This window comes from Halioglobus japonicus, from assembly GCF_001983995.1.
Lineage (GTDB): Bacteria > Pseudomonadota > Gammaproteobacteria > Pseudomonadales > Halieaceae > Halioglobus > Halioglobus japonicus.
This window is the reverse complement of the sequence record NZ_CP019450.1, coordinates 3,792,761-3,849,391: the sequence shown is the minus strand read 5'-3', so window position 1 is coordinate 3,849,391 and position 56,631 is coordinate 3,792,761. Positions and strand designations below refer to the sequence as shown.

The 56,631-nt window shown below is 58.5% G+C and carries 53 protein-coding genes and 2 pseudogenes (2 of these 55 only partly in view); 27 read left to right on the top strand and 28 right to left on the bottom strand.

The window, feature by feature from the left end:
* On the bottom strand, positions 1–945 hold the 5' portion of the coding sequence (purM, locus tag BST95_RS18120; RefSeq protein WP_084200830.1) for a phosphoribosylformylglycinamidine cyclo-ligase. The gene continues 96 nt to the left of window position 1, outside the view; the window shows 945 of its 1,041 coding nt (coding positions 1–945); it begins with the start codon at positions 943–945; its stop codon lies off the left edge, out of view.
* A gap of 132 nt (positions 946–1,077) precedes the next feature.
* On the opposite strand from purM, the gene BST95_RS18115 reads away from it, so the two are divergent.
* The 4 genes from BST95_RS18115 (at position 1,078) to BST95_RS18100 (ending at position 4,996) form a co-directional block, all read left to right on the top strand.
* A complete protein-coding gene (locus tag BST95_RS18115) occupies positions 1,078–2,109 on the top strand; it encodes a DUF2066 domain-containing protein (protein ID WP_169843993.1) in 1,032 nt (343 codons plus the stop codon).
* Positions 2,097–3,179, top strand: coding sequence for an AI-2E family transporter (locus BST95_RS18110; RefSeq protein WP_084200828.1), 1,083 nt, complete (start codon positions 2,097–2,099; stop codon positions 3,177–3,179). Before BST95_RS18115 ends, BST95_RS18110 begins: the two co-directional genes overlap by 13 nt.
* Positions 3,169–3,864, top strand: a complete 696-nt coding sequence (hda, locus tag BST95_RS18105; protein WP_066050776.1) for a DnaA regulatory inactivator Hda — start codon at positions 3,169–3,171, stop codon at positions 3,862–3,864. The genes BST95_RS18110 and hda overlap by 11 nt, the downstream gene beginning before the upstream one ends.
* A 91-nt stretch (positions 3,865–3,955) precedes the next feature.
* The gene (locus tag BST95_RS18100; protein WP_084200827.1) at positions 3,956–4,996 is read left to right on the top strand and encodes an OmpA family protein; all 1,041 of its coding nucleotides are present in this window, start codon (positions 3,956–3,958) and stop codon (positions 4,994–4,996) included.
* Positions 4,997–5,056: 60 nt separating this feature from the next.
* Here the strand turns inward: BST95_RS18100 and BST95_RS18095 are convergent, their stop codons facing one another.
* Genes BST95_RS18095 through BST95_RS18080 form a run of 5 tightly spaced genes read right to left on the bottom strand, consistent with a single transcriptional unit; the run spans position 5,057 to position 8,400 of the window.
* Complete coding sequence (locus BST95_RS18095) at positions 5,057–5,620, bottom strand: DUF3014 domain-containing protein (protein ID WP_084200826.1); 564 nt, start codon at positions 5,618–5,620, stop codon at positions 5,057–5,059.
* Positions 5,548–5,973 (bottom strand): hypothetical protein, encoded by a 426-nt coding sequence (locus tag BST95_RS19850; protein WP_157114516.1) that lies wholly within the window; start codon positions 5,971–5,973, stop codon positions 5,548–5,550. The genes BST95_RS18095 and BST95_RS19850 overlap by 73 nt, the downstream gene beginning before the upstream one ends.
* 28 nt (positions 5,974–6,001) lie before the next feature.
* The gene (locus BST95_RS18090) at positions 6,002–6,787 is read right to left on the bottom strand and encodes an amidohydrolase (RefSeq protein WP_084200825.1); all 786 of its coding nucleotides are present in this window, start codon (positions 6,785–6,787) and stop codon (positions 6,002–6,004) included.
* The gene (locus BST95_RS18085; protein ID WP_084200824.1) at positions 6,775–7,923 is read right to left on the bottom strand and encodes a methionine aminotransferase; all 1,149 of its coding nucleotides are present in this window, start codon (positions 7,921–7,923) and stop codon (positions 6,775–6,777) included. Before BST95_RS18085 ends, BST95_RS18090 begins: the two co-directional genes overlap by 13 nt.
* Positions 7,924–8,400 (bottom strand): Lrp/AsnC family transcriptional regulator, encoded by a 477-nt coding sequence (locus BST95_RS18080; protein ID WP_084200823.1) that lies wholly within the window; start codon positions 8,398–8,400, stop codon positions 7,924–7,926.
* A 135-nt stretch (positions 8,401–8,535) separates the two neighbouring features.
* Between BST95_RS18080 and BST95_RS18075 the strand changes: the two genes are divergently transcribed.
* From BST95_RS18075 to BST95_RS18065, 4 genes are all read left to right on the top strand, one after another.
* Positions 8,536–11,490 carry an indolepyruvate ferredoxin oxidoreductase family protein gene (locus tag BST95_RS18075; RefSeq protein ID WP_240500230.1) on the top strand — a complete coding sequence of 985 codons (2,955 nt, stop codon included), beginning with the start codon at positions 8,536–8,538 and terminating at the stop codon, positions 11,488–11,490.
* On the top strand, positions 11,391–12,023 hold the full coding sequence (locus BST95_RS20750; protein ID WP_338073427.1) for a DUF6537 domain-containing protein: 633 nt from the start codon (positions 11,391–11,393) through the stop codon (positions 12,021–12,023). The genes BST95_RS18075 and BST95_RS20750 overlap by 100 nt, the downstream gene beginning before the upstream one ends.
* A gap of 33 nt (positions 12,024–12,056) precedes the next feature.
* Positions 12,057–13,115: a Glu/Leu/Phe/Val family dehydrogenase gene (locus BST95_RS18070; RefSeq protein WP_084200822.1), complete on the top strand. Its 1,059-nt coding sequence runs from the start codon at positions 12,057–12,059 to the stop codon at positions 13,113–13,115.
* An 84-nt stretch (positions 13,116–13,199) separates the two neighbouring features.
* Positions 13,200–15,011 carry a DUF885 domain-containing protein gene (locus BST95_RS18065; RefSeq protein WP_084200821.1) on the top strand — a complete coding sequence of 604 codons (1,812 nt, stop codon included), beginning with the start codon at positions 13,200–13,202 and terminating at the stop codon, positions 15,009–15,011.
* On the opposite strand, the gene BST95_RS18060 is transcribed toward BST95_RS18065, so the two are convergent.
* The 5 genes and pseudogenes from BST95_RS18060 to BST95_RS18040 all read right to left on the bottom strand — a co-directional run bounded on the left by BST95_RS18060 (position 15,012) and on the right by BST95_RS18040 (position 19,641).
* A complete protein-coding gene (locus BST95_RS18060; protein ID WP_084200820.1) occupies positions 15,012–15,236 on the bottom strand; it encodes a hypothetical protein in 225 nt (74 codons plus the stop codon). It abuts the gene before it with no gap.
* A 670-nt stretch (positions 15,237–15,906) separates the two neighbouring features.
* Entirely contained in the window at positions 15,907–16,152 is a 246-nt protein-coding gene (locus BST95_RS18055) for a hypothetical protein (RefSeq protein WP_084200819.1), read from the bottom strand.
* A gap of 152 nt (positions 16,153–16,304) precedes the next feature.
* Positions 16,305–17,977: pseudogene (locus tag BST95_RS21180) on the bottom strand (peptidase domain-containing ABC transporter).
* Positions 17,975–18,391: pseudogene (locus tag BST95_RS21450) on the bottom strand (cysteine peptidase family C39 domain-containing protein); the annotation flags it as partial. The pseudogenes BST95_RS21180 and BST95_RS21450, both read right to left, overlap by 3 nt.
* A 2-nt stretch (positions 18,392–18,393) precedes the next feature.
* A complete protein-coding gene (locus tag BST95_RS18040; protein WP_084200816.1) occupies positions 18,394–19,641 on the bottom strand; it encodes an HlyD family secretion protein in 1,248 nt (415 codons plus the stop codon).
* 448 nt (positions 19,642–20,089) lie between these two features.
* Between BST95_RS18040 and BST95_RS18030 the strand changes: the two genes are divergently transcribed.
* Positions 20,090–20,269: a hypothetical protein gene (locus BST95_RS18030; RefSeq protein ID WP_084200814.1), complete on the top strand. Its 180-nt coding sequence runs from the start codon at positions 20,090–20,092 to the stop codon at positions 20,267–20,269.
* Between the two features lie 4 nt (positions 20,270–20,273).
* Here the strand turns inward: BST95_RS18030 and BST95_RS18025 are convergent, their stop codons facing one another.
* Together BST95_RS18025 and BST95_RS18020 are read right to left on the bottom strand one after the other, a co-directional pair.
* A complete protein-coding gene (locus tag BST95_RS18025; RefSeq protein WP_084200813.1) occupies positions 20,274–21,041 on the bottom strand; it encodes a queuosine precursor transporter in 768 nt (255 codons plus the stop codon).
* On the bottom strand, positions 21,041–21,742 hold the full coding sequence (locus tag BST95_RS18020) for an SDR family NAD(P)-dependent oxidoreductase (protein WP_084200812.1): 702 nt from the start codon (positions 21,740–21,742) through the stop codon (positions 21,041–21,043). Before BST95_RS18020 ends, BST95_RS18025 begins: the two co-directional genes overlap by 1 nt.
* A gap of 102 nt (positions 21,743–21,844) precedes the next feature.
* Here BST95_RS18020 and BST95_RS18015 point away from each other — a divergent pair, with 102 nt between their 5' ends.
* The 3 genes from BST95_RS18015 to BST95_RS18005 all read left to right on the top strand — a co-directional run bounded on the left by BST95_RS18015 (position 21,845) and on the right by BST95_RS18005 (position 23,560).
* Positions 21,845–22,324 (top strand): 6-pyruvoyl trahydropterin synthase family protein, encoded by a 480-nt coding sequence (locus BST95_RS18015; RefSeq protein ID WP_084200811.1) that lies wholly within the window; start codon positions 21,845–21,847, stop codon positions 22,322–22,324.
* A gap of 173 nt (positions 22,325–22,497) precedes the next feature.
* Positions 22,498–23,115 (top strand): aquaporin Z, encoded by a 618-nt coding sequence (aqpZ, locus tag BST95_RS18010; RefSeq protein ID WP_276205904.1) that lies wholly within the window; start codon positions 22,498–22,500, stop codon positions 23,113–23,115.
* Positions 23,116–23,128: 13 nt separating this feature from the next.
* Complete coding sequence (locus BST95_RS18005; RefSeq protein WP_084200810.1) at positions 23,129–23,560, top strand: hypothetical protein; 432 nt, start codon at positions 23,129–23,131, stop codon at positions 23,558–23,560.
* Positions 23,561–23,576: 16 nt separating this feature from the next.
* Here the strand turns inward: BST95_RS18005 and prlC are convergent, their stop codons facing one another.
* The 3 genes from prlC to BST95_RS17990 are packed head-to-tail and all read right to left on the bottom strand — an operon-like array spanning position 23,577 to position 27,513.
* Positions 23,577–25,610: an oligopeptidase A gene (gene prlC / locus BST95_RS18000; RefSeq protein ID WP_084200809.1), complete on the bottom strand. Its 2,034-nt coding sequence runs from the start codon at positions 25,608–25,610 to the stop codon at positions 23,577–23,579.
* Between the two features lie 56 nt (positions 25,611–25,666).
* Entirely contained in the window at positions 25,667–26,194 is a 528-nt protein-coding gene (gene thpR / locus BST95_RS17995) for an RNA 2',3'-cyclic phosphodiesterase (protein WP_084200808.1), read from the bottom strand.
* The gene (locus BST95_RS17990) at positions 26,194–27,513 is read right to left on the bottom strand and encodes a DEAD/DEAH box helicase (RefSeq protein WP_205737301.1); all 1,320 of its coding nucleotides are present in this window, start codon (positions 27,511–27,513) and stop codon (positions 26,194–26,196) included. The genes thpR and BST95_RS17990 overlap by 1 nt, the downstream gene beginning before the upstream one ends.
* Positions 27,514–27,581: 68 nt before the next feature.
* Between BST95_RS17990 and BST95_RS17985 the strand changes: the two genes are divergently transcribed.
* The 4 genes from BST95_RS17985 to BST95_RS17970 all read left to right on the top strand — a co-directional run bounded on the left by BST95_RS17985 (position 27,582) and on the right by BST95_RS17970 (position 34,013).
* Complete coding sequence (locus BST95_RS17985; protein ID WP_084200807.1) at positions 27,582–29,723, top strand: cation:dicarboxylate symporter family transporter; 2,142 nt, start codon at positions 27,582–27,584, stop codon at positions 29,721–29,723.
* Between the two features lie 78 nt (positions 29,724–29,801).
* Positions 29,802–31,682: a metallophosphoesterase gene (locus BST95_RS17980; protein WP_084200806.1), complete on the top strand. Its 1,881-nt coding sequence runs from the start codon at positions 29,802–29,804 to the stop codon at positions 31,680–31,682.
* A 12-nt stretch (positions 31,683–31,694) separates the two neighbouring features.
* Positions 31,695–33,038: an NTP/NDP exchange transporter gene (locus tag BST95_RS17975; protein WP_084200805.1), complete on the top strand. Its 1,344-nt coding sequence runs from the start codon at positions 31,695–31,697 to the stop codon at positions 33,036–33,038.
* Between the two features lie 3 nt (positions 33,039–33,041).
* Complete coding sequence (locus BST95_RS17970; RefSeq protein ID WP_084200804.1) at positions 33,042–34,013, top strand: quinone oxidoreductase family protein; 972 nt, start codon at positions 33,042–33,044, stop codon at positions 34,011–34,013.
* Here BST95_RS17970 and cysK read toward each other — a convergent pair whose 3' ends face one another.
* The 3 genes from cysK to BST95_RS17955 all read right to left on the bottom strand — a co-directional run bounded on the left by cysK (position 34,014) and on the right by BST95_RS17955 (position 37,036).
* Positions 34,014–35,000 (bottom strand): cysteine synthase A, encoded by a 987-nt coding sequence (gene cysK, locus BST95_RS17965; RefSeq protein WP_084200803.1) that lies wholly within the window; start codon positions 34,998–35,000, stop codon positions 34,014–34,016. It abuts the gene before it with no gap.
* Between the two features lie 315 nt (positions 35,001–35,315).
* Positions 35,316–35,795: a TlpA family protein disulfide reductase gene (locus BST95_RS17960; protein WP_229801623.1), complete on the bottom strand. Its 480-nt coding sequence runs from the start codon at positions 35,793–35,795 to the stop codon at positions 35,316–35,318.
* Entirely contained in the window at positions 35,792–37,036 is a 1,245-nt protein-coding gene (locus BST95_RS17955) for a YihY family inner membrane protein (RefSeq protein WP_229801622.1), read from the bottom strand. The genes BST95_RS17960 and BST95_RS17955 overlap by 4 nt, the downstream gene beginning before the upstream one ends.
* 72 nt (positions 37,037–37,108) lie before the next feature.
* Here BST95_RS17955 and arsC point away from each other — a divergent pair, with 72 nt between their 5' ends.
* The 5 genes from arsC to BST95_RS17930 are packed head-to-tail and all read left to right on the top strand — an operon-like array spanning position 37,109 to position 40,634.
* Positions 37,109–37,459: an arsenate reductase (glutaredoxin) gene (gene arsC / locus BST95_RS17950; RefSeq protein WP_084200800.1), complete on the top strand. Its 351-nt coding sequence runs from the start codon at positions 37,109–37,111 to the stop codon at positions 37,457–37,459.
* On the top strand, positions 37,459–38,058 hold the full coding sequence (gene wrbA, locus BST95_RS17945) for an NAD(P)H:quinone oxidoreductase (RefSeq protein WP_066050690.1): 600 nt from the start codon (positions 37,459–37,461) through the stop codon (positions 38,056–38,058). The genes arsC and wrbA overlap by 1 nt, the downstream gene beginning before the upstream one ends.
* Entirely contained in the window at positions 38,055–38,426 is a 372-nt protein-coding gene (locus tag BST95_RS17940; RefSeq protein WP_084200799.1) for a DUF2069 domain-containing protein, read from the top strand. The genes wrbA and BST95_RS17940 overlap by 4 nt, the downstream gene beginning before the upstream one ends.
* A 3-nt stretch (positions 38,427–38,429) precedes the next feature.
* On the top strand, positions 38,430–40,277 hold the full coding sequence (gene sppA, locus BST95_RS17935) for a signal peptide peptidase SppA (RefSeq protein WP_084200798.1): 1,848 nt from the start codon (positions 38,430–38,432) through the stop codon (positions 40,275–40,277).
* 3 nt (positions 40,278–40,280) lie between these two features.
* Positions 40,281–40,634, top strand: coding sequence for a diacylglycerol kinase family protein (locus BST95_RS17930; RefSeq protein WP_084200797.1), 354 nt, complete (start codon positions 40,281–40,283; stop codon positions 40,632–40,634).
* Here BST95_RS17930 and BST95_RS17925 read toward each other — a convergent pair.
* The 3 genes from BST95_RS17925 to BST95_RS17915 form a co-directional block, all read right to left on the bottom strand.
* Positions 40,631–43,771: an efflux RND transporter permease subunit gene (locus BST95_RS17925; protein ID WP_084200796.1), complete on the bottom strand. Its 3,141-nt coding sequence runs from the start codon at positions 43,769–43,771 to the stop codon at positions 40,631–40,633. The two genes, BST95_RS17930 and BST95_RS17925, sit on opposite strands and share 4 nt — an antisense overlap.
* Positions 43,768–45,066 carry an efflux RND transporter periplasmic adaptor subunit gene (locus BST95_RS17920; protein ID WP_146004134.1) on the bottom strand — a complete coding sequence of 433 codons (1,299 nt, stop codon included), beginning with the start codon at positions 45,064–45,066 and terminating at the stop codon, positions 43,768–43,770. Before BST95_RS17920 ends, BST95_RS17925 begins: the two co-directional genes overlap by 4 nt.
* A gap of 174 nt (positions 45,067–45,240) precedes the next feature.
* The gene (locus BST95_RS17915; RefSeq protein ID WP_084200794.1) at positions 45,241–46,056 is read right to left on the bottom strand and encodes a mechanosensitive ion channel family protein; all 816 of its coding nucleotides are present in this window, start codon (positions 46,054–46,056) and stop codon (positions 45,241–45,243) included.
* Between the two features lie 170 nt (positions 46,057–46,226).
* Here BST95_RS17915 and BST95_RS17910 point away from each other — a divergent pair, with 170 nt between their 5' ends.
* From BST95_RS17910 to BST95_RS17895, 4 genes are read left to right on the top strand one after another with little or no spacing between them, the layout of a single operon-like run.
* Positions 46,227–46,682 (top strand): MaoC family dehydratase, encoded by a 456-nt coding sequence (locus BST95_RS17910; protein ID WP_084200793.1) that lies wholly within the window; start codon positions 46,227–46,229, stop codon positions 46,680–46,682.
* Positions 46,683–46,691: 9 nt separating this feature from the next.
* Entirely contained in the window at positions 46,692–47,279 is a 588-nt protein-coding gene (locus tag BST95_RS21065) for an FAD-dependent oxidoreductase (protein ID WP_084200792.1), read from the top strand.
* The gene (locus tag BST95_RS17900; RefSeq protein ID WP_084200791.1) at positions 47,174–48,220 is read left to right on the top strand and encodes an FAD-binding protein; all 1,047 of its coding nucleotides are present in this window, start codon (positions 47,174–47,176) and stop codon (positions 48,218–48,220) included. The genes BST95_RS21065 and BST95_RS17900 overlap by 106 nt, the downstream gene beginning before the upstream one ends.
* The gene (locus tag BST95_RS17895; protein ID WP_084200790.1) at positions 48,220–48,636 is read left to right on the top strand and encodes a c-type cytochrome; all 417 of its coding nucleotides are present in this window, start codon (positions 48,220–48,222) and stop codon (positions 48,634–48,636) included. Before BST95_RS17900 ends, BST95_RS17895 begins: the two co-directional genes overlap by 1 nt.
* Before the next feature lie 34 nt (positions 48,637–48,670).
* On the opposite strand, the gene BST95_RS17890 is transcribed toward BST95_RS17895, so the two are convergent.
* Together BST95_RS17890 and BST95_RS17885 are read right to left on the bottom strand one after the other, a co-directional pair.
* A complete protein-coding gene (locus BST95_RS17890) occupies positions 48,671–49,858 on the bottom strand; it encodes a lipid-transfer protein (RefSeq protein WP_084200789.1) in 1,188 nt (395 codons plus the stop codon).
* Positions 49,859–49,874: 16 nt separating this feature from the next.
* Entirely contained in the window at positions 49,875–50,309 is a 435-nt protein-coding gene (locus BST95_RS17885; protein ID WP_084200788.1) for a Zn-ribbon domain-containing OB-fold protein, read from the bottom strand.
* A gap of 138 nt (positions 50,310–50,447) precedes the next feature.
* Between BST95_RS17885 and BST95_RS17880 the strand changes: the two genes are divergently transcribed.
* Positions 50,448–51,125 (top strand): SOS response-associated peptidase, encoded by a 678-nt coding sequence (locus BST95_RS17880; RefSeq protein WP_084200787.1) that lies wholly within the window; start codon positions 50,448–50,450, stop codon positions 51,123–51,125.
* Between the two features lie 13 nt (positions 51,126–51,138).
* Here the strand turns inward: BST95_RS17880 and BST95_RS17875 are convergent, their stop codons facing one another.
* Positions 51,139–53,604, bottom strand: a complete 2,466-nt coding sequence (locus BST95_RS17875) for a TonB-dependent receptor (protein WP_084200786.1) — start codon at positions 53,602–53,604, stop codon at positions 51,139–51,141.
* Between the two features lie 332 nt (positions 53,605–53,936).
* Here BST95_RS17875 and BST95_RS17870 point away from each other — a divergent pair, with 332 nt between their 5' ends.
* Positions 53,937–54,701 carry an SDR family oxidoreductase gene (locus BST95_RS17870; protein ID WP_084200785.1) on the top strand — a complete coding sequence of 255 codons (765 nt, stop codon included), beginning with the start codon at positions 53,937–53,939 and terminating at the stop codon, positions 54,699–54,701.
* On the opposite strand, the gene BST95_RS17865 is transcribed toward BST95_RS17870, so the two are convergent.
* The 3 genes in view from BST95_RS17865 to BST95_RS17855 are tightly spaced (at most 48 nt apart) and all read right to left on the bottom strand, a layout consistent with a single transcriptional unit that may run on beyond the window.
* Positions 54,698–55,270, bottom strand: coding sequence for a PqiC family protein (locus BST95_RS17865; RefSeq protein WP_084200784.1), 573 nt, complete (start codon positions 55,268–55,270; stop codon positions 54,698–54,700). The two genes, BST95_RS17870 and BST95_RS17865, sit on opposite strands and share 4 nt — an antisense overlap.
* A gap of 2 nt (positions 55,271–55,272) precedes the next feature.
* A complete protein-coding gene (locus BST95_RS17860; protein ID WP_084200783.1) occupies positions 55,273–56,235 on the bottom strand; it encodes an MlaD family protein in 963 nt (320 codons plus the stop codon).
* A gap of 48 nt (positions 56,236–56,283) precedes the next feature.
* On the bottom strand, positions 56,284–56,631 hold the final stretch of the coding sequence (locus tag BST95_RS17855; RefSeq protein ID WP_169843992.1) for an ABC transporter ATP-binding protein. The gene runs 426 nt beyond the window's last position; the window shows 348 of its 774 coding nt (coding positions 427–774); the start codon falls outside the window, past its right edge — the gene reads right to left on this strand; the stop codon is at positions 56,284–56,286.

Here is a 56,631-nt window from a genome sequence, read left to right as displayed (position 1 = left end):
CTCATCGGCAGCGCTGACGCAAACGACCATGCCCACGCCACAGTTGAATGTGCGGTACATTTCGCGGGTTTCCACATTGCCCTGGGCCTGCAGCCACTGGAACACTTCGGGCCACTCCCAGCTCTCAGTGTCTATCTCGGCGTTGGTGTTGTCGGGCAGCACCCGGGGCAGGTTTTCCAGCAGCCCGCCACCGGTAATGTGAGACAGGGCCTTGACCTCCACCTGCTTGAACAGCGCAAGCAGGGCTTTCACATAAATGGTGGTAGGGGCGAGCAATGCCTCGCCCAGGGTGGTGTCGCCCATGGATTGGCTGAGATCGGCACCGCTGACTTCAATGATCTTGCGGATGAGTGAGTAACCGTTGGAGTGCGCGCCGCTGGAGCCAATGCCGATCAGCACATCGCCCTCGGCCACCTTGCTGCCGTCGATAATCTCGGATTTCTCGACCACGCCGACGCAAAAACCGGCGAGGTCATAGTCTTCACCCTCGTACATGCCGGGCATTTCGGCGGTTTCGCCACCGACCAGCGCTGCGCCAGACAACTCACAGCCCTTGCCAATGCCTTCAACCACGGCCGCGGCGGTATCCACATTGAGTGCGCCAGTGGCGTAATAGTCGAGGAAAAACAGGGGTTCGGCACCGGCGACCACGAGGTCGTTGACGCACATCGCCACCAGATCAATGCCGATCGTATTATGGATGCCGAGATCCATTGCCAGGCGCAGTTTGGTGCCTACACCGTCGGTACCGGAGACCAGTACAGGCTGCTTGTAACCCTCGGGGATTTCGCAGAGCGCGCCAAAGCCGCCCAGACCTCCCATGACCTCGGGGCGTGCAGTGCGCTTGGAGACACCTTTGATGCGTTCCACCAGGGCATTACCGGCATCGATGTTGACCCCTGCGTCCTTGTAGCTGAGTGAAGAAGGGCTGCTGCTGTCAGTCATGGGCTGTTGCGTCCAGAATGGTTGCGAAATGGGCGGCTATTTTAGCTCGCCAGCTCCCGCGGCGCACCTGCAAATTGTAAGCGTGGCGGGGGCTGCTACAATGACGGCCTGATCCATCACGGGAGCATGCCAGTGCTCGGAATAATCGCCCGTCTGTTAGGGGCCAGCCTGATGTTGCTGGCCGTAGCCGCATCTGCCGATGTGGTTCGCAATCTATACTCCGCCTCCGTGCCGGTGACCGACCAGAGCTCCCAGGCGCTGGCAGCGGCCTCGCGCGATGCCCTTGGCCAGGTGGTTATCAAGGTCTCAGGCAGTGAAGGCGCACTCAATGATCCTTCGGTTCAGAAGGCGATGGCCGGCGCGCGAGACCATGTTCAGCAATATGCCTTTGCCGAAGGTGAGGGCGGGCTGGTGGCGCGTTTTCAGTTTGAGTCCGGATATGTGCAGCGCTTGGTCAAGCAGGCCGGGCTACCCCTGTGGACGGCCAATCGGCCGCGGGTAATCGCATGGCTGGTGGCTGAGCAGAATGGCGACCGGCAGTTTGTGAGCATGGATACCACGCCGGATCTGGCCCGCCAATTAATGGCGGAGTTTGATCAGCGCGGTATTCCCGCACAATTGCCACTGTACGACCTTACCGATGCGACAGCTGTTAGCGTGGATGATGTGTGGAACCTCGACGGTGGAGCACTGCAGGCGGCGTCCCAGCGCTATGGCGCGGAAGACGTGCTGTTTGGGCGTGTGGTGGCCATGTCGACAGGCGAATGGCTGGGAGACTGGAGTTATCTCGATGGTCGCAATCGCCTCGATCGCCACGCATCTGCCCCGGAATCTGCCAGTTTCTCCCGCCAGGGGGTGGGGCTGGCCGCAGAGAGCATGGCCAGGCGATACGCGGTTGTGACCAGTGCCGGCGATGATGCGCTGGTGATGCTGAACGTGTCTGGCATCAATGAGTTTTCTGCTTACGCGGAACTGGTGGCCTGGTTGGAAAATCTGGAGCTCGTTGATCATGCCAATGTGCGCCGAATCGCCGGCGATCGAGTGGAACTAGCGCTGGTGTCGCTGGCGGAGGCCGACGACCTTGCCAAGCTGATTGAATTGAATGAACACCTGGTGGCCCAGGGTGGTAGCGTCGGCGCACTGGAGTACCTATGGCAGAACTAACGCCCCCAGAGCAAGCGGTTGTGAAACGCTGGCCGTTGCTGCTGGCTACTTTCGTAGTCGCCGCCGTATTGCTCTATCTGTTGGAGCCTATTCTCAGCCCGTTTGTACTGGGAGCGTTGATCGCCTACCTCGGTGATCCACTGGTGGATGCCTGGGAGCGTCGTGGTCTCAGCCGCACCGGCGGTGTACTGGTGGTATTCCTACTCTTCACCTTGCTGTTTCTTGCCGCTGTGCTGTTCGCCGTGCCGAGGTTGCTGCATCAGTTGGATGCGTTGGTGTCACGGGTGCCGGATATCTACTATTGGGTGACCCAGGTGGCCATTCCGTGGCTGCAGGACCGTCTTGATCTACCCGGCTCCAGCTTGCCGCAAATGGATTGGTCGGAGCAGGTGGCCAACAACTGGCAGTCGGTGGGTAAATTCACTGCCAGTATGCTCAGACAGATCACCGGCTCGGGTGCCAACCTGTTATTGGGGCTCGCCAATCTTGCCCTGGTCCCTGTGGTTGCCTTCTACCTGATGCGTGACTGGGATCTGTTAGTGGCCAAGGCCTTAAATCTGCTGCCGGTGGCCTGGCAGGACCGGGTTGGATACATGGTCGGAGAGGCAGATGAAGTGGTTGGCGCTTTTCTCCGCGGACAGTTCCTGGTGATGTGTGCACTGGGTGTTATCTACAGTATCGGGCTGTGGCTGGTTGGTGTGGAGCTGGCGCTGTTGCTCGGGTTGATTGCTGGCCTCGCCAGTATCGTGCCTTATCTGGGCTTCCTGGTGGGCATTCTGGCTTCCTTTATCGCAGCTTATGCGCAGTTTGGTGAGTGGACAGCCCTGATCTGGGTGGCCATTGTGTTCGGCATTGGCCAGGCCCTGGAGTCGATGATTCTTACGCCCGTGCTGGTCGGTGACCGCATAGGCCTGCATCCCGTGGCAGTGATTTTCGCGCTGATGGCGGGCGGCCAATTGGCCGGCTTTGTCGGCGTTGTACTGGCGCTACCGGTAGCCGCTGTCATTATGGTTTTTGTGCGCCATGCGGTGGCGCATTATCGAGCAAGTGAGTTGTACCATGGCGAGTGAAGCTCAGCTGGCGCTGCCAGTCTTCCTGCGAGACGACGCCACATTTGAAAACTATCTGGCGGGGGACGGGGGCGCTGTATTGCTCGGTAGCCTGCGTCAGCAGGTTGCCGCCGAGGGCGAGCCGGTCATTTATCTTCACGGCGGCTCGGGCAGCGGCAAGTCACATCTGCTGCAGGCGGCCTGTCACCTGGCCGGCGGTGGAGCGCTGTATTTGCCCCTGGCCGAACTGGCTGGCTACGCCCCGCAGGATGTGTTGGCGGGCGCAGAGCATATGGCGTTGCTGTGCCTGGATGATCTGGATGCTGTGGTCGGCAACGACGCCTGGGAAATGGCGTTGTTCAATTTGTACAACACTGCCCGCGAAACAGGCTGCCGTCTGTTGCTCGCCGCGGCTGCTTCACCGCGAGCACTTGAAGTTGATCTGGCAGATCTTCGCTCCCGCCTTGCATGGGGAGTGGTGCATCACCTGCCCGCCAGCGACGACGAACGCAAGTGCCTGATACTCGAATTCCGCGCGGCGCTTCGCGGCCTGCAACTGCCCCCGGAGGTTGCCGCCTACCTTGTAAAGCGTGCTCCACGCAGCCTGGATGGGTTGCTCGATTGTCTGGATAAACTCGATCGAGCGTCGCTGGCCTATCAACGGGCGTTGTCCATACCGTTTGTGAAACAGACGCTGGGGTTTTAGCGAACGAATACCCGTGTCTTTGGCTGGCGCTGTCACAATCGAGTGCTACTCTTTGGAGTCATGTAACCAAACCTTAGAGAGCGGTATACCCATGAAAAAAACTTTTCTCCGTTCGGCCGTACTGGCGGCCACAAGCCTGGCTGTCGTTACGCCCGCCGCCCATGCCGAGATTCCCCTGACCCTTAATTTAGGTATGGGCCTGTGGAAAAACGATGGCTCGCGTGAACTGAATGACACCGAGACGCCCTGGGCGGGGCTGGAGTGGGCATTTAATGACAAGTGGGCGGCTGAGGTGTTGTATGCCGATGACGATACCCGCACCGAAGATGGCATGGGCCGCGCCGATATTGTCACCTGGCAGCTCGGAATGAAGTATTACGGTGGCAGCTATATCGGTGATGCGGGACGCATTCGCCCCTATCTGGCGTTTGGTGCTGGCGAGATCGACATTGATTATGGCGATGCCGATACGGTGGAGACCACCTTGAATGGTGGTCTTGGTGCTCGCTGGATGATTACTCAGCGTCTGGGTCTGTCTGGAGAGGCGCGGATGCTCTACAGCCTGGACGAACATTACAAGGACACGCTGCTAAGCGTTGGTCTCAACTACTATCTCGGTGATGTAGACGGCACTTCGGGCGCAGGTGCCAGCGACGCCGACGCATACACGTTCAGTGATGAAGACGGTGACGGCGTGGCCGATGATATGGACCAGTGCCCGGGTACACCTGCCGGCACACGGGTCGATTCCGTAGGCTGTCCGCTGCCGGTCACCCAGGTCGCTTCGATCAAGATGATGGTCAACTTTGGCTTCGATTCGTCCACGGTAGAGGAAAAGTACTTCAATGATGTGAGCGAACTCGCCGACTTCCTCAAGCGTTTTGAGGACGTCCATGTGGACATTGAAGGGCACACCGACAGCAGTGGCCCCGAGAGCTATAACCAGAGCCTGTCACAACGCCGCGCCCAGGCTGTGGCTGACCTGCTGGTTAATGAGCACGGCATAGCACCACGGCGTGTGGAAGCGAAGGGTTATGGCGAGAGTCAGCCTGTGGCGGACAACGCCACCCGTGAGGGTCGCGCTGAAAACCGACGTGTCATGGCGACGCTGGAAGTGGAGTACGCAGAGTAAGCTTGCCAGCACAGTACCCGCGCAAGCAGCCTGCTTGCGTGGGTATCTCGGCTGGCCCACCTACTGCGCAGGCGCCTTTAAGAGCGCAGCCCGAATGGCAGTGGCGTGGGCCTGTAGCTTGCGCTGATTGTCAGGCCCCATGCGAATGAGCTGTTTGGCCAGCGGGCTCAGATTTTCCAGCTCCGGGTCGACGTAGTGCCAGGTAGTTATATCTTTCTCCAATGCGGCCGGCTCGGAAGGCACAGGGGCTGCAATGACAGTGTCCAGTGCTCTGATCAGCGAATTATCCAGTTGTTCTTCCTTGTAACCCAGTGACGCATAGGCCTCCTCCAGCAGCGGTCTGAAGGTGTGGAAGGTTGCCGCCAGCATGTCTGCGTCCAGGCCTGTAATCGCCTGGGTGTAGGCATCGTAGCGATCGTAACTGGCGGGATCGATATAGGCGATATCGCCCTTCTCAATGACGGCAAATTGTGTCGCTGGTGGCGCCAGTTTAAAGACCTCATAGAAGACGCGGCCCTGGCTGGTGGCATCGATAAGCCCTGCCATGCGATTCAGTAGCTGGTCGTTCTCCAGGCCCGCCTCGAGCACACTGCCGGCGACCATCGGGGCGCTGGTGTCGCGCACGACAGGATCGCTGTCTTCCAGCGCAAGCGGGGTGGTGGGGGCGGTGTGTTCGGCTCAGGTAAAGCCTCAACCGGATCTGGCTCGGGGATATCCGGTGCGGGTGTGACAACCGGTTCCGGTTCGGGCAGCGGTTCCGGGGGAGCTGCCGGCGTAATCTCTGTGACTGTCGGCTCGGGCGCGGGGGGCTCTTCCGAACCCAGCATAAACCAGGCGCCAATCAGCGCTATCAGGATAATGCCGATAACAATGGAGAGTAGGGGTGGTCCACTGCTGGATGATTCGAATTCGTCGTAGGGACGATCCTCCTGGTCCGCTTGCATGGGTTGCTCCGTGCCTTCGTTGTCGATATTCATTCGACTCCCCCGGTTGAATTCCGTTCACTTACATCAGCTTAAACTCATCTGCATCCGCGGCAAAGGGAAAACGCTTGCGGTACTCAGCCAGTTCCTCGCCTGAGAATGTGGCGGTGCGAACGTCTTCGGCACCCGCCATATCGATAGCGAGTGTGCCGTCTGCTTTCACGGCGAGACTGTCTCCACTGTAGCTCAGATTATTGGCGTCGTTGCCAATACGATTGACCCCGACCACACAGGCCTGGTTTTCAATGGCGCGGCCAACCAGCAGTGATCGCCAGTGCAGGGCGCGAGTGTCCGGCCAATTGGCGACAAACAGTGCCATGTCGTAGTCCCCCTGATTGCGGGCGAACACCGGGAAGCGCAGGTCGTAACACACCTGGAGGAGAATGCGCCATCCGCGCCAGGCGACCACAACGCGTTCCTTGCCCTCGCCATAGCGTTTGTGCTCTCCCGCCATGCGGAATAGGTGGCGCTTGTCGTAGTGATGGCAGTTATCTGGTGTGACGAACAGCATGCGGTTGTAGACCGTTGTCTGTTCCGCCTCGGTAACCGGCGCAATCGCGACGCTGCCGGTAATGGCGCAATCGTATTGTTGGGCCAGCGCCTGCATCCATTGTTCGGTGGCGCCGCCGGGTGCCTCGGCATTGGCCAGGGCATTCATTGAAAAACCGGTGGTGAACATTTCTGGCAGTACGATCAGGTCTGACTGGGCGGCATGTTCGGCGATCGACTTGGCGATTTGCCGGCGATTGTCTTCGGGTGACTCCCAGGCCAGTGGCCGCTGAACCAGAGTGACGTTTAAATCTTGCATAGAATCTCCGCTGCCTGCAGCAGTACCTCGTCGGACTTGGCAAAGCAGAATCGCAGATAGTGTTGCGCCTGCGGCTGCTCGGAAAAAATGGATATGGGGATGGAGGCGACACCTACGTCGCGCGTCCACTGTTCGCACAACTCATAATCCGGCGTATCAGTAATGGCGCTGTAGTCCAGCAGCTGGAAATAGGTGCCTCCGCTGGGGGTGATCTTGAAGCGCGAATCTGCCAGGGCATTGTAGAACAGATCGCGTTTCGCCTGGTAGAAGCTGGCGAGGGTCTGCGGGTAGCCTGGTTCCGCCGCGAGGAAGTCTGCGATGGCCTGTTGGACGGGGGTTACCGCCACGAACGCCACGAATTGATGCACTTTGCGCATCTCTGCGGTGAGTGCAGGCGGCGCCACGCAATAGCCGGTCTTCCAGCCCGTGACGCTGAATGTCTTGCCAAAGGAATAGTGGGCGAAGCTGCGTTGGCGCAGGCCTTCCCATTGCAAAACGGAGCAGTGCTGCCTGCCATCGTAAATCAGGTGCTCGTAGACTTCGTCGCTACTGACCAGCAGGTCATGCTCCTCCGCCAGCGCCTGCAACTCGTCCATGTCTGCAGGGGTAAATGTGCTGCCCGTTGGATTGTGCGGTGTGTTGACCATGATCATGCGGGTGCGCGGGGTAACGGCGTCGCGAATTTTCTGCCAGTCTGGCGAGAAACCATCGTTGCCCAGCGGCACGTGGATAGCCACGCCTCCGGCCAGTTCGATAGAAGGTTCGTAGCTGTCGTAGCAGGGGTCGAGCACAATTACTTCATCGCCGGGTTTCACGCAGGCCATCACGGCGCAGTAAATGCCCTCGGTGGCTCCTGGTACCACGGTAATTTCAGTGTCGGGGTTTACGGAAACGCCCCGGGTAAGTTGCAACTGATGTGCCAGTTGTTCGCGCAGCGCGGGCAGGCCGGCCATGGGTGCGTACTGGTTGTGGCCCTCCATGGTGGCCCTGGCGAGCGCCTCGCGCAGCCCCAGCGGAGCCTCGAAGTCCGGGAAGCCCTGGGAGAGATTGATGGCATTGTGCTCTGCGGCCATGGCCGACATGCGGGTAAAAATGGTGGTGCCGACCTTGGGCAGCTTCGTTTGCAGGGTGACCATTTACAGTTGGGTATCCAGTGGTAGTTCGGTGGTGTTCTTGATTTCGGTAACCGCCATATGCGAGTGCAGCTCGCGTATGGAGGGGCTGGCGGTGAGTGTGTTACGCACGAATTCCTCGTAATGGCGAATGTCGCGAGTGACGATCTTCAGCATATAGTCCCATATCCCGGTCATGGTGTAACACTCGGTGACTTCCGGGTGGCCCACAATGGCCTGTTCGAACTCGATCAGGTTCTGGCGCCCGGTAGAGGTGAGGTTAATGGTGGCGAATACTACCACGTCCATTCCCAGGGCGGCCCGGTCGAGCAGGGCCACGCGTCGCTTGATCAGGCCGTCTTCCTCAAGGCGATTGATGCGGCGCCAGCAGGGTGATTGAGACAGGTTGATGCGCTCGGCGATGGCGGCGGTGCTTGTCGTGGCGTCCCGCTGGAGTATTTTCAGGATTTCTACGTCCTGTTTGGCCAGTGATTCGGTCATATTATTCTCTTATGTATTTTCAAATAGATAATTTATGCATATTTTGTCTTAAAACGTGCGTAAATCAAATAATAATTCCCGCTGGAATCGCTCAGAATATCGGCACTAATAAGCATGGCCGGCATGGTGATAGCAATGGGATCCGCTCAGTTCCGTAAAGTCTCTCTGGACGACAAATATGCACTGGATGCAACGCGTGCTTATATGACAGGCATTGAGGCGTTAGTGCGCCTGCCGATGCTGCAGCACCAGCGGGATGTGGCGCGCGGGTTGAACACAGCGGCATTCATCTCGGGCTACCGGGGTTCCCCGCTGGGTAACGTCGACCAGGCGATGTGGAAGGCACGGCCGTTCCTTGCCGAGCACAATATTCACTTCCAGGCAGGTATTAACGAAGACCTCGCCGCTACCGCCGTGTGGGGTAGCCAGCAGACCAACCTTTTTCAGGGCGCCAAGTACGATGGCGTGTTTGGCATGTGGTATGGCAAAGGCCCTGGCGTCGACCGGTCCATGGACGTGATCAAGCACGCCAATGCCTTTGGCACCTCGCGCTATGGCGGTGTACTGGCCGTTGCCGGTGATGACCACGCCTGTAAGTCCTCAACCTTGCCTCACCAGTCTGAGCACATGTTTATGGGCGCTTCTGTGCCTGTACTGGCACCTGCCAATGTGCAGGAAGTGCTCGATCTTGGCGTTATGGGTTGGGAACTGTCGCGCTACTCGGGTTGCTGGGTGGCACTCAAGGCCATTACCGAAAACATGGATTCGGCGATTTCCGCCGATGTCGATCCCGGGCGTATTCAGATTGTCGTGCCGGAGGACTTTGACCTGCCGGAAGACGGTGTCCACGGCCGCTGGCCGGACAAGCCCCTCGACCAGGAACTGCGGCTCAACAAATACAAGATTTACGCGGCGCGCGCGTTTGCCCGTGCCAACAGTATCGACCGGATTGTGGTCGATAGCCCCAACGCCAGGTTGGGCATTATCACCAGCGGTAAGGCCTACCTGGATGTTATGCAGGCGCTTGAGGATATGGGCATTACCGAGGCCGTGGCTGCGGAAATCGGCCTGCGTGTTTACAAAGTGGGCATGCCCTGGCCGCTCGAGCCGCAGGGTACCCATGAGTTCGCCGAAGGCCTTGAAGAAATACTTGTGGTCGAGGAAAAGCGCTCGATCATCGAAGACCAGTTAACGGGCCAACTCTACAATTACCCTGTGGGCTCCCGCCCCCGCGTGATTGGCGAATTCGACGAAGACGGCCGCGATCTGCTGCCAAACCTGGGTGAGCTTACCCCGGCGACAGTAGCCCTGGCGATTGCCGGCCGTGTGCGCAAATTCTACAACTCCGAGAGCATGGAACAGCGCATCCGCTGGATCGAGGAAAAAGAAGCCTCGCTGGCCACACCGCGCGACACCATTGAGCGCGTACCGCACTTCTGTAGCGGCTGTCCGCACAACACCTCAACCAAAGTGCCTGAAGGCAGCCACGCTCTGGGTGGCATTGGTTGTCACTATATGGCCACCTGGATGCCTGACCGCGAAACGCACACGTTCACGCAAATGGGCGGCGAGGGTGCGACATGGATTGGCCAGGCGCCGTTTACCGATACTGAACACGTGTTCCAGAACCTCGGCGACGGCACTTACTTCCATTCGGGCATTCTCGCTATTCGCGCTGCGGTATCCGCCGGTGTGAACATTACCTACAAAATTCTGTACAACGATGCAGTGGCTATGACCGGTGGGCAGCCCATTGATGGCCCCCTGAGTGTGGGTGACCTGATACTGCAATTGCGCGGCGAAGGCGTGCGCCGCATTACGCTGGTGAGCGACGCACCAGAACAGTGGCGCGGCCAGTTCCGCGATGTGCCGGGCTTCAGTCTGCATCACCGCGATGAAATGGACGCGCTGCAGAAAGAGCTGCGCGAATTCAAAGGCACCTCGGTGATTGTCTACCAGCAGACCTGCGCGGCGGAGAAGCGCCGCCGTCGCAAGAAGGGCATCATGGATGACCCCAACGTGCGGCTCTTTATCAATGACGAGGTGTGCGAGGGCTGCGGTGACTGCAGCATTAAATCCAACTGTCTGTCTGTTATGCCCAAGGAAACAGCACTGGGCCGCAAACGAGAGATTGACCAGAGCGCCTGTAATAAAGACTACAGCTGTGCCAACGGTTTCTGCCCGAGTTTTGTTACCGTGGTGGGCGGCAAGCTGAAGAAGTCGGCGGGTGACCTGAGCGGCACTGACGTTCTCTTTGATCCCCTGCCCGAGCCCCAGCTGCCTGCACTGGAGCGCCCCTGGAATACGGTCGTGACAGGTGTGGGCGGCACTGGTGTGCTGACAATTACCGCGCTGATGGCCATGGCCGCACACATCGAGGGCAAGGGTTGTGCCACCATGAACCAGACTGGTCTCGCCCAGAAATTTGGCGCCGTCGTCAGCCATGTGCGGGTGAGCAACCACCAGGATGAGATCAAGGCGGTGCGCATTCCCGCGGGTGAGGCCGACCTGCTGGTAGGCTGCGATATGGTCGTGACCTCTACTTACGAGGCCATGGGCAAGGTTGCTCATGGGCGTACACGAGCTGTGGTCAACGACAAGGAAGTGGCCACTTCTGCCTTTGTGTTAAACCCGGATGCGCCGTTCCCGACCGCCTCGATGAAGGACAAGATCGAAACGGAAGTCGGCGACAACGCCTGCCACTTCATCAACGCGACCGAAATTGCGACTCAGCTACTGGGCGATTCCATTGCCAGCAATCTGTTCCTGTTGGGCTTTGCCTGGCAACAGGGCCTGGTGCCCGTGTCCGCCGCTGCCCTGGAGCAGGCCATTGAACTCAATGGCGTGGCTGTTGAATTTAATAAACAGGCGTTCCTGTGGGGCGCCGCTGTGCCCATCAGCCCCAGAAAGTACTGCAGCTGGTGCGTAGCGAGGCGCCTGAGAAGTTTCCCGAAACACTCGATGAAGTACTCGAGGATCGCGCCGCTCGACTGGTCAGCTACCAGGGACAGGCACTGGCCGACGAGTATCGCGCTGAAATACAGGCACTGCGTAAGCGTGACCCCCACTCCGAGAATAGCCATTCACTGACACTGGCGGCAGCCAGGCAGTTGTTCCGGATGATGGCGATTAAAGATGAGTATGAAGTGGCTCGCCTGTATTCCGACGGTGAATTCCAGCGCAAGATTGAAGCGCAGTTTGAAGGTGATTTTGAGTTGCGCTTCAACATGGCTCCGCCGCTGCTGGCCAAGCGTGATCCCGATACGGGTGATCTGCAGAAACAGGCCTACGGCCCCTGGATGATGAAAGCCTTCGGTCTGCTCGCGAAGCTGCGCGGCTTGCGCGGTTCTGCGTTAGATGTGTTTGGCTATACCGCAGAACGCAAACGTGAGCGTCAGGATCTGGCGGAGTTTCGCGCCATGCTGGCGGAGTTTGCGGGTGGTCTGGACGATGGCAACTACGCGGCTGCGGTAGAAGCGGTGGATGATACGCGCCGTCTGCGCGGCTATGGCCACGTCAAGGACCGCAATCGCGAGCGGGTGTTGGCCCAGCGGGATGTATTCATGAAACGTTTCCAAGGGGATGTTTCCGAAGAGACTGTGCAGTTCGTTAACGCTGCCTGATATCGATATAACAACACAATAGAGGATAAGTGGATGTCCATCTTCTCAGCACCGGCTTTCGATAGCCATGAACTGGTTACCTTTGGTAGAGACGAGGCCACCGGCCTGCGTGCGATTATTGCCGTTCACAGTACGACACTTGGTCCCGCCGTGGGGGGGTGCCGAATGTTCCCCTATGTCAGTGAAGACGACGCCCTGCATGATGTGCTGCGTCTGTCGCGTGGCATGACTTATAAATCAGCTCTGGCGGGCCTGCCTTTTGGGGGCGGTAAATCGGTGATCATTGGCGATTCTCGCAAAGACAAAACCCCTGAACTCATCCGTGCGATGGGTGACTTTGTCCACTCCCAAGGTGGCCGCTATGTGGCTGCGGAAGATTCCGGAACAGGCGTTGCAGACATCCGCCTGATGGCCGAACGCACGCCCCATGTCAGTGGTATGGACGACAATGAATTTGGCGGTGATCCCTCGCCCAGCACGGCCTGGGGTGTATTTATCAGTATCCGCGCAGCGGTAAGACACCGTTTGGGGCAGAGCGATACCCGGGGTGTACGCGTGGCGCTGCAGGGGCTTGGGCATGTGGGCTATTACCTCGCCAAATTCCTGGTCGCCGACGGTGCAGAAGTTGTTGCTGCCGATGTGAATCAGGCCAACATCGACCGCGCAGTGGCAGATCACGGCATCCACGTGGTTGACCCCGGCAGTATTCTCTCAGAGGAGGCGGATGTATTTGCGCCTTGCGCCATGGGCGCGGTACTGAATGTGCAGTCGATCGAGCAACTGCGCGCGGGAATTGTGGCCGGTGCGGCCAACAACCAGCTGGCGACTGAGCAGGACGGTGCTCGCCTGATGGATCGCGGCATACTTTACTGCCCGGATTTTCTGATCAACGCCGGCGGTATTATCGATGTGCATCATCAGCGTGTGGGCTCCACTGAAGCGAAAAAGCGTGAACACGTTAATCACATCGAACATACGCTTTCCCAGGTACTGACGCGTGCGGACGAAAGTCATCGCGAAACCAACCTTATTGCCGAGACATTGGCAGAAGATATTCTGCACTCTGCGCGCAGCAAGCCGCTGGCGGCCTGATCGGCCTCGAGGCTGTTACAAACCCCCTTTGGGATGGCATTATTGCCATCCCTTTTTTTTATCTGTCACTCAAAGGAAATCACCATGCGTGCATTGATTGCCGCCGTCGCAGTATCGCTGGTTGGCCAAACCGCCGTGCTGGCAGCCAGCCCGAAGCCGCCGCCCCTGAATAACTGGCTGGACCAGGCTTACGAGCAGGAGCTGCAGGCCAGCCCCATGACCCTGACCGCCTACGGGAGCAAGGAAAAATACGACCAGGTAGACGACTGGAGCGTAGCCGCGCAGGAGCAGGAGACAGCGACGTTGGTGGATAGTGCTGCGCGGATGGCACAACTCTATGATTACGATGCACTTACGCCCCAGGAACAGGTGTCGTTCGACTTCTGGACGTTCCGCGCTGACAGCGATGCCGCCCAGCTGCCTTTTCTGTATCACGGATATGTCTTTGACCAGTTTCGGGCACTGCACACCTATCCGGTGCGTTTTCTGCTGAATTATCACCGCGTAGATTCCGACGCTGACATGGTGGCCTATATAGAGCGTGTCAAAGGCCTTGCTGGTGCTCTGGGTCAGGGACTGGTGAGGGCACAGAAGGCCGCATCCATGGGTATTCGTCCACCGCGTTTCGCGTATGAAACGGTTATTACCGAGTCTCGAGGCGTTATTTCAGGGAAGCCTTTCGCCGCTGAGGGTGAAGAGTCTGTCGTCTGGGCAGATGGTGTTGCCAAGATTGCGGCCCTGCACGATGCCGGCACTATCGACGCCAGGCGTAAGGACGCGCTGACAGAAGCACTCGCGCAGGCCCTGCGCGAAGATTTTCAGCCTGCCTATGAGGCACTCATCGCCTGGCATGAAGGTGATATCGAAAATACCTCTGCGAGCCCGAAAGGTGTGCACAGCCTGCCTGATGGTGACGCCTACTACGCAGAGCGCCTGGCCTTCTATACGCATTCCGATATGTCGGCGGAAGAAGTCCATCAACTGGGTCTCACTGAAGTGGCGCGCATTCAGGCAGAGATGGCGACAATTATGCGTGAGGTGGGGTTCAAGGGCAGTCTGCAGGATTTCTTTGCCTACGTCCGTGACGATGAGCGCTTCTATTACCCCGATACCGATGCGGGGCGTGCAGCCTATATTGTCGATGTGAAACGCCTGCTCCTGGAACTGGAGCCTAAGCTTCCCGAGTACTTTGGGATTCTGCCCACATCACCCTTGGAAGTGAAACGGGTAGAGCCCTATCGTGAGCAGGATGGTGCGGCCCAGTTTTACCAGGTGGGTACCGCCGATGGATCGCGGCCGGGTATTTACTATATCCATTTATCTGACATGACGGCCTACAACAAGACCGATCTGGAGACCACTGCATACCACGAGGGTAGCCCGGGGCACCACATGCAGTTGTCGATCGCCAAAGAGCTGACGGGCATTCCCCAGTTCCGCAACAATGTGGGTTACTCAGCCTATTGGGAAGGCTGGGCACTTTACTCGGAATACCTGGCGCTGGAAATGGGCGCGTTCCAGGACCCGTACAATAACTTCGGGCGGCTGGTAGCAGAGATCTGGCGCGCGATTCGGCTGGTGGTTGATACAGGCCTGCACGCGAAAGCGTGGAGTGAGGAGCAGGCTGTGGACTACATGCTGAATAATTCGGCTATTCCTGAGAGCGCTGTTCGCTCCGAGATCCAGCGCTACCTGGTGGCGCCTGGGCAGGCGACCTCATACAAAGCCGGCATGTTGAAAATTCAGGCGTTGAGAGCGGATGCCGAATGCCGCCTGGGTGAGCAGTTCGATATTCGCGAGTTTCACGACACGGTGCTTGGCGGCGGTGCAGTCCCGTTGCCCGTGCTGGAGCAAATGGTGTCGAATTGGGTAGAGGGTAAGCGCGAAGAGCAGTAGCTACTCTTCGCGTTCCTTCATGCGGCTTGCGCCCGGCTTCCACCGGGCGAAAGCGCTGGCGATCAGCCATACCGCCAATGGCAGTGTGTACTTTATGGGTATGAGGGCCAGCAGGAACTCTTTTCTCTCTGGTGTGGCTGATGCATAGACTTGTAGGTCGGTCGCGATGACTACCACGATGAAGCATGTCAGGGCGAATAGAAATGCGTTTGAGAGACGGGTCATTAGATAGCCCTCTTGTCTGTCTGGTTTCAGATTCTGCTAGGGTTCGAATGACGCCCGCGATGCGGTAGAGCGCGGCGAAGCACTGTGCGACGGGGGCGTTATTTGTCGTGAGAATAGATTGCTAGGTGAAGGTGGGGCAATGTGCGAGTAGGAGCTGGCATTGCCGCCGGCTACAAGCACCGCTTCATTTGTCGAGATCTCTCTTTTCTGTGTGCATTTAGCTTTCATGACGTTTCCTTGGAGCGCGTTGCGCTCGATGTTTTTGCCCTAAAGACTTCAGTGCGCTTTGGCTTGCTTGGTTTACCACGCATCCTCATAACACTTCAGTGGGAACCAGTGAGAAGTGATGAACTTGTGATAGATCGCGTAGACGAGTAGGAGGCCGAGCAGAAAGTGGCCCAGATAGTCCAACTCGAGTCGATAAGCCATCATCATCAGGCCTGCAAGCGCGAATGGCGCAACAATGGAACAGCCGAAGTTTGCCTCTATATTGGAATGGCAGTAGTCGCATCTCGCGCCATCTCTAATGGCTGCGATCTGAACCTTGCCAGATTCACATTCGGGGCACTGTCTTGTCGTTCTCACAGTCAACCTACCTGTTTGAGCTTCATTGATTCTAGTTCACAAAATTGAATGCCACGAACCCATTTAGGCTCGCGGCACAAAGCGGTTAGTTCGCTGTCGTTTCGTCTGCAGCTCTTTTGGTGCTCCCTCCTGAACCGCCGGCGAACTTCGCGGCATCGTAGATCGCATACACGGCGAGACCGCGGCTGACCAGAGCTGTTCCCAGTGAGCGTACGGCTGAGTTCATGGCCAGCGAAGCTCCGGCCACTACAATGGGGGCTATCCCGCCCGATACAGTCGAGATTTCCTCGTCGATTAATGGCCGGATGCTGTTCGTAAGATGAGTAGTCATTTTGTATTCCTTGATGAAATTGCCTTACGGTTATAGGTATAGGCGGGTTTGGTGCGAGTCCGTGGCCTCGCAGCCGACATTGAGTGAACAATCCACGGTTTGGTCCTCTTTTTGTGGCCTGTCTTTCGATTTTTTGCATGGCTGCCGAGGCTCTACAGTTTTATACGGCGGTCGACCGTTTCGATTGTTGATTCTCTGTGTGCCACGACGATTCGCGTCATTGGTAGTCGGGAAATGTTGTTCGATAATCTCTTTTCACAGCGCGCATCGAGATGGCTGGTTGCTTCATCCATGATGAGAATTTTCGGCAGTCGATAGAGTGCTCTGGCAATGCAGATGCGCTGTTTCTGACCGCCGCTAAGGCTGGTGCCCATGTCGCCGACCAGTGTGTTGTACTGCATGGGTAGCCTGGTAATGTCTTCGTGAACGCATGCGGATATTGCCGATTGAACGATGCGGTCCATGTCAGGCACATTGTCGAAGAAGCATATGTTGTCGGCGATGCTGCCGCTTAGCAATTGATCGTCCTGCATGACGCAGGCGATTTGCGCCCGGTAGTTATCGTGACTGAAGATATCCCGGTTGTTCCAAAGTACTCGCCCTGAAGTGGGGTGAATAAGGCCCGCAAGGCATTGCAGTAGTGTTGTTTTTCCGCATCCACTGGCCCCGGTAATCGCCACTGCCTCGCCGGGCTCGATAAGCAGATTTATGTCTTCGAACACCGGTTCTGAGGTGCCGTTGTAGGTGAAGGACAGCGATTCGATTTTGAGGCAATGGTCGAGGGCTTGTTGCTCAGCGGATGTGCTTATCAAGGGTGTCGGTCGCGGCTCTGCGGCGGTGAGTGCGATGTCGGCCAGACGATCCAGGTGGACATTGAGCATTCGCAGCGACATCCATTGCTCGATCAGGCTGCCTACGCCCTGCACGAAGCGTTGCGAATAAGCGATGAAGGCGTAGAGCATGCCTATCGTCATAAGATTCGCCATGACAAAACCGGCTGCGAGATAGACGAGTAGCAGCTGGCCCGCGCCGAAAAGTGCGGTATTGATTCCTGTGTGGAGAATACCCAGCTTCTGTGCGCCAATATCGGCGGCGATTGTTTTGGTCAGACGGTGCTGCCATTGCTGCACCCGTTCTGTTTCACATTGGTGCAGTTTCACAGGCGCTATTGCGCGCACCGACTCCATCAGAGAACTTTGCGCCACCGCGTCAGCCTGAATCGTCGCCTCGGTACGGCGGCGTATCGCCGGGAACAGTGCGATTCGGGTGCCCAGGTATAGCAGGGTGACCAAGAGTATCAGCAGCGTCAGCGGGGGCTGTAAATAAACATGGCTACCAGCGCAATTGTAGATAGCACGCCATCGACAACAATGGCGACCAAGCCCTCAGAGAGAAGTTGTCGTATTGCGCCCAATGAGCTGTATCGCGATACGATGTCCCCCAGGTGGCGCGAATGGAAGTAGTTAAGGGGCAGGCGCAGCAAGTGGTTGACCAGATTGGTAGCGAGCTGCAGGTTCAGTCTGCTGGATAGGTTCAGAACCAGCATGGCGCGTAGACTGCGGCTGATGACCTCGAACACGAGTAGAACTGCGAAGCCCAGAGCAAGTGCGCGCAGGAGGTCAATGTCCCGGCGTGGAATCGCTTCGTCGACTACAAACTGCAGATATAGCGGTGATGCCAGCAATACAATCTGCAGCATCAATGATAGCGTGATCACCGCGCCGAGGCTGCGTCCCAGGCCGTGAACACCTGTCCATAGGTCAGAGAGCCTGAGTTTGTGGCGATCCTGCAGGCGCTTGAAATCGATGGCAGGGGACAGTTCCATGGCGATGCCACTTACCGAAGTGAACAGTTCGTCATAAGAGCACAGCACCTTGCCCCGGGCAGGGTCGTGAATAACTGCTTGAGTTCCTTTCATGCCCCGGAGTACTACGAAGTGATTCATGTTCCAGTGCAACAGGCATGGCGTCTCCAGTTCCTTGATCACGTCCAACTCGAAGCGCAGCGCGCGTGGCATGAGATTTATCTGCCGGGCTATGTCCATCAATGTCTTCAGAGTGGTCCCCTGAAGCGATTGCGGAAAACGACAGCGCAGCGAGCGCAAATCGATATCATGGCCGAAATAGCGGCCCACCATGGCCAGGCAGGCGAGTCCGCATTCGGCTGCCTCAGCCTGATAAATCACCGGCAGCCCGCTCGAGAAGGCATTAGAGCCGCGGTCTGTGGCGAGTGCGGTCATGTTCACAGCAAACGCCCCTTGAGTGCATAGATCGGGGCAAGCAGCCACTCGAGCAAGGAACGCTCGCCAAGAATAATGATGGCATCCAGTGTCATGCCCGGAAGCAATGGAAGTCGATCCCCCTGGGCCTCCACTTCCTGATTGCGAAGGCTTACCGTTAACTGATACACCGGTTCAGCAAGGACTAGCGGATTGTTATCGATGTGGCTGGGAATCAGGGCCTGGCCAGAGAATTGCGTAATCTCGCCTTCGAATGAGCCAAATTTCTGGTGTGGAAACGCATGGTATTGCAGAGCAACGGACTGCCCTTTGCGTAGAAAGCCGGCGGCGCGAACCGGGACGAGTAACTTGGCTTCAAGGTGTTCGCTGGCGGTGATTCGCATCAGCGGGCCTGTTATCCCTGCGACCTGTGCGCCACGCCTTGCCTGGAGGTTGCTGACTGTGCCCTTCCGGGGCGCGGTAACGGTGAAGTGACCATCAGCTTCGAGTTGGGAGATCGATTGCAATACCTGGCTAATCTGAAAATCCAGCGCGGCGATGGATTCTTCGATGTCATTAGGCAGTAGTTCGAGTTCGCTTTGCTGTATCACTATGCGCGATGCCAGGGCCCGCTCACGCTGCCGAAGCGCGGCAAGTTCCCTGACGCCAGTCAGATGACGCAGGTCGGCATTGTCAGCGCTGTGCAGGGGTAGGTGCCCGGCTTGAGCAAGAGCGCGCGCATCTCGCCCTCTTGATTGCAGAATATCGACCTCTGCGCTCGCAGCGAGAATTTGTTCAGCGAGGTAATCAAGCTCCTGTTCGGACTGTGACAGGGAATTTCGAGCGCGCTGAGCCAAATGGGTGAATCGCGATTGCGTTAACTCACGACGATTGATTAGCGATGCATGCTGCTCCCAGAATTGGTCGAGAAGGCTCTCTTCCATCACTACGCCAGAAGTCATTGTGCGTGCGCGGCGCAGTGAGAGCAGAGGCTGTCCTGGGGCGACATGCTGCTCGTCGCGAACGTGAATCTCGGCAATAGTGGCGTCGGCGGGCGCGGTGATATCGATGGAACCCTGTACCGGCTGCAGCCATCCCTGCACGATCTCACGGCTGGCGTAGCGGCCATTCATCAGGAGTGTGATGGTCAGCAAAAACCAGCCGAGTAGAAGGGCTGTACACACCAAATGTGGTACTCGAGGCATGAGCAGAACCTCGCCGTAGAGCCGCTGGCGCTGGGCGTCCAGCGCTTGCTGTCGAAAAAGTTGCATCGCTCACACATCCTTGTGTTGCCTGCAGTCCGTGAGCATCAGGTTAGGCTCGCCGGGCCCGAATCGCAATTACGCTGAACTGCCAATTTCGGTCGATTCGGCTCTATCATCTATCTGAAGTGTTAAGTTCGAGCCACCGGGTCGACTTTCGGTTGTTACCGAAATTGTGGAGAGAACTGCGATCTGGTGCTACTCATAGACAACACCTATGGATGGGAGAGTGAGTCGAGCACCACGGCCTTTCCTTGGAGGTAGAGATACAAGAGCATGGAAGGAGTTTGCTATACGCGGCCTGTATCGGACTGGGACTGTTGTTTGCCTACCAAGATGGGTCTGATCTATATGGGCTTATAGTCGGCGCGATGGTTGGCGTTGGTCTGGTGGTCGCGCTCTTGTCAGTGCAGATATTGGTACAGCTGAATAAGAACAGCGAGACGGATGAATAGCAATGCCAAGAACCAAAGGCCAGAAACTCGCCATAGCCCTGCCGTTGATAGTGGTGCTGTGCTCAGCATGGATCGTCGCCGGAGACTGGCTCACCCGCGGCACCCTGAATACGTCTTATCTTATTATGGGGGCTATTGCCCTGGTCCTGCTCTGGATCAAGATCCGCGAAACCAGGGAATAGCGACTCAGACGTGGGTGGCTGTCTCACCCGGTTCCAGTACCAGATACCTGCGCAGATAGTGAACGCCCAGGTAGAACGGCCCAGTGTCGATCAAGGCGACGGTCGCTTTGAAGATGTAGTTGCTCGCCACCAGTACGATCATCATTTTGAAGGTGAGTTCGTCGCGCAGGAAGGCGGCGCCGAAGGTCACAGTAATCACCATAACCGAATCCACCATCTGGCTCATCAGTGTGGAGAAGTTGTTGCGAACCCACAGATATTTGCCCTTGGTGACGCGCTTCCAGAAGTGGAACAGCTGCACGTCGCAGTACTGCGCTGCGATATAGGCGAGCATGGATGCAAACACCGCGCCGGAGGTGGTGGCATAGATCAACTGATATAGCCCCACGGTTTGCTCCACCGTATCTCCGTTGGGCAGGTGTACGGGTGCAGCCAGTTGCAGGATCTGCCAGGGCGGCATCTGGTCGGCGGGTACTGAAGGCAGCGCGTTGCCCAGCAGCAATACACCCAGAATCATGAAGTTCAGTCCCAGCCCTACTGTGACCAGGAAGTTGGCGCGCTTGCGTCCATACAGCTCGCAGATCAGGTCTGTGCAGAGGAACGTCAGGGGGTAGGGCAGCACACCTACCGCGAGTGCCATCGGGCCCAATTGTACAAATCGGGTAATGCCGATGATATTCAGCAGCGTCATGGCGCATAGGAATGTTCCTGCCAGCACCAGGAAAACGCGTTCGCGGCGCTCGTTAAGTTGCCCGCTGGTCAATTCGCTCATCAGGATTCTTTCTGGCCGAGGTTAGCGTGGAGCACTGCACCGTTGATCACGGGGTTAGCGTGCGCCCAGTTAAGTAGCGCGGCGATCTCCGTGGGATCAATTAGCCTGCCAAAGCTGTTCATGCTGCCGATAGCCTGCTCTGTTTCGGGATCGGTGCCAATGTGGGTCCTAAGCATCTCGGTGTCAGTAAAGCCGGGGCAGACCAGCGCGGTGTGTATACCGCGACCCATGAGGTCCTGGCAGGTGGCGCGCATCATGCCCAATTGAGCGTGTTTACTGATGACGTAACTAAAGGAGCCTGATACGGCTTTCTCGGAGAGTGTCGAGCCAACATATAACAGGCTGGACCCTTCTGGCATGATCGGTAGCAGCGCCTGGTTGAGGCTGTTGATAGCCACCACATTGGTGTCCAGTACGGCGGCCAGGCTGTCACTGGCACAGTCGTCGGCGGCGTCTTTGCGCATCTGGCTGGCGTTGTGAATGAGGGTTATGCACTCGGCTCCCGCCAGGGCGGAGGTCAGCTCATTGCAGGCCGCTTCGATGGAGGCGATGTCAGCGAGGTCGCAACTGATATTGTTGACCCCGTCCAGCGGGCAGGCCCGGCGCGAGAGGTTGTATACCTGGTAGTCCTGTTCCAGAAACAGTCGCGCTGTTTCCCTGCCAATACCTACACTGGCACCAGTGATAATTGCTGCCTTCATAAATCCGCCGTTGTTTTGATTGCGTAAAAGAGTCGATGATTTTAACCGGAGCGTCAAGCGAGCCCGGTTGCGCTCTACATACGCACGCACCACAATGGACGGATGACCAGAACAACAACCCTGCATATCGACAAGGAGAGCCACAAGTTCTCTGCGGCCCATTACACGATCTTCTCCGCTACGGAGCGAGAGCGGCTGCACGGCCACAATTACTCCGTGTCGGCCCGAATTGTCGCCCCAATGGGCGACAATGGCTTTGCCGCTGACTACAACGTATACAAGCGCCGTATTGCCTCGCTCTGTGAAAAATTGGATGAGTACATGATTCTCGCCGCCGATTCGCCCTATCAGGAGATCGAGGAGCAGGGCGAAAACTATCGGGTCCGATTCAACGGCGAGGAAATGAGCTTTCTAAAGTGTGACAGCCTGCTGCTACCCCTGCGCAATGCCACCGTCGAGGAATTTTCCCACTACCTCTTGCAGCAGCTGCTCGCAGAGTGTGCAGACGATGGTCTGGTGGAACTCGAGGTGTGGGTGGCCTCCGGGCCGGGGCAGCGGGCCAGCGCCCTGTGGAGGCAATAGGCCGCGGATCTCCCTGTGCCGCACAGCTGTGCTAATCTGTTTGTGAACACCGAATACCTGTAACGCCCGCAAGGCGACAATAAGAAAGGAGTGGTGAAAATGAGCATGAGCAAGAAACTGGGCGCCGAGTTCATCGGTACCTTCTGGCTGGTTCTGGGGGGTGTGGCAGTGCGGTGCTGGCCGCCGGTGCCCCTGAAGTCGGTATTGGCTGGCTGGGTGTCTCCCTGGCCTTTGGTCTCACGGTATTGACGATGGCCTTTGCCATCGGCCACATATCCGGTTGTCACCTGAATCCCGCTGTGTCGGTCGGCCTGTTGGTCGGCGGGCGCTTCCCCGCGAATGAATTGGTGCCTTATATCATCGCCCAGGTCCTCGGCGGCCTTGTCGCCGGTGGCGTGCTATACGTCATCGCCAGCGGCGTGGCTGGCTTCGAGACAGCAGGATTTGCCTCCAATGGCTATGGTGAGCATTCACCGGGTGGCTACAGCCTGACCGCCGCGCTGGTCTGTGAGGTGGTGATGACCTTCATGTTCCTGATTATTATTCTGGGTGCCACGGATGAGCGCGCTCCGGCGGGCCTGGCCCCGATTGCGATTGGTCTGGGCCTGACGCTCATTCACCTGATCAGCATTCCGGTCACCAATACCTCGGTGAATCCTGCGCGCTCTACCGGCGTTGCCCTGTATGAAGGCGGCTGGGCGATCAGCCAGCTGTGGCTGTTCTGGATAGCGCCGATTGTCGGTGCTGCGCTGGCCGGTATTGTCTACAAGTGGCTGGGCAGCGAAGACTGAAGGAGCAGGCAGGTTGGCCAGCGCCACCGACGCGAGGCTGAAGGTTTACCAGGCGACAGCACTGTTCAGCGTGCTGTTTGCTCTGGTGGGTTTCTCCTACAACGTCTGGCGGCTGGAGGTTACCGAGCACAACAATAATGTGCGTGAGGCCTCCTTCGAGTTACTGCTGCAGCTGGCCGAACTGGAACAAGTGGTTTATGCCGCTCACTACGATCGTGATCTGGATCGGGGCAGCCCCCGGGACGGTTGGGTCAAGGTAGGGTTGATTAACGATCTGAGCGGCAGCTGCAGCGAGGCCGTGGTGGCCTCTGCCGCAGCGCTTAAATCGGTGTGGAGCGCGAACTGGGCTGAGGTGGCCGAGGAGCGCACCGCGGCCGATGCGGTTGTCGCCGCCATCGATGGGGTGCGAGCCGAGGTGAGGGCGGTGCTGGCGGATTTAAACTAAGCCAGCAGGCGCTTCCTCAGGCCGCAATGCCGCTGTGCCTCAGCAGTGGTTCAATGCTCGGTTCGCGGCCGCGGAAGGCAATAAACGCCGCCATGGGTTCCTTGGAACCGCCGACCTCCAGCACCTCTTGCAAAAAAGACAAGCCGGTGTCGGCATTGAAAATACCTTCTTCCTCAAACCGTGAGAACGCGTCTGCGGAGAGCACTTCGGCCCACTTGTAGCTGTAGTAGCCCGCGGCATAACCGCCGGCGAAAATGTGCGAGAAGCTGTTCTGAAAGCGATTGAACCCGGGGATCGGCATCACGGCGACTTCGCTGCGTACAGCGTCGAGTATCTTTTGTACGTCAGTGCTATCGCCGCCTTTCCAGGTCATGTGCAGCAGGAAATCAAACAGAGCAAACTCGAGCTGGCGAACCATCATCATGGCGCTTTGGAAGTTCTTTGCTGCCAGCATTTTGTCGAGCAAGGCCTGCGGTAGCGGCTCGCCGGTTTCATGGTGGCCGGAAATAAATGCCAGCGCCCCGGGCTCCCAGCACCAGTTCTCTAGAAATTGCGACGGTAGTTCCACCGCGTCCCAGGGCACGCCGTGAACGCCGCTGACGGCCGCCACAGTCTGCTGGGTCAGCATGTGGTGCACGCCGTGACCGAATTCGTGGAACAGGGTGGTCAGCTCATTGTGGGTAAGCAGCGCCGGCGCATCCCCCACCGGCGGCGTGAAGTTGCAAACCAGGAAGGCCACGGGAAGCTGGATGCTGTCGCCCGCCATTCGGCGGGGGCTGAAGCCGTCCATCCATGCGCCACCGCGCTTGTGGGCGCGGGCATACAAATCCAGATAGAAACGGGCGATCACCTCGTCGTCGCGCATTATTTCGTAGAGCTGTACGTCGGGGTGGTAGCTGTCGAAGTCGGCGACCTCGCGAATAGTGACGCCCCACAGACGCTTTGCCACTTCGAATAATCCGGGCAGTACTCGATTCACGGGTAGGTAGGGGCGAATGTCTTCCTGGGAGACTTCGTAGCGCGCCTGTTTGAGCTTCTCACTGTAGTAGCCCACGTCCCAGGCATTCAGGGTGGCCACGCCGTGCTCTTCACGGGCATAGGCCTCCAGCTCATTGAACTCAGCCTGTGCCTGGGGCCGAGATTTAGCCGCCAGCTCACGCAGGAAGGCCACGACCTGGTCGGGGTCATCAGCCATTTTGGTGGCCAGTGACAGCGCGGCGTAGCTATCGAAATCGAGGATCTCGGCAAGTTCCCGGCGCAGGTCGAGAATTTCCACGATGGTGGTGGCGTTGTCGAACTGGCCGGAGTGGGGGCCCAGTTCCGATGCACGTGTGGCGTTCGCCTCGTAAACTTCGCGGCGAAGCTCGGCATTGTCGCAGAACGTCAGTACCGGAAAGTATGAAGGGAACTCCAGGGTGATCAGATAGCCATCGAGGCCTTTTTGCTCGGCGGCCTGCCGAGCTACCGCCAGGGCGCTGTCGGGCAAACCTGCCAGCTCTTCCTCAGTGGCCTGGCGCGACCAGGCATTGGTCGCGTCGAGCACGTTCTCGCCAAACTTGGCCCCCAGCTCAGACAGTCGCGCCTTGAGCTCGCCGTAGCGCTGTTTCCGATCCTCTGGCAGCGCGACCCCTGCCAGTTTGAAGTCGCGCAGGGCGTGGTCCAGCGCTGTTCTTGCACCGGCATCCAGCGCGGCGTAGTCGTGGCTGTTGGCGATGCTCTGGTACGCCTGATAAAGGGATTGGTGTTGGCCGCTCCAGGTGCTGTAAGCGGAGAGTAGCGGCAGACAGGCGTTATAGGCATCGCGCAACTCGTCAGAGTTGCGCACGTGGTTCAGGTGCGACACGGGTGACCAGGCGCTGGCGAGCTCCTCATCCATGGCCTCGATAGCGCCCGGGAGATCGTCCCAGCTGAATGTGTCGCTGTTGGTGAGCAGGGTATCGATGTCGCGTTTGTTGCGCTCAATCAGGCCTTCAATCCTGGCCTTGATCTGGTCTACGTCAATCGTGGAGAAAGTGGGCAGCTTTTTGGCGGCCGTTGCTGGATACGTCATGGCGGGTTGTCCAATAGGCGGTGGTATCTGTTTACTGTGGGGGGTGTCCCGACCTTTTACAAGGGCAGCGCCCAGCTGGCCAGAGGGTGATAGCTGACGCCCTGACGTCCCTGGCGGGATTCGTAAAGGCTGAAGTGATCGCAGGTCATTGGCAGTGCTGGCGGCTGCGCCGGTGCGGAGGGTGGTGTATCGCAGCTGCGATAGAGGGTGACATGGGGCTGGTAGTTGTTCCGTTCGCGCCGGCCTCCCTCACTGACGCCAATGTGATTGAGTCGCTTGGCGAGGGCAGGGAGGTGGTCGGGCCAGCGGCTGGGCCCCAGCCAGCAGATGCGCGGCTTTGACCAGTAGCCGATGTTGTCCAGGGTGAGGGTGAGCCCTGCCGGATTCAACTGGTCAACACAGCTGTCAACCGCATCACACAGTCGCTCCAGGCGCCGCTGGTCCAGCTCACCCAGGAAAGCGAGGGTAATATGAAAATTCGCCGCCGGCACCGCGCGTCCATCCACGGGCAGGCTGCGGTCACGCCAATCGGCTATGGCCCGGGCTTCCCCGGGAAGCGGTTCCAGCCCGAAGAACAGCCGCATTAATCGTCGCTTTTCTTTTTCTTCATCAGGGGCGCAAAACCATCGTTGCTGAGCTGCTTGTTGCTGGGCTTGCCCTTGGCTTTCTGGTTGCGTGCGCGCGATTTCGCCTTGGCGGCCGGTTTCTTGGTTTTCTTTTTGCTACCGCTGGCCTTGCCGGACGACTTGGTCTTCTTGGGGCCCGAGTACTTGGCCTTCAGTCCAGGCAGGGCGCGTTTTTCGAATTCAGTCTTTAGGTAGCGCTGAATGCTGATCATCAGGTTCCATTCGTTGGCGGCCACCAGCGACACCGCGAGGCCATCGGCACCGGCGCGGCCGGTCCTGCCGGTGCGGTGCAGGTAGTCATCGCCGGACCGGGGCAGGTCGTAGTTCACCACCAGGTCGATGTCCTTTACGTCGAGACCGCGGGCGGCAACGTCCGAAGCGCTGATAATGTCAATTTTGCTGTCGCGATACTGCGTCAGAACATGCTTGCGCTCCTCGGTGCTGAGATCGCCGTGGAGCGAGCCACAGCGCAGGTCGTTGTGGCTCAGCAGGCCCGCGAGGCGCTCTGCTGTCACCCTCTTGTTGGCGAAGACCAGCGCGCGGGTAAAGCCACCTTTCTGCATCAAGGCCACCAGCAGTTTGTCCTTGTGCTCCTGGCTGTCTGCCAGAATGCGCTGGTGGTGAATACTGCTGTGGGGCGCCCGGATTTCGTTAATTGCGATGGTTTGCGGCTTGTTGAGCAGTTCGCGGGTGACTACCGCGAGGCCCTTGTGTTTGAGGGTGGCCGATAACAGGATGACTTGGCGCTTGTCGCCGCAGTACTTGGCGACATCCAGTACTTCCTCGCGAAAGCCCATGTCGAGCATGCGGTCGGCCTCATCCAGAATCAGGGTCTGCAGCGACGCGAGATCGGCACTGCCCTTTTCGCAGTGCTCCAGAAGCCGGCCCGGTGTCGCAATAATGACTTCCGGGTTTTTGCGCAGCAGGGCTTTCTGATACTTGAAATCGGCGCCGCCGGTAATCGCCTGTGCCGACAGTTGGGTCTTGGTCATCAGGTCGCGGCAATTTTTGAGCACCTGGCGCGCCAGTTCCCGGGTGGGTACCAGAATCACCGCCAGGGCGCCGGCATTGCGATCGGGCTTACTGGTGAGAATGCGCTGCAGTGCTGGCAGCAGGTAGGCGAGGGTTTTGCCGCTGCCTGTTTCCGCGGTCACCCGCAGATCGCCACCTTCCAGGGCAGCGGGCACCACGGCCTGTTGCACCTCGGTGGCCTCGTCGAATCCCAGTTCAGCCATGCTCAGGCGCAGGCCGCGATCCAGTTCTAGTTGTTCCAGCACGGGCGCTGTCTCCCACAAATCATCATCTGCTATTATCGGCGACTATCTAGGGGAATAACAGCACAGCTATGACACTGTCGGGAAGAATACTGGTTGGCCTGCTGGCAGGAGTTGCCACAGGCCTGTTCTTTGGAGAGATGGTGGCGTGGTTCAAGGTTGTTGGCGATGTATTTGTCCAGCTGCTGCAGATTACCGTTCTGCCCTATATCGTGGCTTCGCTGATCGCCGGTATTGGCCATATGAGTATGGCTCACGCGCGCAACCTGGCCTGGCGCGGTGCAGTGGTGCTGTTGTTTATCTGGGCAATGGCCCTGGCCCTCATTTTCTGTGCAGCGCTGGCCTTCCCAGATGTCGATACAGCCTCCTTCTTTGGCAGTTCCACGCCCATGGTGGTGGAGCAGGCCAATCTGTTGGAACTCTATCTGCCGGCCAATATTTTCTACTCCCTGTCGAACAATCTGGTCCCCGCGGTGGTGTTGTTCAGTATTCTGGTTGGGGTGGCGTTGATCACCATCGACGAGAAAGAAGGCATTCTCAAGGTATTCGATGCGGTCGCCGCTGCCATGGCCCGTATCAACCAGCTGATGGTGCAGCTTACGCCGCTGGGTATCTTTGCCATTGCCGCGGCTGCGGCCGGCACCATGACGATCGATGAAGTGGGGCGTGTACAGGTGTACCTGGTCACGTATATCGCCCTGGCATTGCTCATTACCTTCTGGATGTTCCCCGGTCTGATCGCCGCCATGAGTGGCATACCCTTCAAGGAAGTCTTCAATACCTTCCGCGACCCTCTGGTGACAGCATTTGCCACAGGCAATCAGTTTGTGGTGCTGCCACAGATCGCCGAGAACTGTAAAGAGTTGCTCAAGCGCCATGGCGAGGACAGTGAGGAGTCCCATTCCGCGGTGGATATTCTGGTGCCGGTGTCGTTCAACTTTCCGTCGCTGGGCAAGTTGCTGGTGTTGCTGTTTGTGTTGTTCTCAGCCTGGTTTACCGACACTGCTCTGGATATGGGCGACCGGGCTTCGCTGGCATTTGGCGGGTTGCTGAGCCTGTTCGGCAGTATTAACGTGGCTGTGCCCTACATGCTCAATTCACTGCAGATTCCGGCGGATATGTTCCAGTTGTTCCTGGTCACGGGCATTGTCGTGGGTAGGTTCGGAGCGATGCTGGCGGCGCTGCATATTATTGTCATCTCCGTCATCGGCAGCCTGGCCCTGGTTGGCAGGTTGCGGGTCTCGCTGCGCTCTATGGTGCGCTATCTGGGGCTCTCTGTTGCGGCTATGGTGCTGATGATTGGCGGCCTGCGCCTGTACTTTGACCATTTCGTGCCGCCGCCACCGCCGCGCGATGAGGTGCTGGCCAATGTTTCGCTGGCGAACGAGTGGCTGCCGTTCACCGTGCATACCGAGCTGCCCGAGCCTGACTTTACCCGCCTCGAGGGAACGCGCCTGGATCATATTTTTGACACGGGTGTGCTGCGGGTGGGCTATCGCCCGGAAAATCTGCCCTGTAGCTTTATCACCCCGGACGGTGAACTGGTGGGCTTTGATGTCGAGATGGCCCAGTACCTCGCCATCGACCTCGGGGTCGCCCTCGAGTTCGTGCCGTTCTCGTTTGAAGAGCTCAAGCCCATGCTCGATTCGGGCCAGATTGATGTGGCTATGTCATGCATCGCCAGTCTGCCGGACCGCTTTGCCATGGCCAGCTTTACCCGGGCCTACCTGGAGCTGCGGCTGGGTTTTGTCACCCTGGATCACCAGCGCCAGATGTTTGAAGATCTGTACACCCTGCGCGCTCAGGGGCCTCTGCGGGTGGCGTTGATTCAGACCCACTATCACGAAGAGCGGCTCAAGCACCTGATTCCGGAAGCCGATATTGTCAGTCTGGAATCGGCCGAGGAGTTTTTCATCGATACCAGTCATGGGGCGGATGCCCTGGTGCTCTCTGTGGAAGAGGGTTCTGCCTATGCTTACCGCTACCCCCAATACACGGTAATCGAGCCGCCCGTGCAAATTGGCTATCCCGCTGCCTATGCGGTACCCAAGGGCGATATCGAGACCATGGAGTTTCTCAATAACTGGATTGAGCTCAAGCGCATGGAAGGCACCATCGACGCCATGTACAACTACTGGATGCTGGGTGGCGCTGCTCAATCCCGTGAGCCGCGCTGGTCGATTATTCGCAACGTTCTGGGTTGGGTTGACTAAGCCTGCTGCCGGCGTGCCAATTCCTGGAATTGGCACTACACTTCTTCGAGCAATCTGACTTCAACTAGGGACGTTTTCATGCTTTCTCGTATTCTGTGTTTGTTGTTCGCTTTTGGATTGGCGCAGGCCGCGCATACTGCCGACTATGACATCAAGACAGATTCCCGTGTGGTGGCGTTTGGCGATGTCCATGGCGCCTACGACGACTGGATACAACTGCTACAGGAAGTAGGCGTCATCGACGCACAGCTGAACTGGACGGGCGGCAATACGCACCTGGTATCCGTGGGCGACCTGATTGATCGCGGCCCGGGTTCGCGTGAGGTCGTGGAACTGATGATCAAGCTGGAATCACAGGCCAGGCAGGCCGGTGGTGCTGTCCACATGGTACTCGGTAACCACGAAGTCATGGTGCTCACCGGCAAGCTCAACTACGTCTCGGCGGCGGAGTTTGCAGCCTTCGCCGAGGACGAGACAGCGGCAGAGCGCGACGCGCTCTTTGGCCAGTACCAGCAATTCAATCCCCAGGCCGATCGCGCCAGTTTCGACGAGGCGATGCCACCGGGGTACATCGGTCTGCGCAAAGCCTATGCCACAGATGGCAAGCTCGGGGCGTGGTTGTCTCGTCAGCCGTTTGCCGTGAAAGTGAATGACAAGCTGTATATGCATGGCGGTATTGCGTCAAATATCACCGACATGGACCTCAAGGAATTGAACTTCAAGTTACAGGGTGAACTGCAGGGCTATCTGGCGGCCATAGATGCGCTGCGCAAGGCCGGGCAATTGCCGCTGTTTGTCAGTCGCGACGACAGCCTGACGTTTATCAACACCCAGGTAGAGGCGTATTCCGCCGCCAACCCGCGCTCCCGGCCCAAATGGTTTGAAGATGTGCGAGTCGCATTCGCCGCCCAGGAGTACCTGGTGTTTGATCCCTTTAATGCGCCTACCTGGTATCGCGGCACCAGCCGTTGCCACCCTCTGTCGGAGTCGTACAACGTCGAGAAATTTCTCAAGAAAGTCGGGGCCCGGCAGGTGGTTGTCGGCCACGATCCCAATCCCGGTACGGCGATCTCGCGGATGGATGGCCTGGTGATCAGGCTCGATACGGGTATGTACCGGCCGGTTTACCGCGGGCTGGCATCTGCCTTCATTTCCAATGATGGCCCCGATTACGTGCATTACCTCGGGGCGTCGGAACGCGCCGAAGTCGCCGAGGAGAACACCAGCCTTTCGCAGCGCCTGTCGGCGATGAGTGATGCCCAGGTGGAGGATTTTATGCGCACCGCCCCGGTCACCAATGTTGAGGAGATTGGTACCGGCGTCACCAACCCCTGGCGTGTGACCCAGGTGCGCGATGGCGTTACCAACGATGCGGTGTTCAAGTACGAGGACACACACCCGGGCATGGAGAACGCGAAGAAATTTATCAGCCGGCGCTATAACGACAGCGATCGCTACCAGTACGATGTGGCTGCCTACAAGCTGGATCGGATGTTGGGCATGGAAATGGTGCCGGCGTCTGTGATCACCGAGGTAGAGGGCAAGGAGGGTGCTTCCTCTGATTGGGTAACAGGTTCAATCAACGAGCGGGACCGTCTCGAACTCGACATGCCTTTTGACAGCTTTTGTAAGCAGTGGGAACAGTACCGGATGCGGTTTGTGTTCGACATCCTTACCCATAATACCGATCGCAACCTCACCAATATTCTCTGGGACAAGCGGTCGTTCATGCTGCGATTCATCGATCATAGCCTGGCCTTCCGCACTTCCGATCGTCGCCCCAAGCAATACGCCAAAGTGGATCTGGAAGTCTCTGACCTGCTTGCCGGACGCCTGCAAAGCCTGAACATGGACAACCTGACCCAGGAGTTGCGTCCCTATCTGCACCCGCGTCAGATTGAAGCCATTCTCAAGCGGCGCGACCGCATCCTCAAGGAAGCTGAGCGCACCGGCGACTAAGGGCCCCTTGCTGTGACGACCTCGTCTCCCGCCGGCAGTGGCTGGCTGCGCCAGACGCTGCTGCTCGGTGTGGAACTGCGCCCGGGCGAACTGCGCGGTGTGCTGGCCATGTTTGCCACGCTGTTTCTCATTCTCTTCACCGCGTATCTCCTCAAGCCTGCGCGGGAGATGCTGATCCTCACCGAGGGCACGGCGGAGATTCGCAGCTATGCGGTGGCGCTACAGGCGCTATTGCTGCTGGTGTTTATTCCCATCTATGGCAAGTTTTCCCGCCAGTTCGACAGCTACCGCTATATGCGCATTGTCAGTGCCGTGTGCGTGGCTACCCTGCTTGCATTCGCCGCGGCGGGACAGGCCGGCATGGCGATATCGGTGCCTTACTTTGTGTGGCTGGGCGCCTATAGCGTGCTCATCATCGCCCAGTTCTGGGCATTTGCCTCCGAGCTCTACAGCCGCGAGGCCGGGGAGCGGCTGTTTGTTATTGTCGCACTGGGGGCTTCGCTGGGAGCCTGGGTGGGGTCGGCCTTGTCGCGCGAACTGGTTAACTACATGAGCGCCTATGGCCTGATGATTGCGGGCGCGGTCACCCTGGCCCTTGCCGCACTGCCAGCGCGGTGGGCGACGCTCTCGGTGCCCAGTGAATCGCGTGCCACTGAAGCTACTGAACAGACCAGCCATCCTTCCATCTTCGCCGGCTTCCAGTTGGTGTTGAGTCGCCGCTATCTGCTGTTAATGGCGGCGTTTGTCATCATGCTTAATCTGGTGAACACCACAGGCGAATATCTGCTGTCTGCCATTCTTGAGCAGATGTACGCCGAAGGCAGTGCCAATGGCAGCATTGCCGTCGACAAGGGGACGTACGTTGGTCGTTTCTACGGCGGGTTTTATTTCACGGTGAATTTGCTCGGCGTTCTCATCCAGTATTTTGCGGTGTCCCGGCTGATCAGAATGGGTGGCTTCGCTGTGGCCTTCCTGTTGACGCCCTGTATTGTTTTTCTCGGCTACGCCTCGTTGGCGTTGTTGCCGATACTGGGCTGGTTCCGCTATTTCAAGGTGGCCGAGAATAGCCTGGACTATTCCCTGCAGAATACCGCGAGACAAATGCTTTACCTGCCGCTGTCCCGTCAGGAAAAGTACGAGGCGCGCGCGGTAATCGACCCCTTCGGTCAGCGCCTCGGCGATATGCTGCAGGCTGGAATCATTTTTGCTGGGCTGCACTGGTTGGGCTGGCAGTCTACCGACTTTATCCCCGCTGCAGCGCTGATGGCGGCCACGGGATTGGTGCTGGCCTTATTGATTGTGCGCGAGCGCGCGCGGATACTGGCGGCCCAGAAAAACGAACAGCAGCAGGAATAAATTATGGTTAAGCGCGTCAGTATCTCCGAGAACGGTGGGCCGGGAGTCATGCAGTTGGTTGACGAGCCTCTGGAAGCCCCGGGTACTGGCATGGTTACGGTCCGCAATCACGCCATAGGCCTGAATTACATTGATACCTATCACCGCAGCGGTCTGTACCCGCTGCCGTTGCCGACTGGCCTGGGCGGTGAAGGAGCTGGGGTCGTTGAGGCGGTGGGTGAGGGTGTTGATCTGCCTGTGGCAACCAGGGTTGGCTACTGTTCAGCGGGCCTGGGCGCTTATGCAGAGGCAGTTAACCTGCCTGCGGCGCGCCTCGTGCCATTGCCCGATGGCATTGATTTCGACACTGCCGCTGCCTCCCTGCTCAAGGGACAGACCACCGAGTACCTGATTCAGCGTACCTACTCTCTCCAGGCCGATGAATACTGCCTGTTCCACGCTGCCGCCGGCGGGGTCGGACTGCTGTTTGGTCAGTGGGCCGCTGCCATCGGCGCCAAGGTCATCGGCACCGTGGGCTCTGATGAAAAGGCGGCGCTGGCACGCGCGCACGGCTATGCGCATGTGATCAACTATCGCACCGAGAACGTGGTTGAGCGGGTGATGGAGATCACCGGCGGCGCGATGTTGCCGGTGGTTTACGATGGGGTGGGGGCTGACACCTTCGATATGTCGCTGGACTGCCTGAGGCCCCGCGGGCTGATGGTGAGCTTTGGCAATGCCTCGGGTGCGCCTGCACCGCTGGAGCTGCAAACCCTTACCGCCAAGGGCTCTCTGTATATTACACGGCCCACCATGGTCACCTATACCGCCACAGCAGAAGAGCTGCAGCAGTCCAGCACAGACCTGTTTAATCGTATTGTGGCGGGTGATATTCGAGTGGAGATCAATCAGCGCTATGCGCTTGGTGACATACAGCAAGCGCATAGCGATCTGGAAGGACGTAAGACAACGGGTTCTACCGTCATCCTGCCTTGATCAGGTAATGGTCGCCTGCACGGTTTCGTTGTCGGAGAACTTGCCTTCGAACAGCGGTGATGTCAGGTAGCGCTCCCCCGAGTCCGGCAGAATCGCTACGATGGTTTTGTCGGCGTTTTCCGGACGCTGGGCCAGGCGGTCTGCCACTACCATGGCTGCCCCGGAGGAAATTCCCGCCAGAATGCCTTCTTCCTGCATGAGGCGATGTGCCATGGCCATGGCTTCATCGCTGGTCACCTGCTCAACGGCATCCACCATGTCCAGATCCAGATTGGCGGGGACGAAGCCCGCACCAATGCCCTGGATCTTGTGGGGGGCGTGAGTGGGCTCTTCGCCGGCCAGTGAGGCAGTAATCATGGTAGTGGTGTCAGGCTCAACCGCCACGGTGGTAATGGCCTTGCCACGCGTGTTCTTGATATAGCGGGAGGTGCCGGTCAATGTGCCGCCGGTACCCACGCCGGAGACCAGAATGTCAATGCCGCCTTCCGTGTCGCCCCAGATTTCCGGGCCCGTTGTCTGTTCGTGGATGGCCGGATTGGCCGGGTTCTCGAACTGGTGCGGGCCCCAGTATTTGTCCGGGTCGGAGGCAATGATCTCCTCCGCAGCGCCAATCGCGGCGGCAATGCCCTGGGTGGCGTCGGTGAGGCGAATCTCTGCGCCCAGGGCCTTCATCAACATGCGGCGCTCCAGGCTAAAGGAGTTGGGCATGGTCAGGATGCAGCTGTAGCCCTTGGCTGCGGCCACAAAAGCCAGGGCAATGCCGGTATTGCCGCTTGTGGGTTCGACAATGGTCATGCCTGGTTTGAGGCTTCCATCTTTCTCGGCCTGGTCCACCATGGCGGCGCCAATCCTGCATTTCACCGACATGGCGGGGTTGCGGTTCTCGAGCTTGGCGTAGATGGTGCTACCCTCGGGGCCCAGTCGGTTTATCTTCACCATGGGCGTGCCGCCGATAGTTTCGGCGTTGTCGTTGAATATTTTGCTCATTTTGATGTCCTTATTAAGCGAGAACCCGCGGGGCGGGCGAAACAGGAAAAGCCTAGTACTGGCGGGGGTTTCTGTCTATGTTTAGACGCGATTTCGCGCTCGCGAAATTTTCTCAGAAATATTTTGAACTAAGCCGAATGGGCCCGGTCTTAATTTATAGTTGCGGCGCTACATGAGACTCCAGTGCTGCTACTTACTGGATCCGTCCAGGTTTCATATCCTTTTGTTTTGAGATGAAGTGTGCATTCCGCTCCCCCGCAAGGGGGAGCGTTTTTTTTGTCTGGGAAATACGCCCTGACAGCGTTAGTTGCTCAATCAGGGCAGTTCGCTGGTCTCTGTTGAGGCAGGGTCTTCAACCGGCACCGCCACCTGGCCCGTGGCCATGGCCAGCGCTTCCAGCGTCTGCGGGCCTACTAGGCTGTGAACCAGTTGGCCATCGGGATTGAGAATGAATGTGGCGGGCAGAACCACGGGGCGCTCTACACCCAGCAGTGCGGCTGGGTCTTTGGCCACAATGGGAAATTCAATCCCCAACTCCTTGACCTGCTTGGCGAGGGGGACACCGGTTGCGCCGTCATAATTGACGCCCAGCACCGCTACCTGCGGGTACTTGGCATCGAGAGCGTTCAGCTCCGGAATCTCCTTGATACAGGGTTTGCACCACTCCGCCCAGTAATTGATAACGAGCCACTGGCCTTTGTAATTTTCCAGCTTTAGCGCCTGGGATTCGGCGGGAGGTTCTGCGCTACAGGCGGCGACCACGATGGCGAGGAATAGGGTGGCGAGGGTCTTCACTGTTGATATAACTCCACTAGGCTCATGTGCATCAGTTCCCGCTGCTGGTGACGCTGGCCGCGCAGCAGACGGTAGGCGTTTTCCTGCCAGTTCATGTCGGCAGTAATGTCTTCCCGCTCCAGGGGTTGTTCATCGTTAACCCAGGTTTTCAGTTGCCAGAAGGGCACCGAGTGCAGATCGCGTGCGAGCAGGTAGTGACCGCGATCGCTTTGGGTGATGACCTGTTGTTCGATCAGGATGTCGCGCAGTTCGCGCCAGGTGACGCTGTCCAGGCCGCGGGTGACGAGATGGCTGTTGTTGAGCAGCTCGGTTTCGCGCACGGTGTCGCCCGCCTGCTGCCTGGTCCAGAACAGGTACAGCACATCGAGGGCCTTTAACACATTCGGCCGGCAGGCCTGTTCTTCGTCCTGGTAGGCCGACAGGCTGTGTACCAGAATGCCGCCCATCAGCACGATGTTCCACGACAGGTATATCCACAACAGAAAAAGCGGCACTGCAGCGAAAGCGCCATAGATAAACGTATAGCTTGAGCCCACCACCAGGTCGGTGAATACGGCACGGGCAGCGTGGAAAGCCAGCGCTGTCGCGAGGCCGCCAACCAGCGTGTGCTTAAAGGGCACCCGGCAATTGGGTACGGCAATGTAAAGTAGCGTGAACGACAGTGTGCTGAGAACTAACGGCGAGACTTTCAGCAGGACCGCCTTGGCACCAAATATGTCGTACTCGTCGAGTACATGGGAAAACGACGCGAGATAAGTGCTTATGCCCAGTGCCAGGCCCAATGCCACCGGTGCCAGGCTGAGTACGGCCCAGTAGAGCAGGAAGCTGGAAACCGAACTGCGATTTTCGCGGGCCCGCCAGATCAGGTTGAAGGCCTTCTCGATGTTGCGCAGCATCAGCACGGCGGTAATGACCAGAAAGACAATACCCGGCCCAGTGAGATTCTTGGCCTGGCGGGAAAACTCGCTCAGATAGGTTTCCACCTCGGAGCTGGTGTCGGGCATAAGATGCTGGAACAAAAATTCCTGCATTTGCTCTTCCAGTCCCTGGAACGTGGGAATTGCGGAGGCCATGGTGTACAGCACGGTGAGCAGGGGCACCATGGCAAACAGGCTCATGTAGGTCAGTGCCGCAGCGTTCTCTGAACAGCGGTCTTCCTTGAAGCGCGAGAGCAGGTAGCGAGTTCTTCGCCAGGCCCCACGCAGAATGTCCTGATACGGTTGCATCGGGTTATTATGCATGAATGATGGCCCCCCGGGTAAACCCCTTTGATATACTTCGTGGCCTGATCAATACAGTCTTCGGAGCCTCCCATGAGCGAATTCACCATTTACCACAACCCGCGCTGTTCCAAGTCGCGTAACACCCTGGCGCTGTTGGAGGAAAATGGCATAGAGCCTGAAGTGTTGCTCTATTTGGAGACTCAGCCCGACGAGGCCGAAATCCGCGCTCTCCTGTCCAAGCTCGATCTCACGGCAGCGCAGCTGGTGCGCAAGGGCGAGGATGCCTACAAAGAGAACGGCTTGAGTAAAGATTCCAGTGACGCAGACATTGTTACGGCGATGGCGAGCCACCCCAAACTGATCGAGCGCCCGATTGTGGTTCGCGGCGATCAGGCTGTGTTGGGCCGCCCTCCTGAAAACGTTTTGGGCCTCATCAACTGATGGCGGACCCGTACGTACTGGTGCTCTACTACTCGCGTCACGGCGCCACCACCGAGATGGCGAAACAGGTGGCGCGGGGTGTCGAATCGGTGTCGGGCGTTAGCGCCCGGCTGCGCACAGTCCCGGCGATCTCCGCGACCACCGAACAGACCGAGGATGATATCCCCGAGTCGGGCCCGCTCTACTGCGACGCCGACGATCTGCGCGACTGCGCCGGCCTGGTGCTGGGAAGCCCCACGCGCTTCGGCAATATGGCCGCGCCCCTCAAGTACTTCATCGACCAGACCTCCAGCCTGTGGCTCTCCGGGGCGATGATCGATAAGCCGGCGGCTGTATTTACCTCGACTTCCAGTATGCATGGCGGTCAGGAATCCACCTTGTTGAGCATGATGTTGCCGTTGTTGCACCACGGCATGGTGCTGGCCGGGCTGCCGTACAGCGAGCGCGGCCTGATGAGCGCCACCTCGGGCGGCACACCCTACGGTGCATCCCATTGGGCGGGTCCCCAAAATGACCGCGCTCTGGACGACAATGAAGCTGCCCTGTGCCGTGCCCTGGGGGCACGCGTTGCGCGGCTGGCTGGAGGAGAAAGCCTATGAGTTCCGTTGCCGAGCGCACCCGGGTAATCGTCTGGCTCAGTTATTTCGTACTCATAACTGCACAGGTACTGGAACTGTGGATGGGTGCCGCACCCTGGATCGTCTGGGTGGCTTTCCTGGTGCCATTGGTGGTTTTTATTCCGGGCATGTGGCGGGACAACCTGCGCAGTTATATTTGGTTGTGTTTTGTGCTGCTGCTGTACTTTATGCGCCTGGTGGTCGCGCTGTTTGCCGACCCGAGCAGCCCGGTGGCGATTGCGGGTATGGTCGCTGTCGTCATTCTGTTTATCTCAGCGATGATGTATGTGCGCTGGCGCGCCCGGGAACTGAAAGAAGCTGCAGCCACAGCTGCAGGTCACGGGGAGTAAAGTATGAGTAAACCCTCGCTGATTCGGCGTTTCTTTGGCGGGATCTGGAAGGCCATTACCTGGGTACGTCTGGGGCTTGCCAATCTTTTGTTTCTGGCGATGTTGGCCATCATTTACTTTGTTTACTTTGGTGGCGGCCCCGAGCCTTTGCCGGAAAAGGCAGCGCTGTTGTTGAATCCTGTGGGCAGTATTGTCGATCAGAAGCGCCCCGTGGATCCCATGGTGGCTCTGGTCGGTGAACAGGGCCCGGCCGATCGCGAAGTACTGCTACAGGATGTGATTGACGCGATTGAGGCCGCTGCTGAGGACCCTGCGATCAACGCCATGGTGATGGAACTGGGCGGTCTTGCCGGTCTGGGTATCTCCCGTACGGGTGAAATCGGCAAAGCCCTGGAGGCTTTCAAGGCCACGGGCAAGCCGATTGCTGCACGAGCAGACTTCTATACCCAGAATCAGTATCTGCTGGCGAGTTATGCCGACGAGATCATCGCCCACCCGCTCGGCGGGGTCGCGATAGAAGGCTTCAGCAGTTACCACAATTACTATCTCGAAGCGCTGGAAAAACTGTCAGTCGATATGCACGTGTTCCGGCGCGGCAAGCACAAGTCTGCCGTAGAGCCGTTTATGCGCAACGATATGTCGCCCATTGAGAAAGAAGCTACGCAGGTCTGGTTGGATGACATCTGGGGCCATTACACCGCCCAGGTAGAGGCGCGACGTGAACTGGAACCGGGTGCCCTGAACGCCTACGTCAATGGCTTGCCGCAGCGCATGATTAACGGCTCAGGGGATACCGCGCAGGATGCGCTCGATGCGGGCCTGATCGATCAGTTACTGTCGCGTGGCCGGGCCAACGAATGGTTGGTTAAAATGGTTGGCGTGGCGGATGATGAGGGCCATTACGAGGCCGTTGAGTTCGAGTACTACCTCTCCCGCAAGGGACCGGTTAGTGATGCGGGCATCCCGGAAGGGCGGGTTGCGGTGCTAACCGCCCAGGGCAATATCATGCCGGGGGAGCAGCCGTCCGGCACCATCGGGGGTGATAGCCTCGCCTCGCTCATCAGTCATACTGTCGAGCAGGGCAATGTGGATGCGATTGTGCTGCGCGTCAATTCCGGCGGCGGAAGCATGTTTGCCTCTGAAATTATTCGGGAACGCGTTCTCGAAGCGCGGGCCAGTGGCATTCCAGTGGTAGTTTCGATGGGTGCAGTAGCAGCGTCCGGCGGCTACTACATTGCCGCAGATGCGGATGAAATATGGGCAACGCCCACAACCATCACCGGCAGCATTGGTGTTGTTGCCGCGTTCCCCACGCTGGAGGGATCCCTCAAGAAACTGGGCATTCACACCGATGGTGTTGCGACATCCGATATTGCAGGCTATTTGCGCCTTGACCGCACGCCCAGCGATGAGATCAAGGCAGCGGTGGATGCAGGCGTTGGCTACGCCTATGACAGCTTCCTGGCGGTCGTTGCTGAAGGGCGTGGCATGAGCCTTGACGAGGTCCAGGAGGTAGCCCAGGGGCGTGTGTGGAGCGCGGATGCGGCACTGGAGAACGGGCTGGTTGACCATCTCGGTGGCCTCCACGATGCCATTGCATCAGCGGCGGCGATGGCCGAGCTGGAGGCGTATGAACTTGAGTTTGTACAGCCACAGCTGTCACCCAAGGAGCTGTTCTGGCAGCAGTTGAGCGAGCGCGTGGCGCTGCCGGCAGTGTTGGGTGGTAGCGAGATCGTTTCGGTGTTGCGCAGTGTGTCCCAGCCAGTGGTTCAGGCCGTGACTGAAATCCAGTCACTGCAGGACCCGCGCAATATGTTTTATAAGTGCCTGGGCTGTTCAGTGGTGGAGTAAGCTTTGCGTTGGCTTTCGCAGCGGGTAATCAGCTTTGGCCACGCACTGCGTGGCGTCAAGACGCTGCTGGCTGAACCCCATGCCCAGATTCACCTGTCCGCTACCGTGGTAGTGGTGGCGCTGGGGTGGCTGGTGGAGCTGAGCCGCAGCGACTGGCAGGTCCTGGTATTGACGATCGCAATCGTGTGGTTGGCGGAGGGGCTTAACACTGCGCTGGAGCATCTATGCGATGCTGCCGTGCCTGACCACCACCCGTTGATCGGCAAGGCCAAGGACGTGGCTGCCGCCAGTGTTCTGGTCACGGCACTGGGTGCCGTGATCATTGGCGCGCTGCTTTTCCTTCCCTATCTGACCTAAGCAGTTTCAGCTGCTGCCGGCGACTCGTCGGCATCGCTGAACAGCCTGCCCAGGTCGTCAAGAATCATATACAGGCTCGGTACCAGCAGCAGCGTGATGACTGTTGCGAAGACAATACCTACGGCCAGTGAAATCGCCATTGGTACCATAAACTGCGCCTGGGCGCTGCGCTCCAGCAGCATCGGGAACAGACCCAGGAATGTGGTCATCGAGGTGAGCATGATCGCGCGGAACCGGCGGCAGCCGGCCTCGATGATTGCCTGGTATTTGTCGCGGCCCTGGGCGACGGCCTTGTTCACATAGTCGACCAGAATCAGGCTGTCATTCACCACCACGCCCGACAGCGCGATAATGCCCATTAGCGACATCATGCTGATGGCGTGGCCGAATATCCAGTGGCCGACCACGGCGCCAATCATGCCAAAGGGGATCACACCCATGATGATGAGCGGCTGTAGATAGGACTTGGTCGGGATAGCCAGTAGTGCGTATATGCCGAACATGGACAGCGCAAAGCCGATGAGCATGCTCGTTACCATCTTGGTCTCTTCGTCCGCAAGGCCTGATTTATCCCAGGTGAGGCCGGGATATTTCTGCGCTAACTCAGGCAGAACATCCGAGATCACCTCGCTCATGACCTTGGCGGGCTCAACAATCGTGGTGTCGGCCTCGGCGGTAACCTCGGCGGCGCGACGGAAGTTGATGCGAGTGATTTTCTGCAGACCTTCGCGGGTGTTGATCTGGGCTACTGTATCGAACGGCACCTCGTCACCCGAGGGCGTGCGGATATACATGTTGTCCAGGCTGGCGACGGTCTCACGGTCGGCGATCGGGTAGCGAACCATTACCTTGATTTCATCAATGCCCCGCTGGATGCGCTGTGCCTCGGCCCCGTAAAACGCATGTCGGACCTGGCTGCCGAGTTCGTAGCGGGTCAGGCCCAACGCTTCGCCCTCGGGTAGCAGATCGATATGGAACTCTTCACGTGTGTCGGCAGCGCCGTTGCGAATGTCACTGAGTCCATCGTACTTGCGCAGGTGTTCAACCAGTTCTTCGGATGCCTTGCGCAGCGCATTGAAGTCCGGGTGCATCAGGTCGAAGGAAACTTCGGGACCAAAGTTAGGGCCGTCAGATGACTGGAAGCCCAGTACGTCGGCGCCATGGATAATGCCCAACTTGTCACGAACCCTGCTGATCACTTCTTCGTTGGACAGCTTGCGCGTGTCCTGCTTGGTCAACTCGATGTCGATACGCCCTTCAGTGTCGTCATAGGCGAAGGCGCCCACATGCGCAACGAGGCCTGCATCGGTGTTGTTCTTGCGGCGGTATTCCCGGTCAACTTCGTGCAGCGTTGCCACAATGGTCTGTACCGCTTCGACGGTGCGCTCTTCCGGCGTGCCGTCGCGCATGCTTAGCTCGACCTGCACAAATTCACCCGGTGTGTGGGGCGATATCACGGTTCTGACGACCCCGCCTAGCACCAGGCCCGCGCACAGGATGAAGACGGCAAGGAAGCTCGCCAGGGTGACATAGCGATTGGCCACACACCGCTCTACCGTGGGGCGGTAGCGATTGTCGATAAAGTGGCGCAGCCGCGCGTTTACTTTTTCCTGGACGTTGTCGATAGAGAGCAGAATCGGGTTCTTCGTCGGTCGGCTGTGGGCCAGGTGGGCCGGAAGAATCCACTTGGATTCGATCAGCGAGAACACCAGGCAAAGAATCACTACCCAGCCCATCGCTGCGGGCATGGGTGCGAACACACCTTGTACGAACAACGTTGGTGTGAAGGCGACGATCGTCGTCAGTACCCCGAATGTAGCGGGAGTGGCTACACGGTAAACGCCATTAATCACATTATTGACGCTGTGCCCGTGGGCCTCGGTTTCCGAATAGGCACTTTCACCCATGATGATCGCATCGTCGACCACGATACCCAGCACCAGGATAAAGCCGAACAGGCTGATCATGTTTAGGCTGGAATCGATATAGGGCGTATTGATGATGGCCATGGCGCCCAGGAAGCAAACGGGAATACCTATCATGACCCAGAAGGCCAGTTTAATCTCCAGGAACAGGGCCAGGGTGATGAATACCAGTAGAGCGCCCACGGCGAGGTTTTTCACCATCATGCCCAGACGTTCTTCGAGGTAATAAGTCGTGTCGGCCCAGATATCGAGCTTTACGCCATCGGGCAGAGAAGCCTGTTTCTGGGCGACGTAATCCTTGGCGATTCTGGCGGTTTCGACGATGTCCTGCTTGCCCATGGAGAACACGTTGATGCCGAGCGAGTATTCCCCGTTGAAAGAGGCATAGCCGGAGCCGTCGACAAACCCGTCGCGCACCGTCGCTATATCCCCGAGCATAAGGCGTGTGCCGTCTGGCCAGGTTTTCAGGACGATGTTCTCAAAGTCCTGCTGTACGTAGGCCTGGCCCAGGGTGCGCAGCATGATATCGCCATTGCGGGTTTGTACCGAGCCTGAGGGCAGGTCGAGCGACGAGACCGAGATGGTGTTTGCCACTTCGGCCAGGGTGAGGTGGTACTCGCGTAGCAGCGGCTCGGAAATCTCCACGGAGATCTCGTAATCGCGGGCACCGACCACTGTTGCTGAAGAGACTTCTGGGAAGGTCAGCAGTTCGCGACGTACTTCATCCGCGAGGGCTTTCATGCTGCGCTCATCAAGAGCGCCTGAGATCTGGATGGTGACAGCGGCGAACAGCAGATCTGGCTGGATGAGAATCGGCTCTTCAGCATCGGCCGGGAAGGTACTGATACCGTCGATGCGATTCTGGACGTCGTTATAGAGTCGGGCTATGGGAACGCCGTCCTGGGGTTCAATAATCACCCGACCGAAGGATTCCAGGGAGTCGGATTCAATACGTTTAATGCCGTCGAGGTCGTTAATGGCTTCCTCGACCTTCATGATCAGGCCCTGTTCAACTTCCTCGGGCGCTGCCCCCGGATAGGGGATATTGATGAATATCACCTGGAAGTCGAAGGCTGGGAAAATGGCGCGCTGGATACTGAACGCGCTGCCGAGGCCGACGGTGATGATGATGAGCATTAACAGGTTGGCGGCAACCGGGTTGCGCGCGAACCAGGCGATAATGCCTGAGCGTGACTGATCCTGTGTGCTCATTCAGCGACCGCCGCTGCAATAGGCTCGAGCGTGTCTTCGAGTGTACTTTCCAGGGGGGCCTCAAAAACGTCCTCCGGCGTTTCTTCCGGAATGACAGGTTCACCGCCGCCATTGAGTACATCGCTATCGGTGCTGGAGTTGATCTCTACCTTGGTGCCAATGAGTGACGCGTCAAGCGACGTCAGCGAGACACGATCGCCGTCATCCAGACCGGCGCCAACGTAAATGGTGTCGCCGCCGGTACGCAGAACTTCGACTCTGCGGTTGCGCAGCAGATTGTCTTCGTCGATGACCCAGACCAGATTACCGGCGCGCAGAATATAACGGGGCAGGGCGACGATGTCGTCGAAGTTACGACCTGAAATATCGGCGTTCACGAACGTGCCCAGTCGCAGAGGCTCACGATCGGGGGTGTTGAGGGCGTAGGGATCATCGACGCGGGCCACGGTGTAAAGCACTCGGGAGCGTTCATCAAACACACCTTCGGTGCGATGCAGGCGCGCAGGCCAATGCTTTACCTCACCGGCTACGTCGGTGTAGAGATCGATGCTGGCGCCATCGTCGTAGCCAGACACACCCGGCAGGGCCAGATAATCGAGCTTGCTCTGGGGAATGGGCAGTCGCACCTCGGCCTGGTCGACAGAGAATACGGCGGCGAGACGGGTGCCGGCGCCGACAAATTGTCCCAGTTCGCTGTCCTTGCTGCGAATGATCGCGTTGTAGGGCGCTTTGATCACGGTGCGTTCGAGGCGATCGCGCGCCGTGTTCAGGTCAGCCATGGCTGCCAGCAACTGAGCCTCGGCTTGTTCCAACTGGGGTTTGCGGAGGTACAGGTCCTTGGCTTCCTGACTGCGCTGGGCATTGGCGGGCAGTTTCTGCCACTCGCGCAGGGCGACTTCAGCACGGCCCTTTTCCTGGGCCAGGTTGCTCTCGGCAGACTCTACAGAGGCCTGGGCGCGGAGCAGGTCGGTCTGGTAATCGCGGGGGTCGATACGCATGAGCACATCGCCCTTGGAGACGAATCCACCCACGAGGAAGTTTTCGGCCGTTTCGATAATGCGTCCGGAGACTTCCGACAGCAACGCCGTTTCACGCAGCGGGGTCACCGTTCCCTGCGCCTGAACGTGAACATTAATGGTTTCCTTGACGGCCACGGCGACATCAATGGTTACCGGCCGATACTCGGGCTCGGCCATTTGCGCCGGGGGGCGGTTCAGGAAAAGTATGGCCGCGATGGTAGCGGCACCGCCAAGCAGCAAGGCAGAAACTAGCGTTTGTTTTTTGATGGAAGCCACGGATCCGTCCGTCAGTGAAAGGCCTGTTTATACCACAGCGCGCCTTTTCGCTCTGTGAAAAACTTGTAATATCCGGTAGTTACGCGTGATTTGGCCGTTCTGGATTAGCGCTTTGGGGCGCCTGCTGGACCCCGGGGGGAGTGGCGGGCGCAGCTCGCTGCGCCCGCGTCAGTGTCAGTCGGCGCTGTTGGCCTGATCCATGTGAATGTCCATCTGCGGGTAGGGAATGCTGATACCGGATTCGTCGAACTTCAGCTTCACCGCCTCGGTGGTGTCCCACAGTACCCCCCAGTAGTCCTCAGCGTTCACCCAGGGCCGTACCAGGAAATTAACACTGGAATCTGCGAGCTCGCCCAGGGCAACCACCGGTGCGGGTTCGGCCAGCACACGTTCGTCGGCGGCGACGATGGCTTCGAGGATTTCCTTGGCCTTTTTCAGGTCATCGTCATAGCCGATACCAAAGACCATATCGACCCGACGTGTGGGCCGGGCAGAGTAGTTGACGATATTGTTACCCAGCACAGCGCCATTGGGAACAATCACTTCCTTGTTATCCGGCGTTGTCAGCGTGGTTGTGAAAATGCTGATCGCATCCACCGAACCTGAAGTACCGGCGACTTCCACAAAGTGCCCCTTGGTAAACGGACGGAAAATAATCAGCATTACGCCGGAGGCGAAGTTCGACAGCGAGGATTGCAGCGACAGGCCAATGGCGAGACCGGCTGCACCGAGCAGGGCCACCAGTGAGGTGGTGTCGATGCCCAACTGGCTGAGCGCGGCAATAACAACGAACAGAAGAAGAACCCAGCGCAGAATAGAGCACAGGAACTTCACCAGAATGTCGTCCATGCCGCGGCCACGCATAAACTTGTCGGCAACGCCGACAACGCTGGATACCAGCGCGCGACCGACGATGAAAATGGCCAGCGCTAGCGCAATTTTGATTCCCCAGGGGAGAATGTAAACGTCCAAGACAGAATTCATATCCATAAAACGGATTCCTTTGGTTTTTATTGGAAAAGACTTCTTAAACTATAGACGAGGTCCTATTCTTTGCAATGTGCAGCTGGTGGTGAATCTGCTTAAACCGGCTGAGCTGAGATCAGCTGACAGCCGGTGCTATAGTCCTGCTGATTCACATGTCAGGGAGAGAGCGTTTAATGCCTACCATTTTTGAACAACCCGCCGATTTGCTGGGGGCCGTTGGCCGGCAGCTGGGTCACAGCGACTGGCTGGAAATTGACCAGCAGCGTATCAATCTGTTCGCCGACGCAACCGGCGATCACCAGTGGATTCACGTCGACCCTGAAAAAGCGGCCGAAGGCCCGTTTGGTGCAACCATTGCCCACGGCTACCTGACCCTGTCACTGGCCAATCTGTTTCTGCCGCAGATCATGGAGGTGCGAAATACTTCCATGGGTGTGAACTATGGCTGTGAGAAAGTGCGTTTCCCGGCCGCCGTACCCGTCGGCAGTCGAGTTCGCGGCGTGGGCGAAGTCATTAGCGCCGAAGAGCTCAAGGGCGGTGTACAGGTGGTGGTACGCATGACCATCGAGATCGAGGGCGGCGAGCGCCCGGCCTGTGTCATAGATACTATTAGCCGATTTTTTCCGTGAGAGACTGATTTGTCAGATTCCCCCGAGCACTCAAAAGGCCTGAGCCGCCGCGCCCTACTCGGGGCCGGCGCAGCCGCGGTCACCTCCGCCGCGGCGGGTGCTGCCGCGCTGCCTGCGGCCTCGATTGGTGGCTGGGATCTGACGACAGACGTACTCGTGGCGGGCTCCGGTGCAGCAGGCATTTGTGCTGCACTGGAAGCGTCCGCTGCCGGGGCCCGGGTGCTGCTGATCGAGTCACTGGGGCAGCCGGGCGGCAGTTCAGCGATGTCAGGCGGCGTTATCTACGCAGGTGGCGGCACTGCACTGCAAAAGTCCAACAAGATCGACGATTCTATTGTGGAAATGTACCGGTTTCTTAAAGATGTCAGTGGCCCGGGCGTCTCGCTCCCCAAGGTACAGCTGTACTGCGAGGAATCAGTGGCGCACTTTGACTGGCTGCTGCAACAGGGCGTGCCGTTCGGCGGGGGTTCACTGCCGCCAAAGGTCTGCCGATGGGCGACGAGTCCCTGTACTTTTCCGGCACCGAGCAGGCCTGGCCTGCCCGCGACCTTGCCAGGCCCGCTCCCCGCGGGCATGTACCCGGTGTGCGGGGCATGAATGGCGGTCGCAAATTAATGGAAGTGCTACTCGCCAAGGCCGCCGCGGCGGGCGTGAGAATACGCACCAAAACCTCCGCGAAACACCTGGTGACCGAGAGTGATGGTCGCGTGGTCGGCATGCTGGTAGAGGATGGCGCTGGCAGGCGCCAGCGAATCAAGGCCTTACGCGGCGTGGTATTGGCCTGTGGCGGCTTTATTCACAACCGGGAGATGCTCGAGTTGTATGCGCCGCAGCTGGCGGATTGCTCAGTGCCCTGGGGCAATGCCGGCGATCAGGGGCAGGGCATTAAGATGGGAATTTCCGCAGGCGCTGCGGCATTGCGGATGCACGAGGGGTTTGCCATCGCGCCGATTTATCCGCCTGAACACACGCTGGCGGGGCTGTTAATCAATAACGTGGGTCAGCGCTTTGTGGCTGAGGATGCTTACCATGGCGTGCTCGGTCACCATATCGCCTTTCATCAGGGCGGTCAGGCATGGCTGATTACCGACCAGTTCAGCACCTTTGGCTACGATCAGGATAACTTCCCGATGGTGGCCCAGAGCAACTCTGTGGGTGGCCTGGCAGATCAGCTGCGACTGCCGCGCGGCAGCCTGCAAAACACGGTCGCCTACTTTAATCGGTTCGCCGCCCGGGGAGAGGATCCGATGTTTCGCAAAGCCTCGGCGTTTTTGCGACCGCTGCAGGCGCCACCCTTCCAGGCCTGGGACTTGTCCGTCGACAAGGCGTTCTTCCCGGTACATACCTTTGGCGGCCTGCACACCAGCCTCGACGGCGAAGTCATCAGCAGCTTCGGTGAGCCGATTCCCGGCTTGTATGCCGCGGGACGCAATACCGCGGGGCTGCCTACCGCGCCCTACATTGCCAGTGGTCTTTCGCTGGGCGACGCAACTTTTTTCGGCCGCCGGGCAGGGCGCGCCGCAGCAGGAGCGGCTTGATGTTAAGAGTGGTCTTGCTGATATCGCTGGCACTGTTCGCAGGTGTGGCACAAGCGCAGTTGCCCGAGGTCTCGAGCACGCTGCCCCAGGGAAGTGCCGAGCGTGGGCGATTGGTGTTTGCCCCCTGCCGGACCTGTCACTATCCAGAGGCCTATGTGGGTCACAATAACGGTCCCAACCTGAGCGGTATATTCGGAATGGTGGCGGGTAAGCAGAAAGGGTTTCGCTACTACTCCGAGACGTTTGCCCAGGCCGAATTTGTGTGGACACCGCAGCTGATGTACGCCTGGCTGGAGTCACCGATGGAGATGTTTCCGGATACCACCATGATGAGCCTGGGCGTGCCGGATCCGCAGGATCGGGCTGACCTGATCGCCTATTTGCTGCAGGCGACGGCGGTGCAGGTCGAGCAGTGAAGGCCGGGGCGACGCACCGTTGCCCCAGTGTGGATTAACGTTTTACGATGACAGACGAGCCGTGGCCAAAGAGACCCTGGTTGGCGGTAATTCCTACCTTGGCGCCCTGTACCTGACGATCACCGGCTTCACCGCGCAGCTGCCAGGTTAATTCACATACCTGGGCCAGTGCCTGGGCGGGTACCGCCTCGCCAAAACAGGCCAGACCGCCGGACACGTTCACTGGAATCTTGCCGCCAATCGCTGTGTCGCCGGCGCGCAGTAACGCCGCCGCTTCGCCGCGAGGTGCCAGTTGCAAATCCTCAATCCAGTCCAGCTCCAGTGCGGTAGAGAGGTCGTAGACTTCAGCCAGATCGACGTCTTCAGGGCCAATGCCTGCTTCCTCGTAGGCCTTCAGCGGCAGCGTGGAACGGAAAGAGTGGGCTTCAATGCCCGCTGCTGCCGCAGAGTCGGTGGCGATATCCGGCATCTCAACCACGCCGCTGGCAAACGTTGGCGTGGTGGTAGAGATGGCGGCGACGCGGGGGGCGTCGCCTTTGCCGATTTTTTCAGCGTACTCAATGCTGGAAACAATCAGCGCCGCGCCGCCATCGGAGGTGGCGCAGATATCCATTAGGCGCAGCGGGTCGGCCACCATGGCAGAGGCGGCCACGTCTTCAGCGGTGAATTGTTTCTTGTACCGGGCGCGAGGGTTATGCGCGCCGATGCGCGAGTTCTTGACTTTAACCGCCGCGAAATCCTCCAGGGTGTCGCCATACACATCCATGCGTCGACGCGCGTACAGGGCGAAGTACGTGGGGTTGGTAATGCCGAGGTAAAAGCGGACCCAGTCTGGATCTTCCGGGCGATAGCCTTTGGCGGGTGCCAGGAAACCCTTGGGGGTGGTGTCTGCGCCAACCACCAGGGCAACGTCGCACTCACCGGCGAGGATTTTGTTACGGGCAGCCGCCAGGGCCTGGGACCCGGATGCGCAGGCCGCATAGGAGGTGTTGACCTCGGCGCCCTGCCAACCCAGTGCCTGGGCAAAGGTGGCACCGGCGACATAACCCGGATAGCCGCAGCGCACAGTGGCACCGCCGGACACAAACTTTACGTCCTGCCAGGGTACACCGGCGTCCGCCAGGGCTTCGCGGGCCGCAGCCACACCATACTGTACGAAGTTGTGGCCCCATTTACCCCAGGGGTGCATGCCGGCGCCGAGAATTGCTACTTCATTAGACATTGTCGTTCACTCCAGCTCAGGCCTCTACGGGCTTCCACTTCCAGGTCATCTTGATATCGTCATCGGTCTCGTGCAGCTGTTCCAGTACCAGTTCGACCGGCATGCCGACCTTGAGGTCTTCACAGCTGACGCCTTCGATGACCTGGCCGAGGACGACCATTTGTTCTTTTTCCAGCTGTACCGCTGCGATGGAGTAGGGCTCGAAGGGCTCGGCGGCCACGAAAGGTTCGGGCGGCTTGTAGCAGGCGTTGGTATAGCTCCAGATATGCCCCGTGCGGCTCAGTTCCACTTCGTCAAAGTCGGTGGAGTCACACGCCGGATTGCGGCAGTAGTCGTGGTTCTTGGGGAAGAAGTAAGTGCCACAGTGTTTGCACTGGGTGCCGATCAGGTGGGGCTTAACTTCCATGGTGTGCCAGCCGTCAATGGCCGGCGCAAGCGGTTTGTCGCTCATGAGAACCTCCAGAAAAAACGCCGGTCAGGGTAAACCGCCCGCTGCAGGCAGGCAAGGCAGCGCCGGATTGACCTAAAGGGGGTTTACCTAAACAGACCTGTATTGAGCCCGGCGGCGGATTTAGGCAAAGTGAGCCCCATGTGTGGAAGATTTAATGTCATTGATAGCCCGGGGTTGCAGTCGTTACTGCGCGACCTCGGAATTGATCTCAAGCTGCCCACTGCCACTAACATTGCGCCGACAGAAGGTGTGGGGTTGGTTCTCGACACGGGGGCGGGCAGACAGATGGATGCCGCGCGCTGGTGGCTGACGCCTTCCTGGGCGCCGGCGGTTGATCAGAAATACAGTATGTTCAACGCCCGCTCCGAAAGTCTCTCGACCAGCCGCGCATTTCGCACGCCCTTCAAGCGTCAGCGCGGTATTGTGCCGATGAGTAGCTTTGTTGAGTGGCGCACAGTGGCGGGGCGCAAGAGCCCCTGGTTGATTTCCAATGCCCAGCATGCGCTCGCGGTTGCGGCGTTGTGGGATGTTTGGGATGGCGATGGTTCGCAGATGCTCAGCTGCACGCTGGTGACCACCGCTGCCGCAGAACCTTTTGCACCCTGGCATAAGCGCATGCCAGTGGTATTGGCGGAAGATGAATGGAGCCGGTGGTTGGACAATAGTCGGCCGATTGCTGCCAATGATCCGGTGTTCCGCGGCGAATTGAAATCGGAATGGTACCTGCAGGAACTGCCCGCAAGCATTGGTAATAGCAGAAACAAAAACCCCTCCGAGATGGAGGGGTTTGGAGAGCTGATCGAGCTCCGCCCCTGAGGGCGGAGTTCAATTAGAAAGAGTAGCGCAGATCCAGGCCGTAGGTCAGCTGGTCGTCGATGCGGGTGTGGTAGGCACCCAGTACATCAGCAGCCAGGCCGCCGGGGTTCACTGCGTACTCTTCGTCCAGCAGGTTGTTACCCCACAGCGCAATTTCGATGTTCTCATCGTCATTGGTCCAGGAGATACGTGCGTTCAGCAGCTTCTGGTCCTGGAAGTACCAGGGGCCAGTGGTGTAGATCGCAGTGTCTTCGTTGGGGCCGGTGTCCTCGTTATACACGTAGTGCGCGTGTACCAGCAGGAAGCCGGTGGGGATCTCAGGGGTCCAGTCGAACTTCAGCGTGTACTCTGTGCCGGAGTCGTCTTCGATGGTCTCGCCACCGGCGAGTTCACCTGCCGAGTTGAAGTAGGTGTCAGAGGTTTCTTCGGTTTCACGATAGGTGGTGAGTGCACCCAGGCGCAGGCTGTCGGTGACTGTCCAGGTCAGCAGCAGCTCGATACCGTCTACTTCCAGGTCTTCGCTGACGATACCGGGGGCCGCGGTGGGATCATCCGGGCCTTCCTTAATGTCGCGCTGAACCTGACGATCGTCCAGTTCGTGGCGGAACACAGACAGCTCGGTACGCAGTGTCTCGTTAAAGAAATCACCCTTCAGGCCGACTTCGAAAGACTGAATCTCTTCAGGTGCGAAGGAACCGGTCTGTACGGACTTGAAGCTCTGGCCGTCAAAACCGCCGGACTTGTAGCCGGTGGAGTAAGAGGCGTAGGCCATGGCGATATCACTAAATTCCCAGTCGGCAACGAGGCGGCCGGTGGTCTTGTTCCAGTCGTCGCTGGACTCAAACTTGCCAAACCACTGATCTTCCGGTGCGCCGGTCTCGGCGGGGTTGTAGTTCACGCGGGCAGGAGCGATCGGCCAGTCGATGGTCGAGGGATAGGTCTGCCAGGAGTAGTCCTTCTCATCGTAGCTGTAACGCAGGCCGGCGGCGATGCGAATGGTGTCGGTGAGCTGGTAAGTGCCGTCAATGAATACGCCCCAGTTGACGAAGTCACCGGTGTTATCCATGGTCTCAGTGAAGTATTCACCGCTGAATTCGGGCGGCAGTACGGCTACGCCGGCAAAGTTGGATACGTCCAGCCACCACTGGTCGGGCTGGTCGCCGAAGATATCCCAGGCATGGGTATCCTGATCGGGTTCAATACCGACTTCTGGAAGAAGATCGATGCTGACGAACTGCATGTAGGAGTCAGCCAGCAGGCCGATGTCGGTGCGCTGGAATACGTCTTCCTGGCTGTAGTTCGCGCCGAGGATCAGGTCGAGGTTGTCCTGTACAAAGTTGAAACGGATTTCACTGTACAGAATGTCGGAATCTTCGATGTTGTTGGTGTCGAGGTAGCGGCGCATTTGGGCAGTGCCGTCCTCTTCCTGCAGGTTGGTGGTTTCCCACTCGCGGTAGCTGACGATACCGAACATGGACCATGCATCGTTGATGACGTGGTCGATCTGTAACGATACACCGTACATTTTACGAGTTTCTTCCTCGTTGTTGCGGTTGCTGTCGTATGCATTGCCTGCACCGGCTACATCGTGTTGGTCCTTGCTGCGGAAGGGATCTTCGCTGCCCTGGTAAGAGTACTTGGGGTTCACACCGATAGCGGCGCGGGGCATTTCATCACGGTCTTCAAAGTCTGCCGCCAACTGGACGGAGGTGTCTTCGGACACGTCCCACAGCAGTACGCCGCGGCCGGCAATAAAGCCTTCATTGCGGAAGTCGTCACCGTTCGTGGCGGTTTCAGTAAAGCCGTTGCGCTGGTGAGAGAACAGGTTGCCGCGGAAGAATACATTGTCTGTAACTGGAGCATTCACCATTCCTTCCATGCGCAGCATGTTCTGGTTGCCGACGCGCGCTTTTACAAAACCCTCAAATTCTTCGTGGGGCTTGTTGGGTACGATGTTGATTACACCGGCGGTGGCGTTGCGGCCGAACAGCGTGCCCTGGGGGCCTTTCAGGACTTCAGTGCGCGAGATGTCGGTGAACGGGATAGAGGTTACAGCGCGGGGCATGTATGAACCGTCGTAGAACACGGCCACAGAGGCGTCCTGACCCGAGCTGATATTCGGGCTGGAGATGCCGCGAATCGAAATGCCGAACTGGGTGGTACCGCCGACGGTGTCCGCAATATCCACACCGGGCATGAAGGTGTCGATGTCCTGAATGGTGGCGGCGCCAGTGTTAATCATGTCCTGGGTGGTGAACGCGTTCACCGAGCCAGGTACAGACATGAAATCCTCTTCACGCTTCTGGGCGGTGACCACAATTTCTTCCAGGGCCAGGCTGTAGCCGCCGGCGCTGGTCTGGGCGAAGGCCGGAATGGCCAGCGTGCTTGCGCCCAGTGCAAACAGGGCAGTCTTTACGGCCTTGTGCAGGGGCTTTTTCGTCGCAGCTTGCAGGCCGCGATCGGTGCTTGGGTTACTCATCGGTTATGTCCCGTAGTTCAATGTATTTGTATCGTTAATGCTGTCCGGCGCCCTGCGACTCTAAGCGGTGCAGTGACCTTCCGGCTTTCACGTATAAGTTGTTGTTATAAGGCCGGTTTCCCTACCAATTCTGGGGCTGATTCTACCTTCACAGGCGACCTCAAAGCCTGCGGAAAATCGACATCTAAGAAGTTTTTCCACGAAGGCGCGAATTGTTCGCACAAAACCTTAAACCAGGCTGAAAAAGAATGCCTGAGATGCCTTTATTGTACGATGGTACAGGATAAACCCCGGGTAGAATGTGAACCCTTTCACAATGTGGAGCAATCAAAATGGGTCTGTATGCAATGACCGGCGGCGCCACCGGTATAGGTGGTGAACTGAGAAAACAGCTGCTGGAACGTGGCCATGAAGTTATCTCTGTGGACATCAAAGAGGGCGATATTATTGCTGACCTCTCAAACCGCGAGGGGCGCGAGGCAGCCATTGCCGGCATCAGGGAGCGGGCGCCTGAGGGACTCGACGGATTCATTCCCTGCGCAGGCCTGCCGCCAGTGGCGCGCCCACTGGGATTGATTCCTGCCGTGAACTACTTCGCTGTCGTAGAAATGGCAGAAGGTTTGCGCGATCTGGTGGGGCAGCGCCGGGGCAGTATGCTGCTGGTGGCGTCGAATTCAGCGCCTATGGTTCCTAAGGACGACCCCTACGTCGAGCTCTGTTTGGCGGGTGACGAAGCCGCCACAATCGAAGATATCTCCGGCAAAGATGGCCACACCGCTTATGCGGGTTCCAAGCGCGCGGTAACCGCCTGGATGCGTCGCAATGTGGTGGACTATGCCAAGGCCGGTGTGCGGCTGAATGCGGTGGCTCCCGGGATTACCATGACCCCGCTGACCGAGCAGGTGTATGCCGATGAGGAATTGGGGCAGGCGATGCGCGACTTTGGTGACATGGTGCCCTGGGGCGGCACTGCCCAGCCGGACCAGATCGCCAACGTGATGCGGTTCCTGCTGTCTGAAGAGGCGGACTTTGTCTGTGGGTCGGTTTATTTTATCGATGGCGGCTCAGATGCCATGCTGCGCCCCGACGATTTCTAGTCGAGCTGGCTGCGCACTGCGCCGGCAATCTCTTCGCTGAGTTGCCACAGCAATTCGCTGTACGCCCCGGGAAGTTGCGGGGCCAGGTCAGCCTGTCCATCCAGACCCGTGGTCAGTTGGGTCAGTCTCCGTTCCATTGATTCGCCGCTGGCGGGTCGATAAACCAGCCACTCTGCCACCAGGCTCGCTGTTCCGGGGCGTGCGTCGAGGCTGTGGATATGCAGCTTGATGCCAAATTCCGGCAAGCGCTTGGAGTGATAGGGGAAGGTCTGGACACTGTTGGTCTCGAGCAGGCCGGCCAGATTCAGGCTAACCACTCTGCCAATGCCGCCCTCCAGTGGCTCCGCCCAGCGCTGCACGCTATCGATCTCAATCTGGTTTCCCCCGGTGCTGTAGACCAGTTGTTCCCTGCGCAGATAGGCCGGGACTTCGACGGGCCCCACGCCGATTGACGGAGAGCTGTTGGCGGGGATACTGTTCACCTTGGTCTGCAGCAGGTAGTGATTGCTGGGTGTGCTGCTACAGGCAGCCAGTAACAGTATGCCGCAGGCCAGTGCAAATACTCTCATGATTAGTCTCCTTGCCTGCCGCGGAGCAGGGCCTCGGGTTGTTCCTCCAACGTGCGGCCCAGCTGTTGCAGCGCGCGCCCGGCCTGTGAGAGATCACGCAGAGCCCGGTTGAGTTCGTAAACAGTAGCGGAATCCTGGTCCAGCAGTGATTCCAGTTCTGAGACGCCGCTCTCGAATGTGCCTATGGCCTTCTCGAGTTGAGCGAGATTCCCTTTTACCAGCGCCGCTAGCTCAGGTAGCTCCTGGTTGGCGGTGTTGACCGTAGTGTTGGCGCCGTCCAATAGTTGATCCAGGCGCGGACCGCTGCTGTCTATCTGTGCCGACAAGCGTTCGCTGAGATCGGTGAGTGATGCCAGCGTGCTCTGGGCTTGGGCTGGGAGCCCCTGAAAGCCCTCGCTGGTAACGAAGTGGTTGAGGCCTGAAGCCACAGCTTCCAGATCGCCGGCGACGCGCGCAAAATCAATGGTTTCGAGCTTGCGTTGCAGCCGCTCCAGTTCGGTGGGAATCGTCGGTATCTGCAGGTAGGGCGAATCCACATCGGCGAGCTTGATCTCGCTGTTGGGGTGGAAATCCAGCTGAACATAGAGAAGCCCGGTCAGCAGGCTCTGGGTGTTGAGCTGGGCGCGCAGCCCGCGAGAAATCAGTTCCTCGGTGAGGGATTCGGTGCTGGTGCCACTGCGGCGCACGTTCTCGCCGCGAATCTCGGCTTCAACGAGCATGATCAGGTCGACGGTTTCCGTGTCCAGGATGAGTTCGATATCGGTGACCTGGCCCACCTGAACGCCGCGCAGGGCGATGGGGGCGCCGAGTGTCAGTCCTTTCACGGAGCCTTCAAATACCATGACGACCTTGCTGCGTTCGCTGCCGAAACCGGTTCCGAGGACGAAAATAATCATCGTCACCGCGATCAGCAGGGCGCCGGTTACAAACGCCCCGATGGCTACCGTGTGGGGTTTTTCACTCATGGCTTACTCGCTTCTGGCTTTTCATGCTCAGTGCTCATCTTTTTCTGCTCAACTCACCGCGGCCTGCTCTGAATCACTCGCGCTTTCCCGGGCCAGGAATTGTCGCACGACCGGCTGGTCGCTGTGATCACGCAATTCACGGGGATCGCCGTAGGCAATCATGGTTTTGCTTTGTGCATCCAGGTACACCGAGTTTGTGGCAATGCCAAAAATACTCGGCAATTCATGTGTCACCATGACCACTGTTGCGCCGATGGATTCCTGCAATTGTACGATCAGCTCGTCCAATAGCCGGGAGCTGATTGGGTCCAGTCCTGCGGAGGGTTCGTCAAAAAACAATATCTCGGGGTCCAGGGCTATGGCGCGGGCCAGGGCAGCGCGTTTACGCATGCCACC

Excerpts from the sequence above, each read along its gene's own strand:
- BST95_RS18110 (WP_084200828.1), top strand. The coding sequence starts at position 2,097 with ATGGCAGAACTAACGCCCCCAGAGCAAGCGGTTGTGAAACGCTGGCCG.
- hda (WP_066050776.1), top strand. The coding sequence starts at position 3,169 with ATGGCGAGTGAAGCTCAGCTGGCGCTGCCAGTCTTCCTGCGAGACGAC.
- BST95_RS18100 (WP_084200827.1), top strand. The coding sequence starts at position 3,956 with ATGAAAAAAACTTTTCTCCGTTCGGCCGTACTGGCGGCCACAAGCCTG.
- BST95_RS19850 (WP_157114516.1), bottom strand. The coding sequence starts at position 5,973 with ATGAATATCGACAACGAAGGCACGGAGCAACCCATGCAAGCGGACCAG.
- BST95_RS18090 (WP_084200825.1), bottom strand. The coding sequence starts at position 6,787 with ATGCAAGATTTAAACGTCACTCTGGTTCAGCGGCCACTGGCCTGGGAG.
- BST95_RS18085 (WP_084200824.1), bottom strand. The coding sequence starts at position 7,923 with ATGGTCACCCTGCAAACGAAGCTGCCCAAGGTCGGCACCACCATTTTT.
- BST95_RS18080 (WP_084200823.1), bottom strand. The coding sequence starts at position 8,400 with ATGACCGAATCACTGGCCAAACAGGACGTAGAAATCCTGAAAATACTC.
- BST95_RS18075 (WP_240500230.1), top strand. The coding sequence starts at position 8,536 with ATGGGATCCGCTCAGTTCCGTAAAGTCTCTCTGGACGACAAATATGCA.
- BST95_RS18070 (WP_084200822.1), top strand. The coding sequence starts at position 12,057 with ATGTCCATCTTCTCAGCACCGGCTTTCGATAGCCATGAACTGGTTACC.
- BST95_RS18065 (WP_084200821.1), top strand. The coding sequence starts at position 13,200 with ATGCGTGCATTGATTGCCGCCGTCGCAGTATCGCTGGTTGGCCAAACC.
- BST95_RS18060 (WP_084200820.1), bottom strand. The coding sequence starts at position 15,236 with ATGACCCGTCTCTCAAACGCATTTCTATTCGCCCTGACATGCTTCATC.
- BST95_RS18055 (WP_084200819.1), bottom strand. The coding sequence starts at position 16,152 with ATGACTACTCATCTTACGAACAGCATCCGGCCATTAATCGACGAGGAA.
- BST95_RS18040 (WP_084200816.1), bottom strand. The coding sequence starts at position 19,641 with ATGCAACTTTTTCGACAGCAAGCGCTGGACGCCCAGCGCCAGCGGCTC.
- BST95_RS18030 (WP_084200814.1), top strand. The coding sequence starts at position 20,090 with ATGCCAAGAACCAAAGGCCAGAAACTCGCCATAGCCCTGCCGTTGATA.
- BST95_RS18025 (WP_084200813.1), bottom strand. The coding sequence starts at position 21,041 with ATGAGCGAATTGACCAGCGGGCAACTTAACGAGCGCCGCGAACGCGTT.
- BST95_RS18020 (WP_084200812.1), bottom strand. The coding sequence starts at position 21,742 with ATGAAGGCAGCAATTATCACTGGTGCCAGTGTAGGTATTGGCAGGGAA.
- BST95_RS18015 (WP_084200811.1), top strand. The coding sequence starts at position 21,845 with ATGACCAGAACAACAACCCTGCATATCGACAAGGAGAGCCACAAGTTC.
- prlC (WP_084200809.1), bottom strand. The coding sequence starts at position 25,610 with ATGACGTATCCAGCAACGGCCGCCAAAAAGCTGCCCACTTTCTCCACG.
- thpR (WP_084200808.1), bottom strand. The coding sequence starts at position 26,194 with ATGCGGCTGTTCTTCGGGCTGGAACCGCTTCCCGGGGAAGCCCGGGCC.
- BST95_RS17985 (WP_084200807.1), top strand. The coding sequence starts at position 27,582 with ATGACACTGTCGGGAAGAATACTGGTTGGCCTGCTGGCAGGAGTTGCC.
- BST95_RS17980 (WP_084200806.1), top strand. The coding sequence starts at position 29,802 with ATGCTTTCTCGTATTCTGTGTTTGTTGTTCGCTTTTGGATTGGCGCAG.
- BST95_RS17970 (WP_084200804.1), top strand. The coding sequence starts at position 33,042 with ATGGTTAAGCGCGTCAGTATCTCCGAGAACGGTGGGCCGGGAGTCATG.
- cysK (WP_084200803.1), bottom strand. The coding sequence starts at position 35,000 with ATGAGCAAAATATTCAACGACAACGCCGAAACTATCGGCGGCACGCCC.
- BST95_RS17955 (WP_229801622.1), bottom strand. The coding sequence starts at position 37,036 with ATGCATAATAACCCGATGCAACCGTATCAGGACATTCTGCGTGGGGCC.
- arsC (WP_084200800.1), top strand. The coding sequence starts at position 37,109 with ATGAGCGAATTCACCATTTACCACAACCCGCGCTGTTCCAAGTCGCGT.
- wrbA (WP_066050690.1), top strand. The coding sequence starts at position 37,459 with ATGGCGGACCCGTACGTACTGGTGCTCTACTACTCGCGTCACGGCGCC.
- BST95_RS17940 (WP_084200799.1), top strand. The coding sequence starts at position 38,055 with ATGAGTTCCGTTGCCGAGCGCACCCGGGTAATCGTCTGGCTCAGTTAT.
- sppA (WP_084200798.1), top strand. The coding sequence starts at position 38,430 with ATGAGTAAACCCTCGCTGATTCGGCGTTTCTTTGGCGGGATCTGGAAG.
- BST95_RS17925 (WP_084200796.1), bottom strand. The coding sequence starts at position 43,771 with ATGAGCACACAGGATCAGTCACGCTCAGGCATTATCGCCTGGTTCGCG.
- BST95_RS17915 (WP_084200794.1), bottom strand. The coding sequence starts at position 46,056 with ATGGATATGAATTCTGTCTTGGACGTTTACATTCTCCCCTGGGGAATC.
- BST95_RS17910 (WP_084200793.1), top strand. The coding sequence starts at position 46,227 with ATGCCTACCATTTTTGAACAACCCGCCGATTTGCTGGGGGCCGTTGGC.
- BST95_RS17900 (WP_084200791.1), top strand. The coding sequence starts at position 47,174 with ATGGGCGACGAGTCCCTGTACTTTTCCGGCACCGAGCAGGCCTGGCCT.
- BST95_RS17895 (WP_084200790.1), top strand. The coding sequence starts at position 48,220 with ATGTTAAGAGTGGTCTTGCTGATATCGCTGGCACTGTTCGCAGGTGTG.
- BST95_RS17890 (WP_084200789.1), bottom strand. The coding sequence starts at position 49,858 with ATGTCTAATGAAGTAGCAATTCTCGGCGCCGGCATGCACCCCTGGGGT.
- BST95_RS17885 (WP_084200788.1), bottom strand. The coding sequence starts at position 50,309 with ATGAGCGACAAACCGCTTGCGCCGGCCATTGACGGCTGGCACACCATG.
- BST95_RS17880 (WP_084200787.1), top strand. The coding sequence starts at position 50,448 with ATGTGTGGAAGATTTAATGTCATTGATAGCCCGGGGTTGCAGTCGTTA.
- BST95_RS17875 (WP_084200786.1), bottom strand. The coding sequence starts at position 53,604 with ATGAGTAACCCAAGCACCGATCGCGGCCTGCAAGCTGCGACGAAAAAG.
- BST95_RS17870 (WP_084200785.1), top strand. The coding sequence starts at position 53,937 with ATGGGTCTGTATGCAATGACCGGCGGCGCCACCGGTATAGGTGGTGAA.
- BST95_RS17865 (WP_084200784.1), bottom strand. The coding sequence starts at position 55,270 with ATGAGAGTATTTGCACTGGCCTGCGGCATACTGTTACTGGCTGCCTGT.
- BST95_RS17860 (WP_084200783.1), bottom strand. The coding sequence starts at position 56,235 with ATGAGTGAAAAACCCCACACGGTAGCCATCGGGGCGTTTGTAACCGGC.